This is a genomic window from Lentilactobacillus sp. Marseille-Q4993, assembly GCF_951230165.1.
Taxonomy (GTDB): domain Bacteria; phylum Bacillota; class Bacilli; order Lactobacillales; family Lactobacillaceae; genus Lentilactobacillus.
In genome coordinates this window covers 1-57671 of record NZ_CATNVB010000003.1, presented here as the reverse complement: position 1 = coordinate 57671, position 57671 = coordinate 1, and the positions used below count along the sequence as shown (strand labels likewise).

Annotated in this window: 56 protein-coding genes and 1 pseudogene (1 of these 57 running past the window's edge); 44 read left to right on the top strand and 13 right to left on the bottom strand. The window is 38.8% G+C overall.

Annotated features, from left to right (window positions below):
- From QOW94_RS01925 to QOW94_RS01870, 12 genes are all read left to right on the top strand, one after another.
- Window positions 1-628, top strand: the 3' portion of a protein-coding gene (locus tag QOW94_RS01925; RefSeq protein ID WP_283678400.1) for a metal-dependent hydrolase family protein. Its footprint begins 560 nt before the window's first position; 628 of the gene's 1188 nt are visible here — the last part of the coding sequence; its start codon lies beyond the left edge, outside the window; it ends in the stop codon at window positions 626-628.
- 273 nt (window positions 629-901) lie between these two features.
- Entirely contained in the window at window positions 902-1936 is a 1035-nt protein-coding gene (ptcA, locus tag QOW94_RS01920; RefSeq protein WP_283678399.1) for a putrescine carbamoyltransferase, read from the top strand.
- Window positions 1937-1971: 35 nt separating this feature from the next.
- Window positions 1972-3387 (top strand): APC family permease, encoded by a 1416-nt coding sequence (locus QOW94_RS01915; protein ID WP_283678548.1) that lies wholly within the window; start codon window positions 1972-1974, stop codon window positions 3385-3387.
- Between the two features lie 2 nt (window positions 3388-3389).
- On the top strand, window positions 3390-4487 hold the full coding sequence (aguA, locus tag QOW94_RS01910) for an agmatine deiminase (RefSeq protein ID WP_283678397.1): 1098 nt from the start codon (window positions 3390-3392) through the stop codon (window positions 4485-4487).
- Between the two features lie 13 nt (window positions 4488-4500).
- Window positions 4501-5457, top strand: a complete 957-nt coding sequence (gene arcC, locus QOW94_RS01905) for a carbamate kinase (RefSeq protein WP_283678394.1) — start codon at window positions 4501-4503, stop codon at window positions 5455-5457.
- 114 nt (window positions 5458-5571) lie between these two features.
- A complete protein-coding gene (gene aguA / locus QOW94_RS01900) occupies window positions 5572-6660 on the top strand; it encodes an agmatine deiminase (protein ID WP_283678393.1) in 1089 nt (362 codons plus the stop codon).
- Window positions 6661-6670: 10 nt separating this feature from the next.
- Window positions 6671-7456 (top strand): MurR/RpiR family transcriptional regulator, encoded by a 786-nt coding sequence (locus tag QOW94_RS01895; protein ID WP_283678392.1) that lies wholly within the window; start codon window positions 6671-6673, stop codon window positions 7454-7456.
- 171 nt (window positions 7457-7627) lie between these two features.
- Complete coding sequence (pnuC, locus tag QOW94_RS01890; RefSeq protein WP_283678391.1) at window positions 7628-8350, top strand: nicotinamide riboside transporter PnuC; 723 nt, start codon at window positions 7628-7630, stop codon at window positions 8348-8350.
- Window positions 8351-8903: 553 nt separating this feature from the next.
- Entirely contained in the window at window positions 8904-10550 is a 1647-nt protein-coding gene (locus QOW94_RS01885) for a peptide ABC transporter substrate-binding protein (protein WP_283678389.1), read from the top strand.
- A 13-nt stretch (window positions 10551-10563) separates the two neighbouring features.
- Window positions 10564-11082, top strand: a complete 519-nt coding sequence (locus QOW94_RS01880; RefSeq protein WP_283678387.1) for a hypothetical protein — start codon at window positions 10564-10566, stop codon at window positions 11080-11082.
- A gap of 17 nt (window positions 11083-11099) precedes the next feature.
- Window positions 11100-11639 (top strand): M20/M25/M40 family metallo-hydrolase, encoded by a 540-nt coding sequence (locus QOW94_RS01875; RefSeq protein WP_283678386.1) that lies wholly within the window; start codon window positions 11100-11102, stop codon window positions 11637-11639.
- Between the two features lie 5 nt (window positions 11640-11644).
- Window positions 11645-12379, top strand: a complete 735-nt coding sequence (locus tag QOW94_RS01870; RefSeq protein WP_283678385.1) for a gamma-glutamyl-gamma-aminobutyrate hydrolase family protein — start codon at window positions 11645-11647, stop codon at window positions 12377-12379.
- Between the two features lie 54 nt (window positions 12380-12433).
- On the opposite strand, the gene QOW94_RS01865 is transcribed toward QOW94_RS01870, so the two are convergent.
- The 3 genes from QOW94_RS01865 to QOW94_RS01855 form a co-directional block, all read right to left on the bottom strand.
- On the bottom strand, window positions 12434-12823 hold the full coding sequence (locus QOW94_RS01865) for a hypothetical protein (protein ID WP_283678383.1): 390 nt from the start codon (window positions 12821-12823) through the stop codon (window positions 12434-12436).
- A 150-nt stretch (window positions 12824-12973) separates the two neighbouring features.
- Entirely contained in the window at window positions 12974-13357 is a 384-nt protein-coding gene (locus QOW94_RS01860) for a hypothetical protein (RefSeq protein ID WP_283678380.1), read from the bottom strand.
- 74 nt (window positions 13358-13431) lie between these two features.
- Complete coding sequence (locus tag QOW94_RS01855; protein ID WP_283678378.1) at window positions 13432-13815, bottom strand: hypothetical protein; 384 nt, start codon at window positions 13813-13815, stop codon at window positions 13432-13434.
- Between the two features lie 505 nt (window positions 13816-14320).
- On the opposite strand from QOW94_RS01855, the gene QOW94_RS01850 reads away from it, so the two are divergent.
- The 5 genes from QOW94_RS01850 to QOW94_RS01830 all read left to right on the top strand — a co-directional run bounded on the left by QOW94_RS01850 (window position 14321) and on the right by QOW94_RS01830 (window position 17881).
- Window positions 14321-14746, top strand: coding sequence for a hypothetical protein (locus tag QOW94_RS01850; protein WP_283678376.1), 426 nt, complete (start codon window positions 14321-14323; stop codon window positions 14744-14746).
- A gap of 19 nt (window positions 14747-14765) precedes the next feature.
- Complete coding sequence (locus QOW94_RS01845; RefSeq protein ID WP_283678375.1) at window positions 14766-15176, top strand: hypothetical protein; 411 nt, start codon at window positions 14766-14768, stop codon at window positions 15174-15176.
- Window positions 15177-15283: 107 nt separating this feature from the next.
- Complete coding sequence (locus tag QOW94_RS01840; protein WP_283678373.1) at window positions 15284-16294, top strand: Dam family site-specific DNA-(adenine-N6)-methyltransferase; 1011 nt, start codon at window positions 15284-15286, stop codon at window positions 16292-16294.
- A gap of 101 nt (window positions 16295-16395) precedes the next feature.
- Complete coding sequence (locus QOW94_RS01835; RefSeq protein WP_283678371.1) at window positions 16396-16872, top strand: type II restriction enzyme; 477 nt, start codon at window positions 16396-16398, stop codon at window positions 16870-16872.
- A 4-nt stretch (window positions 16873-16876) separates the two neighbouring features.
- Window positions 16877-17881, top strand: a complete 1005-nt coding sequence (locus tag QOW94_RS01830) for a DUF6997 domain-containing protein (RefSeq protein WP_283678370.1) — start codon at window positions 16877-16879, stop codon at window positions 17879-17881.
- Window positions 17882-17921: 40 nt separating this feature from the next.
- Here the strand turns inward: QOW94_RS01830 and dcm are convergent, their stop codons facing one another.
- Window positions 17922-19187 (bottom strand): DNA (cytosine-5-)-methyltransferase, encoded by a 1266-nt coding sequence (dcm, locus tag QOW94_RS01825; protein WP_283678369.1) that lies wholly within the window; start codon window positions 19185-19187, stop codon window positions 17922-17924.
- A 111-nt stretch (window positions 19188-19298) separates the two neighbouring features.
- Between dcm and QOW94_RS01820 the strand changes: the two genes are divergently transcribed.
- The 6 genes from QOW94_RS01820 to QOW94_RS01795 all read left to right on the top strand — a co-directional run bounded on the left by QOW94_RS01820 (window position 19299) and on the right by QOW94_RS01795 (window position 26658).
- Window positions 19299-19736, top strand: coding sequence for a very short patch repair endonuclease (locus tag QOW94_RS01820; RefSeq protein WP_283678368.1), 438 nt, complete (start codon window positions 19299-19301; stop codon window positions 19734-19736).
- Window positions 19737-19891: 155 nt separating this feature from the next.
- On the top strand, window positions 19892-20461 hold the full coding sequence (locus QOW94_RS01815; protein ID WP_283678367.1) for a hypothetical protein: 570 nt from the start codon (window positions 19892-19894) through the stop codon (window positions 20459-20461).
- Between the two features lie 138 nt (window positions 20462-20599).
- The gene (locus QOW94_RS01810; RefSeq protein ID WP_283678366.1) at window positions 20600-22084 is read left to right on the top strand and encodes a hypothetical protein; all 1485 of its coding nucleotides are present in this window, start codon (window positions 20600-20602) and stop codon (window positions 22082-22084) included.
- 18 nt (window positions 22085-22102) lie between these two features.
- Window positions 22103-23317: a ParB/RepB/Spo0J family partition protein gene (locus QOW94_RS01805; protein WP_283678365.1), complete on the top strand. Its 1215-nt coding sequence runs from the start codon at window positions 22103-22105 to the stop codon at window positions 23315-23317.
- A 1-nt stretch (window position 23318) separates the two neighbouring features.
- Window positions 23319-25904, top strand: coding sequence for an SNF2-related protein (locus tag QOW94_RS01800; RefSeq protein ID WP_283678364.1), 2586 nt, complete (start codon window positions 23319-23321; stop codon window positions 25902-25904).
- 4 nt (window positions 25905-25908) lie between these two features.
- Window positions 25909-26658 (top strand): PDDEXK family nuclease, encoded by a 750-nt coding sequence (locus tag QOW94_RS01795; protein ID WP_283678363.1) that lies wholly within the window; start codon window positions 25909-25911, stop codon window positions 26656-26658.
- A 15-nt stretch (window positions 26659-26673) separates the two neighbouring features.
- On the opposite strand, the gene QOW94_RS01790 is transcribed toward QOW94_RS01795, so the two are convergent.
- On the bottom strand, window positions 26674-27681 hold the full coding sequence (locus QOW94_RS01790; RefSeq protein ID WP_283678361.1) for a LacI family DNA-binding transcriptional regulator: 1008 nt from the start codon (window positions 27679-27681) through the stop codon (window positions 26674-26676).
- A 167-nt stretch (window positions 27682-27848) separates the two neighbouring features.
- Between QOW94_RS01790 and QOW94_RS01785 the strand changes: the two genes are divergently transcribed.
- The 3 genes from QOW94_RS01785 to QOW94_RS01775 all read left to right on the top strand — a co-directional run bounded on the left by QOW94_RS01785 (window position 27849) and on the right by QOW94_RS01775 (window position 31918).
- The gene (locus QOW94_RS01785) at window positions 27849-29234 is read left to right on the top strand and encodes an SLC45 family MFS transporter (protein ID WP_283678547.1); all 1386 of its coding nucleotides are present in this window, start codon (window positions 27849-27851) and stop codon (window positions 29232-29234) included.
- A 15-nt stretch (window positions 29235-29249) separates the two neighbouring features.
- Window positions 29250-30926, top strand: coding sequence for a glycoside hydrolase family 13 protein (locus QOW94_RS01780; protein WP_283678360.1), 1677 nt, complete (start codon window positions 29250-29252; stop codon window positions 30924-30926).
- A 218-nt stretch (window positions 30927-31144) separates the two neighbouring features.
- Window positions 31145-31918 carry an acetoin reductase gene (locus QOW94_RS01775; protein ID WP_283678359.1) on the top strand — a complete coding sequence of 258 codons (774 nt, stop codon included), beginning with the start codon at window positions 31145-31147 and terminating at the stop codon, window positions 31916-31918.
- 46 nt (window positions 31919-31964) lie between these two features.
- Here QOW94_RS01775 and QOW94_RS01770 read toward each other — a convergent pair whose 3' ends face one another.
- On the bottom strand, window positions 31965-32345 hold the full coding sequence (locus QOW94_RS01770; protein ID WP_283678358.1) for a hypothetical protein: 381 nt from the start codon (window positions 32343-32345) through the stop codon (window positions 31965-31967).
- A 159-nt stretch (window positions 32346-32504) separates the two neighbouring features.
- Here QOW94_RS01770 and QOW94_RS01765 point away from each other — a divergent pair, with 159 nt between their 5' ends.
- The 5 genes from QOW94_RS01765 (at window position 32505) to QOW94_RS01745 (ending at window position 35690) form a co-directional block, all read left to right on the top strand.
- Complete coding sequence (locus QOW94_RS01765) at window positions 32505-33377, top strand: DNA/RNA non-specific endonuclease (RefSeq protein ID WP_502867224.1); 873 nt, start codon at window positions 32505-32507, stop codon at window positions 33375-33377.
- A 68-nt stretch (window positions 33378-33445) separates the two neighbouring features.
- A complete protein-coding gene (locus QOW94_RS01760) occupies window positions 33446-33568 on the top strand; it encodes a hypothetical protein (RefSeq protein WP_283678356.1) in 123 nt (40 codons plus the stop codon).
- A 169-nt stretch (window positions 33569-33737) separates the two neighbouring features.
- Window positions 33738-34292, top strand: a complete 555-nt coding sequence (locus QOW94_RS01755; protein ID WP_283678355.1) for a lysophospholipid acyltransferase family protein — start codon at window positions 33738-33740, stop codon at window positions 34290-34292.
- A gap of 8 nt (window positions 34293-34300) precedes the next feature.
- Window positions 34301-35062: an SDR family oxidoreductase gene (locus tag QOW94_RS01750; protein WP_283678353.1), complete on the top strand. Its 762-nt coding sequence runs from the start codon at window positions 34301-34303 to the stop codon at window positions 35060-35062.
- Window positions 35063-35108: 46 nt separating this feature from the next.
- Window positions 35109-35690, top strand: a complete 582-nt coding sequence (locus QOW94_RS01745) for a TetR/AcrR family transcriptional regulator (protein WP_283678352.1) — start codon at window positions 35109-35111, stop codon at window positions 35688-35690.
- On the opposite strand, the gene QOW94_RS01740 is transcribed toward QOW94_RS01745, so the two are convergent.
- On the bottom strand, window positions 35687-36313 hold the full coding sequence (locus QOW94_RS01740) for a TetR/AcrR family transcriptional regulator (protein WP_283678351.1): 627 nt from the start codon (window positions 36311-36313) through the stop codon (window positions 35687-35689). The two genes, QOW94_RS01745 and QOW94_RS01740, sit on opposite strands and share 4 nt — an antisense overlap.
- 121 nt (window positions 36314-36434) lie before the next feature.
- On the opposite strand from QOW94_RS01740, the gene QOW94_RS01735 reads away from it, so the two are divergent.
- The gene (locus QOW94_RS01735; RefSeq protein WP_283678350.1) at window positions 36435-37505 is read left to right on the top strand and encodes an Mbeg1-like protein; all 1071 of its coding nucleotides are present in this window, start codon (window positions 36435-36437) and stop codon (window positions 37503-37505) included.
- A gap of 101 nt (window positions 37506-37606) precedes the next feature.
- Here the strand turns inward: QOW94_RS01735 and QOW94_RS01730 are convergent, their stop codons facing one another.
- Together QOW94_RS01730 and QOW94_RS01725 are read right to left on the bottom strand one after the other, a co-directional pair.
- The gene (locus QOW94_RS01730) at window positions 37607-37810 is read right to left on the bottom strand and encodes a hypothetical protein (RefSeq protein WP_283678348.1); all 204 of its coding nucleotides are present in this window, start codon (window positions 37808-37810) and stop codon (window positions 37607-37609) included.
- Window positions 37811-37844: 34 nt separating this feature from the next.
- A complete protein-coding gene (locus tag QOW94_RS01725; protein WP_283678347.1) occupies window positions 37845-38795 on the bottom strand; it encodes an AraC family transcriptional regulator in 951 nt (316 codons plus the stop codon).
- Between the two features lie 379 nt (window positions 38796-39174).
- Here QOW94_RS01725 and QOW94_RS01720 point away from each other — a divergent pair, with 379 nt between their 5' ends.
- Window positions 39175-40602, top strand: coding sequence for a glycoside-pentoside-hexuronide (GPH):cation symporter (locus QOW94_RS01720; protein WP_283678346.1), 1428 nt, complete (start codon window positions 39175-39177; stop codon window positions 40600-40602).
- A 41-nt stretch (window positions 40603-40643) separates the two neighbouring features.
- Window positions 40644-42611, top strand: coding sequence for a glycoside hydrolase family 127 protein (locus tag QOW94_RS01715; RefSeq protein WP_283678345.1), 1968 nt, complete (start codon window positions 40644-40646; stop codon window positions 42609-42611).
- A 515-nt stretch (window positions 42612-43126) separates the two neighbouring features.
- Here QOW94_RS01715 and QOW94_RS01710 read toward each other — a convergent pair.
- Window positions 43127-43681 (bottom strand): TetR/AcrR family transcriptional regulator, encoded by a 555-nt coding sequence (locus QOW94_RS01710; RefSeq protein WP_283678343.1) that lies wholly within the window; start codon window positions 43679-43681, stop codon window positions 43127-43129.
- Window positions 43682-43828: 147 nt separating this feature from the next.
- On the opposite strand from QOW94_RS01710, the gene QOW94_RS01705 reads away from it, so the two are divergent.
- The 5 genes and pseudogenes from QOW94_RS01705 to QOW94_RS11065 all read left to right on the top strand — a co-directional run bounded on the left by QOW94_RS01705 (window position 43829) and on the right by QOW94_RS11065 (window position 50864).
- Window positions 43829-44530, top strand: coding sequence for an ABC transporter ATP-binding protein (locus QOW94_RS01705; protein WP_283678342.1), 702 nt, complete (start codon window positions 43829-43831; stop codon window positions 44528-44530).
- 10 nt (window positions 44531-44540) lie between these two features.
- Window positions 44541-47153, top strand: coding sequence for an ABC transporter permease (locus QOW94_RS01700; RefSeq protein ID WP_283678340.1), 2613 nt, complete (start codon window positions 44541-44543; stop codon window positions 47151-47153).
- A 521-nt stretch (window positions 47154-47674) separates the two neighbouring features.
- On the top strand, window positions 47675-48574 hold the full coding sequence (locus QOW94_RS01695; protein ID WP_283678339.1) for a proline iminopeptidase-family hydrolase: 900 nt from the start codon (window positions 47675-47677) through the stop codon (window positions 48572-48574).
- A 13-nt stretch (window positions 48575-48587) separates the two neighbouring features.
- On the top strand, window positions 48588-50204 hold the full coding sequence (locus QOW94_RS01690) for a peptide ABC transporter substrate-binding protein (RefSeq protein ID WP_283678338.1): 1617 nt from the start codon (window positions 48588-48590) through the stop codon (window positions 50202-50204).
- A gap of 63 nt (window positions 50205-50267) precedes the next feature.
- A pseudogene (locus QOW94_RS11065) lies at window positions 50268-50864 on the top strand (TMEM175 family protein).
- Window positions 50865-50939: 75 nt separating this feature from the next.
- Here the strand turns inward: QOW94_RS11065 and budA are convergent.
- Together budA and alsS are read right to left on the bottom strand one after the other, a co-directional pair.
- Window positions 50940-51656 (bottom strand): acetolactate decarboxylase, encoded by a 717-nt coding sequence (budA, locus tag QOW94_RS01675; protein WP_283678335.1) that lies wholly within the window; start codon window positions 51654-51656, stop codon window positions 50940-50942.
- An 18-nt stretch (window positions 51657-51674) separates the two neighbouring features.
- Window positions 51675-53348: an acetolactate synthase AlsS gene (gene alsS / locus QOW94_RS01670; RefSeq protein ID WP_283678333.1), complete on the bottom strand. Its 1674-nt coding sequence runs from the start codon at window positions 53346-53348 to the stop codon at window positions 51675-51677.
- A 96-nt stretch (window positions 53349-53444) separates the two neighbouring features.
- Between alsS and QOW94_RS01665 the strand changes: the two genes are divergently transcribed.
- The 5 genes from QOW94_RS01665 to QOW94_RS01645 all read left to right on the top strand — a co-directional run bounded on the left by QOW94_RS01665 (window position 53445) and on the right by QOW94_RS01645 (window position 56556).
- A complete protein-coding gene (locus tag QOW94_RS01665; RefSeq protein ID WP_283678332.1) occupies window positions 53445-53867 on the top strand; it encodes a MarR family winged helix-turn-helix transcriptional regulator in 423 nt (140 codons plus the stop codon).
- A 9-nt stretch (window positions 53868-53876) separates the two neighbouring features.
- Window positions 53877-54365: a GNAT family N-acetyltransferase gene (locus QOW94_RS01660; RefSeq protein WP_283678331.1), complete on the top strand. Its 489-nt coding sequence runs from the start codon at window positions 53877-53879 to the stop codon at window positions 54363-54365.
- 438 nt (window positions 54366-54803) lie between these two features.
- Window positions 54804-55439, top strand: coding sequence for a uracil-DNA glycosylase (locus QOW94_RS01655; protein ID WP_283678330.1), 636 nt, complete (start codon window positions 54804-54806; stop codon window positions 55437-55439).
- A gap of 355 nt (window positions 55440-55794) precedes the next feature.
- Window positions 55795-56220, top strand: a complete 426-nt coding sequence (locus tag QOW94_RS01650; RefSeq protein ID WP_283678329.1) for a MarR family winged helix-turn-helix transcriptional regulator — start codon at window positions 55795-55797, stop codon at window positions 56218-56220.
- On the top strand, window positions 56221-56556 hold the full coding sequence (locus QOW94_RS01645) for a DUF2316 family protein (RefSeq protein ID WP_283678327.1): 336 nt from the start codon (window positions 56221-56223) through the stop codon (window positions 56554-56556). It abuts the gene before it with no gap.
- 57 nt (window positions 56557-56613) lie between these two features.
- Here QOW94_RS01645 and QOW94_RS01640 read toward each other — a convergent pair whose 3' ends face one another.
- Window positions 56614-57090, bottom strand: a complete 477-nt coding sequence (locus QOW94_RS01640) for a hypothetical protein (RefSeq protein WP_283678326.1) — start codon at window positions 57088-57090, stop codon at window positions 56614-56616.
- Between the last annotated feature and the right edge of the window lie 581 nt (window positions 57091-57671).

Here is a 57671-nt window from a genome sequence, read left to right as displayed (position 1 = left end):
CAATGATTATATGGAAGATCCACAACTATCTGTTGAAGAGATGAGAGCTGGAATTTTAGAGGCACATCATAAAGGACTTAAAGTTGCCGCACATGCTGAAGGAAATCCAGGCATTCAAAATGCTATTGATGCAGGAGTTGACTCAATCGAACACGGCTTTTATGTAACTGAAGATGAAGCACAGCAAATGATTGATAAAGGGATTTTTTTGACTCCAACGCTTAATGCAGAGTTAGCAATCCCAGAGGAAGGAACAGGAATCCTCCCAGATTGGGAAGTTGCTAAAGCACAAAATGCTATTGATGATACTTACAACAACTTGAAAAAAGCATTCAAAATGGGAGTTAAGTTTACTTGTGGAACCGATGCAGGTACTCCATTTAATGGATTTGATAAAACACCACGTGAGTGTGAACTACTGACTAGAGTTGGAATGTCGCCTGCTGAGGCTTACCGATGCTCATCAATTAATTCTGCAACCCTTTGTGGGATTCAAGAGGAGCGGGGGACTTTAGAGATTGGCAAATTTGCTGATTTCCAAGTGCTGCGTGAAGATCCACTTGCAGATGTTAAGGCAGTTCAGCAAGAAGATAAGGCAGTTTATCTAAATGGGAAACGGGAATTTTAGTATTTCTTCTTAAGTAACAAATCAAATAATTGGTTAAAATCACTGCTAGTAAATAGCGGTGGTTTTTTTGTCTCAATGTAGTTAAACGCTCAACCTAATAGGCAGGTGGAACATGTTCCGCGTTTTGGAACAAAATCCAAGAAACCTCAAAAAGCGTCAAAACCGTTGATATCACTAGATTTTAGCGCTTACATAATTTATATTTAAGCCATAAAGAAATACTCGAGAATTTCTGAAATACAAAAAACTATTAAATTCTAGGAGATGCTAATTATGAAACGCGACTTTATCGATACTAACGAATACACAAAAGAAGAAATCCAATACATGATCAAATTAGGTATCCAAATCAAAAAGGATATCAAAGATGGCAACTATCCAGATTTACTTTCCCACAAAACATTAGGAATGATTTTTGAAGAATCTTCAACCAGAACTAGAGTTTCGTTTGAAACTGCAATGACTCAATTAGGTGGTCATGCTCAGTACTTGGCCCCAGGTCAAATTCATTTGGGAAGTTCAGAAAGTGAATCACTTGGTGATACTGCAATCGTTCTTTCAAGATTAGTTGATATCTTGATGGCTCGGGTTGCTAAACATGAAACCGTTGAAAAGTTAGCCCAAAGTGCCACCGTTCCGGTTCTTAATGGGATGAGTGATTACAACCACCCAACTCAAGAAATGGGTGACATCATCACAATGGCCGAACACCTTCCTTCAGGCAAACGGCTTAGCGATTGTAAAGTGGTCTTTGTTGGGGATGCAACTCAAGTTTGTGTTTCAATGATGTTCATGGCTACTAAGATGGGAATGGACTTTACTCAATTTGGGCCTGAAGGTTTCCAAATCCCTGAAAAGCAACTTGAAATTGCTAAGAAAAATGCTGAAAAATCAGGATCTAAAATCACAATTACGGAAGATGCTGATGAAGCAATGAAGGATGCTGACTTTGTCTACACAGACGTTTGGTATGGATTATACGAAGCCCCACTTTCATACGATGAAAGAATGAAGATTTTCTTCCCTAAGTATCAAGTTAATGATGAATTAATGGCTAAAGCTGCTCCACACGCAATGTTTATGCACTGCTTGCCTGCAAACCGTGGTGAAGAAGTTACTGATAGCGTTATTGATTCACCCGCATCAATTGCTTGGGATGAAGCTGAAAATCGTTTGACTGCAATGAGAGCACTGTTGGTTTACTTGATGACACCAACAATGGGATACACTGAAGCTCAACTCGATGGTTTAAATGATCCAACATTGAAACAAATGCTATTAGAAAGAGTTGATAACTCCACATTCTAATGTGAGGCGACGATTCTTCAACTAGGGGTGAATGAATAATGGAAAAGAAAAAATTTAGACTGTTTGATGCAGTGTTAATGGCTGTCGTAGTCGTGCTGGTTGTTGAATCGGTCGCCCCTGCAGCAGCAATTGGACCATCGCAGTTCTTCTGGTGGGCTGCCTTACTGATTCTCTTCTTCCTACCTTATGGACTTATCTCGGCGGAGCTTGGAACCACCTATGACGATGATGGGGGAATTTACGACTGGGTCCGCAAAGCGTTTGGTAAAAGGTGGGGCGGTCGGGCTGCCTGGCTCTACTGGATCAACTTTCCAATTTGGATGGCAAGTTTGGCGGTACTGTTCACAGGAGTGATTGAGCAGACGCTTCAAATTAAGATGGGGACCTGGACTAATGTTTTAGTACAGCTAGTGTTCATTGGAGTTATCACTTTAATTTGTTGTTATCCGATTGCGGATAGTAAATGGATCTTGAACTTAGCGGCGATTGCCAAAATCGTTATCATTTTAAGTTTAGGAATCCTAGGAATCTATGTAGCTGTCACTAAGGGAGTTGCAAGCAAGTTTACGGTTGAGACAATGTTGCCGAAGTTTGACCTTAAGAGCTTAAGTTACATCTCAGTAATTCTGTTTAACTTCCTTGGCTTCGAGGTTGTTACGACAATGGCAAGCGACATGCAGAATCCAAAGAAACAAATTCCTCAAGCCATCGTCTTCGGTGGAATCCTAATTGCCTTCTTCTATGTATTTGCAGCATTTGGGATGGGAGTTGCCATTCCAGCAAGTAAGTTGTCAGCTTCTGGCGGCTTGATGGATTCAATGCTTCTCTTGGTTGGTCACCATAATTGGTTTATTTTCTTGATTGCCATTTTGTTCATGTATACTTTGGCTGCTAACCTAATTTCTTGGTCAGCTGGGGTTAACTACGTGGCATCATACGCAGCTAAGAACAATGATTTACCAGCTATTTTTGGCAAACTAAGTCAAAAGAACGATATGCCAGTAGGTGCGACCGTGTTAAACGGAGTTATCGCAGCAGTTCTCGTTGTTGCTGCTCCCCTAATCCCTAATCCAGATTTATTCTGGGCATTCTTCTCGCTGAATGTTGTGGCGCTGTTAGGCTCGTATATCCTAATGTTCCCAGCCTTTTGGAAATTACGAAAAGATGATCCAAATACAGAACGGCCATTCAAAGTTCCAGGCAATAAGCTTATGATTAACTTAATGACGTGGATTCCAGTAACGTTATTGATAATTACGCTTATTTTCACAGCGATTCCGTTAAACGGTTCTGCTTCTGAAATCAACGGCAAGGGGCCAATCCTGATTGGCTCAATAATAACTGTGATTGTCGGTGAGATTTGCATTGCTCACGCGGAGAAAAAGGATAAAAAAAGTGACCCAAAACCAAAAATTAAATCAAATATTGTAGAAAGTAAAGGAGTGAATTAATAATGAAGACGTTACAATTATCTCCAAAAAAAGATGGCTTTAGAATGCCAGGCGAATTTGAGCCTCACAGAGGGGTATATATCTTGTGGCCAGAACGGCCGGATAACTGGCGGAATGGTGGTAAACCAGCTCAGCACACATTTGTAAACGTTGCGGAAGCAATCTCCAAATACGAGCACGTTACAGTCGGAGTATCCGATGAGCAGTATGAAAACGCTCGTCACATGCTACCTGATCAAGTTGAAGTGGTTGAAATTTCAAACGATGATTCATGGGTTAGAGACTGCGGTCCATCGTTTGTAACCAATGACGATGGCACCATCCGAGGCGTTGATTGGACTTTTAACGCATGGGGTGGCCTAGTTGATGGCCTGTACTTCCCATGGGATAAGGATGATCGGGTAGCTCAAAAAATTAGTGAGCTCGAAGGCGCTGATAGATATCGCTTAGACGATTTTATCCTTGAAGGTGGCTCGATTCACGTTGATGGTGAGGGAACCCTAATTACCACTGAAGAGTGTTTACTATCTGATGGTCGGAATTCCCAGCTGTCAAAAGATCAAATTGAAAGTATTCTGAAGGAATACTTGAATCTAGATAAGGTAATTTGGCTTAAAAATGGTATCTATAACGATGAGACCAATGGCCACGTTGATAACATTGCTAACTTTGTCCGTCCAGGGGTAGTTGCTCTTGCTTGGACTGATGATGAAAATGATCCACAATACGCAATTTCAAAGGAAAATTATGACATTTTGACAAACGCAACTGATGCCAAGGGTCGTAAGATTCAAGTTGAAAAAATTTATCTACCAAAACCAGTTACGATCACCAAGGAGGAAAGTGAAGGGGTTGATGCCGTTGATGGCACCCTACCACGCCAAGAAGGAGACCGGCTAGCTGCGAGTTATGTAAACTACTATACGGCAAATGGGGCGATTATCTTCCCAATGTTTGATGACCCAATGGATCAAAAAGCAAAGGAGACTTTGCAAAGATTATATCCAGACCGTGAAATTGTTGGTGTATATGCCCGAGAAATTCTTCTCGGTGGTGGTAACATTCACTGCATTACGCAACAAGTTCCGCTTGGACGATAAGAGGTGAACTGAGATGGCAAAAATTGTTGTTGCACTTGGTGGAAACGCCATTTTATCAAAGGATGCATCCGCTGCTGCTCAACGTAAGGCAGTTGGTGAAACGGTTGCTCAATTAGTTCACTTCGTTGAAAACGGGGATCAATTGATTATTACTCATGGTAATGGTCCCCAAGTTGGTAATTTGCTGTTACAGCAGATGACTGCTGATAGTGAGGATAACCCAGCAATGCCACTTGATACCTGTGGGGCGATGACCCAGGGAAGCATTGGCTACTGGTTCCAGAATGCGATGAAGGAAGAATTAGCAAAACGTGGGATTGAAAAAGACGTTATGGCGATTGTCACCCAAACGGTTGTTAAGGAAGATGATCCTGCGTTTGAAAATCCAACTAAACCAATCGGTCCGTTCTATCCTGAAAGCAAGATTCGTGATATCAAGGCCACCCACCCCGATTGGGAAATGATGGAGGATGCTGGCCGTGGATATCGACGGGTAGTCCCTTCACCAAAACCGGTGGAAATAAATGAATATAACGCAATCAAAACGATTGTGGATGCGGGCATTATTCCAATTGTCTCAGGTGGTGGTGGCATTCCAGTTGTTCGTAGAAATGGTAAATTGATTGGAAAAGAAGCCGTTATTGATAAGGACTTCAGTGCTTCAAAGATTGCCCAATTGATTGATGCTGATAAACTGATAATCCTAACATCGGTTGGTGGAGTTTTCTATAACTTTGGTAAACCAGATCAAGTTGAACTGCATGATGTTGGCGTTTCTGAAATTGAGCAGCACATTGCTAACGACGAGTTTGCAAAGGGTAGCATGCTGCCAAAAGTTCAAGCAGCCGTAGATTTTGTTAACGCTACTGGAAACCAAGCTGTTATTGGTGATTTGGAAGATGTTGAACAGATTATCAAGGGAACTGAAGGAACCATAATTCACTCAGTAAGTGATGCAGTTAGAAATTAGGTTGATGTTGCTTCGTGGAAGCAGTTGACCTTACGTTTATGAGAGCCGAGACTTATTTACTCGGTTCTTTTTTAATAGAAAATGTTATTATTTATGTAACAACGGGGTGAAAAAATGGAGATAACGGAAATGACACCACGACAAGATAATTACCAGCTAGTTGCGGAGTGGCAACAACACAGAGAATCTTACATGCTGTGGCCGATGAGACCGGATAACTGGCGTGAAGGTGGCAAACCAGCTCAACGAGTTTTTGCAGAGATTGCAAAGCAAATTAGTCAGTTCGAAGATATTACGGTCTTTGCTAATAAAGCTCAGTATCTAAATGCTTTGAGCAGTTTTAAAGGTAGTCGGGTTAGAGTAATGGAACTGAGTTACAACGATGCATTCTTTAGGGATGTTGGACCAGCTTTTTTGAAGAACGGCGATAGTATCAGGGCTATCGACTGGGAATTCAATGCTTGGGGTGGCCTGTTTGACGGTTTGTATTTTCCTTGGGACCAGGATAACTTAGTGGCCAGAAAAGTGTGTGATTTAAACAGAATAGATTACTATCACAATGACTTTGTCCTTGAGGGATGTGGCTATGTAACCGATGGGCAGGGAACTTTAATTCTGACTGAAGAATCGATTTTATCTGAAGGAAGAAACGGAATCGTTGATCGAGATGATGTGGACGACATTTTGAAAAACTACCTCAACGTCAAGAAAATAATTTGGCTTGAGCGTGGGTATTACATGGATGAAACTAACGGTGACATTGATAACATGGTGCGGTTTGTTAAACCCGGTGAGGTAGTCTTAACTTGGACGGATGATAAGAATGATCCGCAATACGAGATCTCTCATGAAGCCTTTGAAACCCTAACCAAGGCAACGGATGCCAACGGAAATCAGCTTAAAATTCACAAAATTCAAATTCCATCACCAATGTACGCAAGTGAAGATGAAAGTGAGGGGGTTGATCCCATCAATGGCCTGTTGCCAAGATACCCTGGTGATCGATTAGTAGCGTCATATGTCAATTTTTACTTGCTGAATGGGGCGGTAATTGTGCCAACATTCAACGATGAGCAGGACGAAGTTGCAATAAACAAGTTCCAAGAATTGTTTCCAGAGAGAACAATTGTGCCAATTTACTGTCGGGAACTGTTGCTTGGTGGGGGAAACATTCATTCCATTGTTGCAAGCATTCCGAAATAAGGGGATTTAAATGAACTTTTTCGAGATAATCAATCCGAATATTGAAAAACTAACAAAAAACGAATATGAAATTCTGGATTACGTGATCAAGCACATGAACGAAATCCATAATCAAAACATTCGAGAAGTCGCAGCGGCGTGCTTTGTTTCTACAACCACCTTTTTGCGGTTTGTCAGGAAAATTGGCTTTTCCGGTTATAGTGAGTTCACGACCGTTATCAAGTATACAGTTCTGAACAATCAGGATAAGCCAAAGGAAAAAGCAACCTTTGACATGAAGCAGACTGATTACCGGGAAGAGTACCTTAAGAACATTGAGGAAACCGTGAGGGTGCTTGATGATAATAAGTTGAATTCGCTGTGTGAAATGATGATAAAAAAGCCGAAAATTTTTATCTTTGCAAAGGGATTCAGCAAATACTCGGCAGAGTATATTGAATATTTGTATACTTTGGAAGGATTCCTAGTGGTGTTTCCCAAGAATTTTGAACAACGAAAACTGGCGTATAGAAACATTGGTAAGGATGACTTGATTTTTGTGATGAGTTATAACGGGGATGACCAAGAACTGATCCATATTATTCAAGTAATAAAAAATCAATGTCAATATGCCTCGTTGGTGTCAGTTACGGGAGCTAATAACAATAGTATTCAGAATTTGAGTGATTATAACCTTTACATGTTTTCTGATGAAATTCATGACCATACTATTGAAATAACCTCGCATGTGTCGATGATAGTGATAATGGAACTATTGTTGTATCAATTTAGAGAGTATCAAAAAAGCGCTAAGTAATTATATATATCATAGAGCATCTCGAATATATCACATGAACACGTCAAGAACCGCTTCACACCGGTCCTCGGCGTTTTTTATTTTCTGCCATTTTCTTATAGTCAACGCCCTTCATTTGTTCTATACTTTAACCACAGTTTTGAAAAATCAATGAAAGTGGGAGATTCATTTATGGAAACTGCACATCATAATTGGTGGTACAACCAACTTTTTACCAATTGGAAAAAGTTCGAGGTTATTTACGTTACAGCTCTTATTCTGCTTCAAATCGTTGTTTATGCACTAGCTCCAGATACGTTTATCGGGATGATTTCTGGGGTCACCGGGGTCCTATGTTTAATATACGGAATGAAAGGACGCAAAATTTCTTTCATTTTCGGATTTGTTCAATGTGTTGCGATGACTTACATAGCGTGGATCAGTCATGCATACGGATCATTTGCGATGGACATTGTCTACGTAATTTCTCAGCCAATCGGCTGGTTCATGTGGGGAAAGGACGAAGCAGTTCATTCTTTCCAACCAAAGACGAAGCGGTGGTTGTTTCTCGGTGCCTTTGTTGCGTGGGGCATCGGCTGGTACGTTCTTTCGATGCTAAACGGTCAATTACCATACTTTGATTCAATCAATTTTGTGGTTAGTTTTATCGCTCAAGTGCTTTATGTGCTGAAGTATCAGGAAAACTGGCCACTGTGGATTGTTGTCAACATTGCCAATGTTATTTATTGGGGAACGTTGGCCGTTCAGACGCTGACTGGTGCAACCGACATTGGTTCGCTTGGTGCAAACTTATCGCAAGTTGCTCTCCAAGCTGCTTTGTTATTCAACTCAATCTACGCTACCAAGGTGTGGAGTAGTGGTGAGGCGGATAATGAAGGGGGAGCGGGAAAATAAATTTTTGATTTTCCAAATGCCTTTGTGTGGCTATTTATCATTGAATTGTAAGAAACGGAAACTGGAGTGAGGTTTCCGTTTTTTTGTTTTCTAAATACCGTAGCAAATTGATATTAGGGCATATAGGTGACATCGAAATGTAACCATTATTAATTTTTTTAAGATGCATTGACTTTTTGTTTTTATTATATTAAGATTCTTTCCAATCAATAATTCATTTAAATTTAATGTGCATTGAAGGGAAGAGTATTCTTACAAGTAGATCTGCAGAAAGCCTTGCTACTGAGATAAGGTGGTCGAAAGTTTGATGAAGATGAGCCCAGAGCAGACGAGATGGTCAAGTTGGCTGTCGAGTCGTTTGGATACGTTAATGTCCACTGCTTGAACACGAGCTGTTGAGGTCTAGTTGTAGGTGTGAGTTTTATTTCTAGACGAATATAAGGTGGTAACACGATAAGTCGTCCTTTTATTAGCATGGAATCTGTGCTAATGAAGGGGCATTTTTTATTTATATGAATTGTTGATAAAAGATAAATGGAAAAGAGGAGATTGTATGTTAAAGAAGTCAATAAAGAGGACTACTGGATTTGTTTCGATAGTAGCATTGGGATTGGTGATAGCGGCGTGTGGTAGTAAAAAGGCAGATTCAAATGGTTTAGCAAGTAATCAGACCATTAACTTGGCGGTTTCAAGTGAACCAACGACCTTAGATATTGCTAAAATAACGGATTCGGTTTCATTTCAGCAAGTTGATCAAACTACCGATGGCTTGTATAAGTACGATTCAAAGGGAAAAGTAGTTCCTGCTTTGGCAACTAAACTTGCAGTTTCCAAAGATGGTAAGACATATACGATTGATATTAGGCATGATAGCAAGTGGAGCAACGGGGATAAAGTTACTGCGGAGGATTTTGTTTATTCCTGGCAACGGGCAGTTACCCCTAAGACCGCGAGCCAATACACATACTTATTTAGCCCCATTAAAAATGCTGATGAGATTGCAAGTGGAAAATTAGCACCTTCAAAGCTAGGGGTTAAAGCGAGTGGAAAATATCAACTGAAAGTTACTTTAAATAAACCAACTACGTACTTCAAATTGGTGTTGGCAAGGGAAACGTTGTATCCACTGGACAAAAAAGCTGTTGATAAGTTTGGTAGCAAGTATGGAACTCAATCAAAATATACTGTGTACAATGGGGCCTTTATTAGCAAAGGCTGGACTGGTAGTAACGATAGTTGGACATTAGTTAAAAATAAAAATTATTGGAATTCAAAAGCAGTTAAAGCAGATAAGCTCAGCTTTAAGGTTGCTAAATCACCAAGCACTTCATATAGTTTGTATCAAGCAAAGAAATTGGACATTGTCAGTTTAACTGGTGAACAGGCGGCACAATTAAAGAACAATAAGGATGCAGTAGAAAGAAAGCTAGCTGCTACTAAGTACTTACTGTATAACCAACGTAAGTCAATCCTTAAGAATAAGAATATCCGCTTAGCATTCTCGTTATCCATCAATCGCAAGCAATTGACAAATAAGGTCCTTCAGAATGGTTCAACGCCATCAAAAACGTATGTACCTGAAGGGTTTGCTAAGAATCCGACAACTAAAGAGGATTTCGCAAAAGAGCCATACGTTAAGAATACAACTGATTACAATCCAAGTTTAGCGAAGAAGTACTATGAAAAAGGACTTAAAGAGTTGGGCAAGACTAGTCTTAACCTAAATCTAATGAGTTCTGATGATGATCAAACTAAGAGTATTGTTGAGTTTATTCAAAGCAACCTTCAGCAAAATCTCCCAGGATTGAAAATCAATCTGCAATCAGTTCCGCTTCCAACTCTTATTGCTAGAGATAACGAAGGTAACTTTGATATCACATATATTGGATGGTCAGCTGATTTTGCTGATCCAATCTCATTCTTATCAAATCTAACCTCAAAAAGTCCTGAGAATTCCGGCAAATGGGCAAACTCTGATTTTGATAAGGCAATTGAAAATTCAAACAATCGTGATGCCAATAATGCGGAAAAGCGATGGGAAGATTTAGTAGCCGCCGAAAAAGCATTGTCAGAGGATCAAGGCTTGACACCTTTGTTTAAGCCAAATTCTGTCGACTTAGTTAACCCTAAGCTCAAAGGGGTTGTATATGATGAGATTAATGGTCATTATGATTACACCAAAGCATATTTAGTAAAATAAGGAGATAATATAATTGAATAAGCAAGCAAGTTTAAAATTGATTGAATCACTTTCAAATGCTAATGGCCCAAGTGGATTTGAGGATGAGGTCTGTAGTCTCATAGAGAAAGTGGCGTCACCATTTAGTTCTGGTTTTAAAGCAGATCCGATGCATAACTGCTATATTCCAAACAATCAAAATAATATTTCTAAAGAAAAGACGATTATGATTGATTCTCATTTGGATGCAGTGGGCTTAATTGTCCAGGCCGTCAAGCCGAATGGAACTATCAAATTTGTACCTCTTGGTGGTTGGGTTCCAGCAAACTTGACCGCAGAAAAGATGAGAATTAGGAATAAGGATGGAAAATGGGTTCATGGTTTAGTTGCCACAAAGCCCCCTCATTTTATGACTGACGCTGAAAAGAAAGAACCGGTAAAGATTGAAAATTTGGTGATCGATGTTGGGACGACTTCTGCGGAAGAAACCAGAGAGTTGCTTAAAATTGATACAGGTGTCCCATTGTCCCAGATACGGAATGGGAATATTTAGAAGCTCAGGACGTAATGATGGGGAAGGCCTTTGACAATCGAATTGGAACAGCTGCTTTACTAACGGCACTAGAGGATTTGAAGGATGAAAACCTAGAAACTAATGTTATCGGGGCCATTGCGGCACAAGAAGAAGTTGGCTGCCGTGGGGCAAAGGTAACAGTCCGGAAAGTAAATCCGGATGTTGCAATTTGTTTGGAAGGCTGTCCAGCTGACGATACTTTTACTCCTGAGTGGTTGATTCAAACGGGGATGCATCGGGGGCCAATGCTCCGTGATATGGATACATCATTTATTGCGACACCCAAACTTCAGAAATTGGTTGTTGAAGAAGCAGAGAAAAATAATATTCCATATACCAGAGCGGTCAGAACTGGTGGTGGAATTGATGGCTCAGAGTTTGTTAACTATGGGGTCCCAACGATTTGTATAGGAATTCCTGTAAGATATGAACATACCAACTATGGTATGGTGGCGTATGATGACTTTCAAAATACAGTTGAACTACTAAAGTTAGTAATTAAAGCTCTTGATAATAAAATGATAGAACGGTTGTGATTTGAATGACAAAAAGGGAACCGATTATTGGAATCCCAGCAGAAATTAGAACATTTAATGGGTCACTTAGAAACAACGTTAATGAGGGTGAAGTCAAAGCGATTCTAAAACACGGTGGGTTACCTCTATTAATTCCAACCAGGAATCCTAAAATTATGGATAAATACATTGACTTGATTGACGGGCTGCTTTTACCTGGGGGAGCGGATGTTGCTCCAAGATTTTATGGTGAGGAGCCAATCCCAGAAAATGGTGGGGTGGATCCACTGTTAGATGAAAGTGAAATTAATCTGATTCATTCTGCGTTTGAAAAGCATATTCCAATATTTGCAATTTGCCGAGGAATCCAAATTTTAAATGTTGCATTGGGTGGTAGTTTGTATCAAGATTTAGCAGCTCAGTATCCAGGGAAAACTTTTCAACATACGCAAAAAAATAACATTTCGGAAACTGCACACTTTGTTTTAGTTGAGGAGGGGTCTGAAGTAGTTAAGTCCTTTGTGGATAACAAAGTGTTGGTTAATAGCCACCACCAAGCAATTAAAGATATTGCTCCGGGACTTGTAGTTACAGCAACCGCCGGTGATGGTGTGATTGAAGCAGTGGAATCCACAGATGGGTTAGCCATAGGAGTACAATGGCATCCAGAGTTGATGTTTGAACAAGATGAAGCTGAAGATAACCTTTTTGAGAGGTATATTGAAAAAGTTAAGGCTAACAATAGCTTAAGAGTGGATTGAGAAAAGGTTCGAATCGTAGTCGATTCGAACCTTTTTTGGTGGATATAAGTCAATCTATTTGCTAACTCTTTGCATCTTGATCCAATCATTAGCTTTTGAAAAGCCCAGATAATAAATATGACGATTGGCATATTTGATTTCTGTTGAATCAGAAAATTCCGAATATAGAGTATATCTGAATTTTTTTTGATTGGTTTTCATAACTTTAGTTTGAAAAGTGTGGCCCCCGCTTTGCTTAATATAAGCGTATTTACCCGCAGTGAGTTTAATTTTGAAGTATCCGCCCTTGAATTTTTGAATCCAGGTGCCACGAGCAGCCTTCGTAACTTTAGTGGCTTTCCAGCCCTTGGGTGTGTAGCTGGCTTTTGCTGAAGCGGTTACGGCGGGTAGCAAACTTAGTGCGGTGATGCAGACGGTTACGAGTTTGATAATTTTTTTGATCATGGTTGATCCCCCCCGATAGTTTGGTTTTGGATAAATGAATCAGTAGATACATGCTAATAATAGCATTTTTATTGTGTGGGTAAAGTTAGACACTGTTTTAAATATAGGAATAAAACAAAAAATTCAAATCATTATGATTTGAATTATTTATTATTTATATTTTGCCATCATAAAAGACTGAATAGGATCTGAGACTTCAATTTTCGATCCGTGTTTTATAACTTTTATTGAGCCACTTCTACCCAGCGTTTTTCCTTTAACTACATATTTTTTACCATTCTTTTTCCAACTTACGTTTGTAATGGGATTAGAATTTTTGTCCAAAATACAGTAGACGTTTTTCTTTGTGACCTTTAATCGATAGACACCCTTTTGGTGAATACTAGGCATTTTTTTATAAAATTCAGCCCAAATTCCTCTCAAAAACTTTGGAGTGCCTTTGTGCCATGTAGCAGCATTTGCTGTAGTCGCAGATATTCCACCAAAAACTAAAGTTGTTGCCATTGTTGATACAGTTAAAATCTTTTTATTCACAATAAATTCCCCGCTTGATTAATAGTTTTGAAATTTTGTTCATTTTTAACAATGAACCTAATGAATCCCTATTCCTATTTCAATTTAGCTAGCATCATTGTTTGAGCTGAATCTTTGTATTGAAGCTTTGAGCCATGTTTTTTGATTTGAAACTTAACCGTTCTACCCGATGATTTACCAGTTATGTTGTAATGATTACCAGCTTTCCGCCACTTGATGTGTGACAAAGGCCAACTATTGCTATTTAAGGAACAACTCATTTTATATTTGGTAGATTTGAATCTATATACATCTCTTTGGTTTGATTTAGGCATTTTTTCATTGAACTGTACCCAATTTCCCCGGAAAAACTTTGGCGTTCCTTTGTGCCATGTAGCAGCATTTACTGTAGTTGCAGATACTCCACCAAAAGTTAAAGTTGCTGCCATTGCTGATATAGTTAAAATCTTTTTATTCATAATGTGTTCCCCCGTTTGATAAGTTATTTTGAAATTCTAGTCATTTTTCCCCATGATCTATTAAGCATGTACAAGCTGTGATGTGACCACTTTACGACGGTTGGATCTGCTTGTGGACTATATAAATAAAACTGATTCTTCTTATGATTAAATTTAGAAACGGCAAGTTGGAATTTTGCGGTGTTGTTATCTTTTCTGTAAGCAAACTTGTACTTAGTTATGTAAATCTTGGTGTAAACGTGTTTGTTATAATGATAGATTCAAGTTCCTCTACTGGATTTTGGCATCCTTGTTAGTTTAAAACTTGAAGTGGATTTGACTGATTTTTGACTTGCAAACGAAGTCTGGCTTGTGGAAACACCCATAAACCCTATAGCCATAGTTGTTAATATGGCTGATTTAATTAATTTCATATTTTAATCTCCCCCCAAAAATAGTTTGTCTTATATTGACAGGTGTATTATAAGTATATTATCAATATAGAATAATAAATGGGGGAATACAAATGAAATTATCGAAGATGGGATTATCAGTTGTTACTGGAATTTTGATGCTTTCTGGAACTGGTGTTTCTGCGTCAGCGATGACCACTCCAAAATCACTGAGAGGTCATTGGTATTTTAAAGCAGGCGATAACATGAATAGCTATAAGGTAACCAAGCACGGAATTTATGAAAAGGAAAACCAAAGCAAGACGTTTTACATGCCTTTAAAATATAAAGGAAAAGCTAAGATGAAGATTGGTAATCATCATTGGAAAAAATACCCATGGTACAAATTTGATTATGATTTCTCATACGCACCTTATAAAATGAAAATTGCAGGTAAGTATCAAAGAGTGATGCTTTCAACAAGAGAACAAGGTAAAGGAATGGCGGTTTATACTAGCTTTGTGCCGGCTTTTATGTATACGGTTCCGGCTAAATTTTAACTTGGAGGATCTATTTGAAATGAAAAAGATATCATTGATACTACTAGCAGGGGCAATACTTACTACTGGTGTTGCGACAGAAACAAATGCCCACGCAGCTAAATGGCACTCTGGAATGCCAAGTGCGCTAAAGGGTAAGTGGAAAACAAGAACGATAAAACGAACAATTGGTAGTGATACTAACCGTCTGTTGGTAACAAACAAGAAAATGGAGTTTGCCACGATGATGGGGATGCCTGACCAATTTGAAAACTTAAAGTGGAGCAAAAATGGTAAAGCAACGTATACGGTAAAGGCCCGTAGATTTATTGATGGGTTTAAAAGGCATCACACCATGAAGATCAAAAAGATCAGTAAAAACAGGATGTATGTGGTGTTGGATGGGAAAAAGTTTTTGTCATCGAGAAGTAATTTGTTTGCAAGAATTTAAAAGAATGAATGATTATCTTTCGTATTTTATATTTAGTCAAAAATAAATTGTCATTAGCTGTATTTATGGATATAATATAGTCAACGAATACGAAAGACGAGATGCCTATGCAAATCCAAGAAATTTCCAAAGAATATAATTTAACGTTAAAGAGCCTTGCCAATAGGGCTGGAATAACCTACACAACTCTTGCTTCAATGAAGAACAAACCCCTAACTGAGTGGAAGCCAGAGTATCTTAATTCAGTTTCTGAGGTGCTTGGAACCAATGTTATTGATCTTGCTAAAAAAGATAGCCTAGCTCCGTTTATTAAATGGGTTGGTGGTAAACGTCAACTTCTTCATGAGTTGAAAAAGTACGTTCCAGAAGATTTTGATACATATTATGAACCATTTATTGGTGGTGGGGCATTGTTGTTATCTATTCAGCCTCATCATGCTGTCATTAATGACTGGAACTTTGAGCTTACTAACACTTGGAATGCTGTTAAAAACAATCCAACTGAGTTAATTGAAGATTTGAAAGAGCACAAGCAGAACAATACGAAGGATTATTACCTTGATTTAAGGGCTGCCGATCGTGATGGTCGGATCGTTAAAATGACTTCTACTGAAAGAGCAGCCAGATTTATTTACATGAATAAGACTGGATACAACGGCCTCTGGCGGGTTAATTCGAAAGGGCAGAACAATGTTCCCTATGGCACATACGCAAATCCAACAATCGTTTCACCGACTATCATTCCTGTAAGTAATTATCTTCAAAAAAATGATATTACAATTTTGAACGGCGATTATCGGGTTGCTGTAAATGATGCAAAGACGAATGATTTTGTCTATTTCGATCCGCCGTATGTTCCTGTTAGCCCAACAGCTGCATTTACAAGTTATACTTCTGATGGCTTTGGCCTTCTACAGCAAGAGCAATTACGCGATACGGCTTTGAACTTGGCAGGCAGGGGTGCAAAGGTTATGCTTTCCAATGCAGATGTACCGCTAGTTCATGAACTGTATAGTGATAATGCTTTTCATATTCATGAGGTTCAGGCTTCAAGATCGATTAACTCTAATGGTAAAAAACGTGGCAAGGTTGGCGAAGTTATTATTACAACTTACTGATTATTAATGACGGAATTCTAAGAATTTCGTCATTTTTATATACAGTCATTTAATGACTTGTTATGCTAAAAAATGAATATATGAAATTAAAGGGGATTTATATGAAGTTAGTACATAAAGATTTAAAGCCAAATGAAAAACGAGATAATAATCCGAGTAGAGCTTGGAGCGTTCTGTTTGAAGTATATGGAATTACGCAAAAGATTGAGGATCATGGTTACTTTGACATTAATACAAATCAGATGATGCGAAATGAAACTGTTAGAAGGGCATATCGTGAAAGATATCCTGAACATTCAAACAATATTCCGGATAATCGAAATATTTTAAAATTTGATTTTTCGTCTGACTTACCAAATATCTTTAAAGAATATGGACTAGAAATTTTACCTGTCGGGAAAAACAATTATCGAATTGCTACTTTTGATATGTATCATAAGATTGAAAATAAGGCTGTTCCTATTAGTAAGGTTAATAGTTCAATTGAAATTGCAAGTCTGGACTTTAATAACATTACGACAGAGCCAGCCGCACAAGCTGTTGCCGAAATAACTGGGATGTTAAAAGCGATTTTTTAGAGACTTGGATTCAAGAAATGAAAATGTTGTTAGTACTTTGAGTGGTAAGAATAACGTTGATGGTGCCGAGTTTGTTTTAAATACAAAGCAAAATGAAACTACTGTTAAAAAAATGCCAATTACTTTAAAAACGTGGCAATCGGAGATCGACGGAGTTTATGAATCTGAAGGTTCTGTTATGGTGATTGAATCAAAAATGAAGCTACCAGAGGATTTCAATATTCGTCAGTTATTTATTCCGAATATGTTAGTTCATAAAATAATGGATAACACAGGTATCTATAAAGATATTTATACCTGTTATTTTGTAAAAACTGCTGATGATTATCAGTTTAACGTCTATCAATTTACTGATCAGGGAGATTTGAATTCATTGCAATTTATAAAAGAATATCGGTTTACAGTTGGAGATAATACCAGTGAAACTTTGACTAGGGATGAGATGATTTCAATGATTGAATCAGTCCCTGTAAAGCCTTATCCAAAGTATTCTGATGGAAATTTTGTTTCATATCCTCAAGCAAATAATGTTCAAATGGTAGTTGATTATCTTGTTATGTTGTCTACTGGTGAAACCTATAAAACTGATAGTGATGAGAAGGTCAATGTGGGTAGTAAAGAGGCCTTTATGGACGCATTTAAGTATGATGCCCGCCAATTTGGTTACTATTCAGATATGCTTGGGTATCTTGGGCTTGCAGACAGGAAAAAGCATAATTATGTGTTAGAAACGGTGCTGACTGAAACTGGCAAAAAAATTGCGGTAGCTAATAAAGATAATAGATATAAGCTATTAATTGAGCAGCTAGCGGGTCATGAATCATTTAGGTATGTTTTGCTTAAGTTATTAAAGCGATTAGATGTTTCAAAATCGGAATTAGCAGCTGAAATTTTAAAGGAAACTGCTGATTTGCCTGAGACTAGAAAGATAGGGGTAACAACAGTTAACCGTCGTCAATCAGGAGTTAAATCATTTGTTAAGCAAGTGCTGGAAAGTGCGGGATATTGATAAAAAAACTAGCTACAGAAAGCAGCTAGTTGATGGTATATTAATGATAGATGGGTGCAGTTTTTACAGTATCTTTGGTTATTTCTTTTGGTTCCATACTGATGATTTTATCTATGCCCTTACCGATTTTAGTTACTAGTCCACAAACTAAAGCATTACCCATCGTGAAGTATCGAGCACTTTTTGGCATACCTTCAGTCCAGTTGTCGGGGAATGTTTGCATTCTTTCGCATTCTAATGGTGTTAATAACCTTAACTTACCAGATGTTTTATCTCGGATAACATGTGTGCTTCGGTTTATAGAATGTTCAGAGGTGAGGATTGTTCGTCCGGGCCTATCTAGTAAATCGGGAAATGACATTCCACCTTCACTATAGTTGTAACTATAACCGGCTGGTGTTGTGCGAATCTCTTTTTTCGATCCCTTTAAATACTTAAATTTCTCTAATTTTTCTGGTTTATCCTCAACAATTAGAGTTTCATCGTTGACTTCATCTAAAACAATATCGTTTAAAACAGTAAAAGGCCCAGAGTAGTTAGCCTCATATTTAGCTGTAAACACATCGGTTCCATGCATAATACCAGTGTTTTCAAAATGAAAGGAGAATGTATCAGAAAAATCTACAATATCTAAATAATTGTCAAGAGAGGTTTCCTTTTCCATAGTTAAGGATTGCTTTATTGGTAATGCTTCGTTATATACGCTGTAATTAATCAGCGCCAACTTGAGGTTTGAAGCTTCGCTTAAACTTTTAAAGTAGTTGGTGCTTTTTCTATATGCAAATATAAAAACTCGACGCCTTTTTTGTGGGAAGCCATAGTCTGCAGCATTTATAACACGCCATTGTGCTCCGTACCCTAACTGGTTAAGAGTATAAAGAATCATTCCAAAATCCCTTCCACGCTGCTTTTTCCCAGGAGAAGATAGAAGGCGATCAACATTCTCTAACAAAACAAAAGGTGGTAATTTTTCTTGAATGGTGTCTCTGATATCCCACCATAATACCCCCTTTTTTCCCTCAATACCTTTAGCTCCGGAATGTGCAACAGAGTAGTCTTGACAAGGGAATCCCCCGACAAGCAAATCAAAATCAGGAATTTGTGTCTTGTCAACAGTGTTAATATCCTCGTTTGAGAGTATTTCTGTACCACTAAAGTGTTTGGCATAACAGTCGAATGCATACTGATTCTTTTTCCCTGGTTCCCACTGGTTAGCGTACACGAAAGACCATCCCGTATTTAAAGCGTCTAGTCCAACGTGAAATCCGCCAACGCCTGCGAATAGCTCGGCTACCCTTTTTTTCATATTTATTAATACGCCCTTTCGTTATTGGTTCAGTACTGCCATTATACATGTTAGAAGCTTTAGTGATCAAATGTTTTTTGTTTTGGTTTTTTGCTAGGAGGTGCTTTGAAGTTGAGATTTCCAAAAAATTATAAAACTACTACTGAAACGTCAAAAAGAATGAGCCACATTCATCTCAAAGAAAGTAAGGCTGAAACTCTTCTTGCTAGGTCACTTTGGCATGAGGGAATCAGGTATCGAAAAAATTACAAAGAGATCCCCGGATCACCTGATATTGCAATCACTAGATATAAAATTGCGGTTTTTGTGGATGGTGAGTTTTGGCATGGAAAGAATTGGAATGATAGAAAAGAAAAGCTAAAGCGAAACAGAGATTATTGGATCAAGAAAATTGAAGAGAACATCAATCGTGATAAAAGAGTTGATGTTACCCTTGCTAAAATGGGATGGATTCCAGTACATTTTTGGGAAGAGGATGTATTAAAGCATACTGACTATTGTGTTCAATTGGTTTTGTATTTTATTCGTGATCGAATGGATAAAATATAAATCGGTATTATACGGACTATATTAAGTGAAAAAATTATAAATGTTTGTTTTATTATTGTCATAGATCATATTAACTGTTACATAGGCTATAAATCATAGACTATGATGACATTATGGGGTGTTTCTACCTTTTTCACAATAGAGGGGGAAGTAAAATGGGACAAAGTGATTCTAAGGCTTTGAATTTATTTGAAATATCTTTTTTTCCAAGAAAATTATCAGATTTTTTAAAAATAGAATTTAGATATAAAAAGTTGGTGTTGGAGTTCTTAGATGGCAATTCATCTGAGACAGTTGCTATTAATCTTAGCATTCCAGTTGAAGTTGCAAAAAAGTTTAAGAATGTATTATTCGAAATGCTACCAGACTTTGATGATGTAAGAAAATATGTAAGTTTTATCGAGATGTATGACATAACTTTAGAAAATTTTTTATGGCTTACTAATAGTTCCAAATACGTATACTATTTTATTTTATTGAAGCATGGTAAGGGTGAGGCACCGTTCATTGATTTAGTTAAGAATACTCCATTTATAAATGAAGTTAAGCGTCAAGAGTATTTACGGTTACATAATAGCAACGAAACAAATGAAATAAACGAATCGAACGATGAGCAGCCCAAAGAAATTGAAACAAAGGATAACCAACCCAAAAGAGTATTAAGACAAACTATTCCGCAAATTGAAAATAAATCTAAGCCGTATTCGACAACAATGCCTGAGTAAAAAAACATTGTCGTTAACGGGAATGCACCCTGGACGTTATCAAAAGAACAAGTTAGAGAGATAAGACAGTCACGTATCATTGTAAAAATTAAGCAAGTTAATGACATTCATTCAGGTGCTACAAAAAAGCTAATGAGTATGTTTAAACGTTATGTGTTTAATAATAGGCTTCCTGGGAATATGATGATTTATGATGAGTATACGTTTCAAAAGTTGGTATTTTCACTACCTTTGATTAAGCCTAAAGGTAAAGGAATTTTAGAGCTTAATGAGGTGAGTGTCGAAAATTATTATCAGATAATTAAAGGCTTATTAGACGTAGAACCTGGTTTTTACGGGGTGGCCTATTTTTACGAAAATAACATTTCACTTATGGATGAGCTTGGTATAACCTATTGGCGTGAATTAGAGAAAATAATCCAAATAATTGGATATTCTAAATTTAAATCAGTGGATGGCGGAAATGGAGTTTTAATAATTGGTGGGATATCTGCACGTGAGTTTATTGACAAGGAATCTAAACTATTAAAAAACAGGTTAGATATGTACCTCAATTACAGATTTAAACTTCCTGAAGATACAATAGAATATTTGATGGAGTCTTTTTATGAGAAATCGAATGTAGATGAAGAGAGCATAGATAAAGTTGAGAGGCCAGATATGCCTATATCTACTACAGTAAGTGATAGTTTTAATAAGGTTGAAAATAGTAATTCGATAAGAATGACCGTAAAAACTAATTATGAACAACCGCAAGCTAGTGATAAACATCATAAGAATAAAGATACTGGTCCAGTAGAGATTCTTCCTAAGCATATTAAAAAAATCGGAACGTTTGATGAGCTCAAAGAAAAACTTAGCAAGCCAATTTATACCATGGCTGAATTTAAACGTATGCTTTCATCGTCTTATCCTCAAATGAAGATAACAAGTTATATGCTTAATGAAATAGGGTATTCGTGTACAAATAATTTGTTGTTTGATTCTAATAAGTATCGAAATTTATCAGACGCCATAGATTCTTTTTTACTTAATCGAAACATATTGAATGTTAGTGATTTTAAAGTAATGGGTAATTCACGGGTAGATGCAAGAGTCAAGGCATTGGAATCTTCATATAGATTGTTGTATCTGAATGATAAAAAAATGATAACTGAGAGAAAGCTTCTAGATGGTGGAATAACACCAATGATGTTTAGGGAGTTTCTGCGTAAGGTAAAAGAAATGGTAGAGGTAGATGAGTATTTTACCTTGCCACAATTGATCAAGGTTGGACTTGAGGATGAATTACTAGAATCTGGGTTTGATTTATTCTTTTATAATCGAATTATCCAAAATGACGATGATTTTTATTCGTTAGTTATTGATGATCAGATGATTTTTTTAATGCACGGAAGGAGAATTTCTAAGCGTCCCTCGGTAGCTGGTTTTATAAAAAGCGTTATGAGCTTTAAAAAAGTAACTTTGAGTGAAATGCATCGTATTTTGGAAGAAAGATACGGTTTAGAATTAGATACGGATAAACTTGATAAAAAACTTCAAAATAGTGAATTGAGCTATTCTCCTATACTACAAACTATCTACGAAGATAGAAAAACAATGTTAGATGATATTTATTCTTAAAAAAGTGAGGGAACTAAAATGGATGATGAAAATGTGAATTTACAAGAGGATGAATTTGAACCAACTAAGGAAACAAAAGCATTGATGTTAAAGGGAGAGTCTAAGCTTTTCAATGTTGTCAGAATTCCTCTTGAATTATTAAAATATAATGAATTGAACGGAAGAATTTCAACATGGATTTCTGAATATGAAAGCCAGGAAGATTCATTGCCTCAAGATAGAGAAAATTACAATAAAATTATTGAAGGCTTTATTAAAGATTCTGATCCGGAAGCGTTTAAGAAAACAAAAAATAACATCAAAAAGTTTGGCCAAATGGAAGCGGCCGTTGTACTTAACGATGGCACGTTAGTAGATGGTAATCGGAGATTTACGGTATTAAGAGAACTTTCTAGAGAAGGAAATGGGCAACAGTTCAACTTCATAAAAGCTGTGATTCTTCATGATTCTGATTACAGTACAAAAGAAATAAAATCACTAGAATTAAATTTGCAGCATGCAAAAGAAGAGCGGGTTGATTACAATCCTATTGATAGGTTAGTTGATATTTACAGGGATTTGATTGCCCCTGGACATCCTTTCACACCATTAGAGTATTCTTACGAAGTTGATGAAAAAGAAAACAAAGTAAAACAAGAGATGCAGGTTGCTCAATTAATGGTGGATTATCTTGATTACATTGGCAAGCCTAAGATGTTCTTTATAGCTAGACAACAAAAATTAGATGGACCACTTCGGGAAATTCATCGAATACTGAAAAGTAGAAAAATTGCTGAGGAAGACTATGATGACGCTAAGGATTTGCTTTTCACTACGATGGTTTCGTTAAAGGGTGACGTAACTAGAAAAATACGTGATATGAAAAAAGTTGTGGAAGACAAGGCAACATTCGATAAAGTTATGGATAATCTTGATGATGATTTGGACGTGATTGAGGATCATTTTAAAAATGAAGATAAACCTGCTAATGAAGCCGAAAAAAGTCCACAGGCTTTAAATATTCCTCGAGAGAACAGAGAGCACATCGTCGATGTCTTGGAAACGGGAATTGATAAGCTAAATATGCGAGAGGCACAAAAACAGCCGGTTTCTTATTTAAATAAGGCATTGAATTACTTGGACGGGGTTTCCCTAGATGCATTGGAACGTATGAATGCTGGAGATCAACGAGAAGCTAGAAGACTACTAGAAGAGATTACCGACAAGGCAAACAGGGTTAAGGAAGTGCTTTAATTTGCTAAATGATTTACAAATAAAGCAAGGTTATGAAACTCCACCAGATGATGTAAGCAAAGATTTTTATAACCCGATTTTGCAACAATCAGTATCCTACGACAGGATTGCTGGATACTTTTCGTCGAAGTCATTAGCGTACTTTTCTAAAGGGATTGAAGGACTGATAAACAATGGTGGTAAGTACAGACTGATTATTTCCAACGAAATTTCTGAAGAAGACTACAACTTAATTAGAAATGGGTATGCCAATAGAAAACTAAAAGAAAATTGTGAGTCAATTTTATCAAATCAAGTCGACACTATTCACGATAAAAAAGAGTTAGCAAATCTTGCTTACCTAATTGAAATTGGATTAGTCGATATTAAAATTGGCTTTATAACCGATGGCCTATTCCATGCAAAAGTGGGTATATTTACGGATGAACAATCTAATTCGATATTATTTAGTGGGTCATTAAACGAGACAGAAAATGCAATAAAGCATAACTTTGAAGCCATTGATGTAAAGAAAAGTTGGACGGATTCGGAAACAGCGGAATACATTAATCAACAAAAACAAAAGTTTAATGACTTGTGGAGTGGTAAAAATAAAGATGGCATGCTTTTTGTTAAAAGCATTAATGATATCGTAAAAAATAAGTTAGCACACTATAATAGGGGAAAGTTAATCATGGAAGATCAACTATTAACGCCTAATAGTCTAGTTCTATATATGAAGGGCAATGAACTGGCTATTCAAGATAATCTAAGCAATCCTTTAAGGGAATCTAGAAAGCTTCGAAGAATTAAGTCTGATTTCTTAATTAATGATAGATTGTGGAATTTTAAGCCTAATATTGGTTATAAAACGATTGAGGATAGATTGATACCTGATTTTACTAAGCTTTCACAGCAACAAGGATTTGAATTTATCGCTGCTGACTCAGTATGGTCTTATATTGAATCATCAAGGTTTGAGATTGATAAAATTTCAAAGCAAGGTGTAGCTTTGAAGTCTGAATCGGATATTTTTAACGATGAGTTAGGTAAATTTAAAGAAATATTGAATACTCAAATTGTTAGAGAGTTAAGGCCAGCACAATTATGGGTTAGCTTTTATATGACCTTGATGCAAAGAGTTGGAAATTTTTCTGTTCCGGGAGCTGGTAAAACTGCTATGGTTTACGGAACATATGCATACCTATCTGCACCTCAGATAAACAAGGTAGATAAGTTACTAGTGATTGGTCCAAAAAGTTCTTTTCTTGCATGGAAGACGGAGTTTAAAGCAGTGTTTGGAGATAAGAGGCAACTACATGTTTTGGATGTTCAGGATCCGAAATTTGATAGTAGAGATTTATATAAAAATACCGATGATTATAACCTTATTTTGGTTAACTATGAATCTTTGCCAAAATATTCAGCAGCGTTGGAAAATATTATTAATAAAAAAACAATGCTTATTTTCGATGAGGTCCACAAAATTAAAGGTATAAAAGCGGAACGTCCAAAATATGCAATGCCCCTTGCGAATGTGGCAAACTACAAATTTGCTCTTTCGGGAACACCTATCCCTAACGGATATATAGATATATATAATTTGCTTCACTTGCTATACAACGATGAATATAGAGATTATTTTGGCTTTACTCCAAACGAACTCGATAATGCTGATGAATCCACAGCTGACGAAATTAATGAAAAGCTATTTCCTTTTTTCTGGAGAGTTACAAAGAAAGATTTAAATGTTCCAAAAGCAAATAAAGATACAATGATTAAGCTTAGGGCAACTGATAAAGAGCAGAAAGTCATTGATATTTTATGGAAGAAATACAGGAGCCAGCCATTTAAACTTTACATACGTCTGATTCAAATGGCATCAAATCCAGATTTATTACAGAAGGCAATCAACAAGTCGCTTTTTATGGACACTGACCTGGATGATTCTAGTGATGGTTCAAATCTTGATTTTGAGTTTAGTGATGAGATGGAAGATGAACCAGATTATACAGAAGAGGAATTAAAGACTTTGGATGAGCTTCACACGTCGTCTAAATTTGAATCAGCTGTTCAAAAGGCTATTGAATTGATTGAGGATGATCACGTTCCAGTAGTTTGGGCAATTTTTGTCGATACCATCGATAAGTTTGCCAAGCGAATTGAAGCAAGAGGGTACAGGGTTGCTAAAGTATATGGAGCAGTACCTGCCGCCGAAAGGGAAAAAATTATAACCGATTTTCAAAAAGGTAAATATGATTTGTTGATTTCAAATCCACATACGTTGGCGGAATCCGTTTCTCTTCATAGAGTTAGTCATGACGCACTTTATTTGGAATATTCTTTCAATTTGACCCATATGCTTCAATCGAGAGATAGAATTCACCGGCTTGGGCTACCTGATGGGATTGAAACAAATTATTATTATTTTCAATTACTAGGACAAGTCAATCAACGTCAGCCGATTGATGAACATATTTATGATAGGCTAGCACAAAAGAGGGATTTAATGATTCAAGCCATAGAAGGTAAGACATTACAACCAGAAAACCTTGAATCTAATAAAGCTGAAATTGAGGCGATGATGCAGAAATTTATGGGAGTGTAGCCCTATGTACAGCACAGATGAGAGTGATGATTTAAAAAGAAAATTAATTGAAGAGGTAAATAATTATGTAGGTCAAACGGAAAGTTCACTTGTTGAATATTTTGGTATTAGACCTAATTATTTAGGACAATATCCCAAGAATATAAAAAGAATGCTTGTGGATCGAATGCTTAATTTGGATTTAGATAAAAATATAAGAAAAAAGATAAAAGCATTAGGTTTAAAAATTAGGACAATTAGAGTTAACAAGAATACAGGCATTAAAGAAAGTGTTTCTTTTCCAGCTTTTTCCTTCACGGAATTGGTAACAGAAGAGTGGAGTGAATGTAAGCTCCGAGAAGAACTGGAAAATTTATCTTTACTATTTATTGTGTATAGGGAGACGGTTAATGGTGATTATCTTTTATGTGGTGCGAAGTATTGGGAGATGCCGGCTGCTGATTTAGAAGGGCCAGTTAGAGCAGTATGGGAGCAGACCAAAGGTGCACTCCTTTCGGGAATCAATTTAGAATATGATGATGTTAGGAATAGAGTTTCCAATAACTTCGTGAAAGCATCAGAAAAAAGAGTAGTTCACATTAGGCCACATGCATCTAAAAGTAGTTATATGGCATATAATCCATATGCGGATAAATTACCAGTTCCAGCAAAGTGGGTTAATAAGCCAATGAATTTTTCTGATCAGTGGATGACAAAGCAAAGTTTCTGGCTGAACAAATCTTATATTTTTCAACAAATTGAAAGTTTGCTGTGACAAAAAAGAATCGGATCACTCCGATTCTTTTTCATTTACTGCCACACTCTCCCCCTCCACAATCTCAAACCCCAACTGCAACGACTCCACCTGCTTGCCGTCTGCCTTTTCCAGCAACTGCTCCACGCCCTTTTCACCAATCGTTTCAAAGGGTTGGGCTGCCGCTGTAATCCGGGGACGAACAAATCTAGTGAGTTCGGTACCGTCAATGCTCATGATTGAGAGGTCGGCAGGAACATTGATTCCGTTATCTTTTGCCTGATTGAGGGCACCAACCGCGACCATATCGCTACTACCAAGGATTGCAGTTACTTTGCTGCGAAGCTTAGTAACGGCTTTAGCTCCATCGGTGTAAGTGTAGTGGCCGTACTGAATCCAGTCGTCATCTGGAATGAATCCGTTCTCGACCATCGCCTGTTCGTAGCCGCCAATTCGTAATCTCCCAGTGTCACTATGATCTGAGCCAACGATAGCAATCCGCTTGTGGCCATGATCAATTAAATAATTTGTGGCATCGTAGCCCATCTTAAAGTTATCGGTGGTAATAAACTGGGTGTCGGCATCATCTGTATGTGAGGTTGAAAGTAGTAGGTAAGGGATACCTGAGCGTTTTAGAACACCAAGATTGCCAGATTCTAACTCAATTGCAATAACTAAAATCCCCATTACGGAGCGTTCGATAACTGTATCGAGCGCTTTTTTCTGTAGCTCGGGATCATCTTCACCGGCATACAAAATAATGACGTTAAGCCCTTTGGCTAGGGCAACCTTTTGAATTCCTTCAATGATGTGGTTGGCGAAGTTAGTCTGGGTAGATGAGATCATGACGGCAATGACCTGACTCTTTTTGGTCACTAGCTCAACTGCAGCTGAGTTTTTTTGATAGCCGAGTTCTTTCGCGACTTGGAGAACCTTTTTAGCAGATTTTTCCGAAAAGTATCCAGTTTTGTTGTTTAAAATCCGGGAAACCGTCGCAACTGACAAGTTAGTCTCCCGAGCAATATCCTTAATAGTAGCTTTCATATGCTTTGTCCTCTTTTTGTTATTACCTATATTTTACCACACAATTGGTCAGTATAACTTTTGTAAACGTTTGTGTTGTTGGTATAAAACTATTGTAAACGTTTACAAGTTGTGGTAATTTATACATGAACCATCAGATACCAATATTTTAGGAGGGGACTATTATGATGGATAATAGTGTTGCCGGTCACACGGCGGAAGATAAGCAGGAAGTCGCTTCGGGAACGACTAACGGGTTACCAACGTTGAAATTATCAACGATATTTGCGTTAACCTTCGGATTCTTTGGCGTTAACATGGCGTTTTCGCTACAATCATCACAAATGGGAAGAATTTTTCAAACGTTGGGAGCTAATCCCAACAATCTTGGGTGGTTTTTCATTCTGCCACCACTTGCGGGGATGGTTATTCAACCATTGATTGGAAAGTATTCGGATAAGACGTGGACCAAGTTTGGCCGGAGAATGCCATACTTATTGATTGCTGGCCCAATTGGCGCAATCGTTCTGATTTTATTACCAAACGCTGGTTCATTCGGATTCGGGTATGGATCGCTAGCTGCACTGCTATTTGGTGCAATCGCAACGTTATTTATGGATTTAACTTCAAACGCGTGCATGCAACCATACAAGATGATCATCGGGGATATGGTCAACGAGGACCAAAAGGATATGGCATGGTCGTGGCAACAGTCGTTTTCAAACTTGGGCGGAGTGATTGCTACGATTGCCCCATTTGCACTAACGATGTTTGGGGTTGCTAACACTGCTCCAAAGGGTGAAGTACCACTAACGGTTAAGATTTCGTACTACGCCGCAGCTGCAATTTTGCTCTTATCATCTCTGTACACAGTTTTCTCTGTTCATGAATATGATCCTAAAACATACTCTGATTATCACGGTATTTCACTTGAGGAAGAGCAAAAGAAATCACCTAGTTTTATGGAATTATTGAGAACCGCGCCCAAACAATTCTGGGAAATCTCAGTCGTTCAGTTCTTTGAATGGTTTGCGGTAATGTACCTCTGGACATATTCAACGGGGGCAATTGCTAAAAACGTTTGGAACACGACCGACGCTTCATCAGCGGGTTATCAGGCAGCTGGAAATTGGTACGGAGTGCTTTTCTGCATTCAATCAGTCGCTTCAGTTGTGTTTGGCATTTTCTTAGCAAAGTCAAAACCAAGTCAAAGAAAGCTCTGGTACCGAGTAGGGGCATTGGTTGGGGCCGTTGGTTTCATGTCAATTTACTTTATTCATGATCAATGGCTTTTAATCCTTTCATTCTTGTTGATTGGGGTTAATAATTTAACTATGAACACCCAGCCATTCTCATTGTTAACTGAATCATTAAATGGTAAAAACGAAGGTGCTTACCTTGGGTTGTTCAACTGCAGTATTTGTTTGCCACAAATTGTTGCCTCAATCGCCAGTTTTGCAATCTTTCCACTAGTTGGTCATTCAATGCCAACGATGTTATTCGTAGCGGGAATCTCACTGGTTCTAGCATCATTATCAGTTAGTCTAATTCATTCATCATTCGATAAAAAATAACGGGAGGAATTACGTATGTCATCCACATGGTTTAAAGATTCAGTCATTTATCAAATTTACCCAATGAGTTTTCAGGACAGCAATCATGACGGGATTGGTGATCTAAACGGAATTCGCCAACGACTACCTTATTTGAAGGACTTGGGAGTTGATGTTCTCTGGTTAAACCCAATCTATAAGTCACCAAACGTTGATAATGGTTACGATATTGCGGACTATGAGAGTATCAACCCAGACTACGGAACGATGGCAGATTTTGATGCCTTGCTTCGCGATATGCACGAAGGCGGTATGAAACTATTGATGGATTTGGTGGTCAATCACACATCAGATCAACACAAATGGTTCCAGGAAAGCAAGAAGTCCAAGGATAATCCGTACTCTGATTTTTATGTTTGGCGTGATCCGGTCGATGGGCATGAACCTAACAATTGGGGTTCCTACTTCAGTGGCCCAGCGTGGACGTACGTTCCGGAACGTGGCCAGTACTACCTTCATCTGTTTGCCAAGGAGCAGCCGGATTTGAACTGGGAAAATCCTGAGGTTAGAAAGCACGTATACGATTTAATGAAGTTCTGGTTGGATAAGGGAGTTGATGGGTTCCGAATGGACGTTATCAATCTGATTTCCAAACCAGCTGGCCTCCCAGATGCCCCTCAACCTGATGGGGCGGAGTATGGTAATGTTGAGCCGTTGGTCGCTGACGGTCCTCGGTTGAATGAATTCCTTCGGGAGATGAACCGAGAAGTGCTTTCGAAATACGACGTGATGACGGTGGGTGAGATGCCAGGCTCGACACCAGAAGACGCGATTCAGTACACCAATTTGGATGGTACCGAGTTGAACATGGTCTTCCAATTTCAGCATGTTAATTTAGGTTCGAATGATGATAAACGCCTGGGTAAGTTTAGTGACAAGCGAATCCAGCTACCCGAGCTTAAGGAAGCTTTGTCGAGATGGCAAGTCAAACTCGATGGTAAGGGTTGGAACAGTTTGTACTGGAACAACCACGATCAACCACGAGCTGTCTCACGGTTTGCTACGGACGATCCCGAATACCGAGTTAGAGCCGCTAAGATGCTAGGAACGACCTTGCACATGATGCAGGGGACTCCGTTTATTTATGAGGGCGAAGAAATTGGGATGACCAACGCTCATCTGACTAAACTCGATGAGTACGAGGACCTTGAAGTCCACAATCTGTACAAGCAGGCAGTAGAGGACGAAAAAATCATCGATAGTGAAACGCTGATGAAGTATTTTGCTGCTCGTTCGCGGGATAATGCCAGAACGCCAATGCAGTGGAACGATACCGTTTATGCTGGGTTCTCAGATGTCAAACCATGGTATCGGTTAAACGCCAACTACCCGGACATCAACGTTGAAAATGCGTTGGCGGACAAGAATTCGGTTTATTATTACTACCGAGAATTAATTAAGCTCCGGCATGAAAACGAAGTTATTCGTTACGGCGACTATAAGTTGCTTGATGCAGAAGACGCTGAGGTGTTTGCATATGAGCGAAATTACAAGGGCCAGAAGTTACTGGTAATTAGCAACTTTACGGCAAAAGACGTGGTTAGAGATTATGGGCAAACTGATGACGCCAAGATGCTGATTAACAATTACCAAGACAAGAACTCAGTTTTGGAGTTCAGACCGTATGAAACGAAAGTGTTTTTAATTAAATAGTCTAAAAAGGACGGGAGACCCGTTCTTTTTTATCTATACTTAACAAATAATTCACAATCAGTTATCAAAATTAAAATGTTTTTCAAAATATAGTCATATTAAATTAAACGTAGCCCAATAATCGAAAATAATTTTCAAATTGTGTTGATTTTCCCGATTTCAAAGAATATACTATTGGTATTGAATGTTAAATAAATCACAAAGTAGAGGAAAAACACATGACTAAAAAAGTTGCTTTGATTACAGGTGCCGGTCAAGGAATTGGTGAAGGAATTGCCCGTCAACTCGCTGATGATGGCTTCGCAGTTGCATTATCTGGTCGTCATTTAGATAAGGTTCAAAAAGTTGCTGATGACATCAACGCTGAGGGTGGCGAAGCAATTGCATTGAAGACCGATGTTTCTGTTCGTGATGAAGTATTCGCTGGAGTTGAAGAAGTTGCTAACAAACTTGGCCAACTTGACGTGTACGTTAATAATGCCGGAATCGCTCATGTCGCTCAACTGTGCAACACTGATCAAGAGCATATCGATTCATTGTTGGACATCAACGTGAAGGGTACTGTTTACGGAATCCAAGCAGCTGCAAAGCAATTCAAGAAGCAAGGTACTCCAGGTAAGATTATTAACGCTTCTTCAATCGCTGGTCATGAAGGTTTCGAATTGTTGGGTATGTACTCAGCTACCAAGTTTGCAATCCGTGGATTAACTCAAGCAGCTGCTAAGGAACTTGCAGCTGATAAGATTACAGTTAATGCTTATTGCCCAGGTATCGTGCTCACTCCAATGTGGGATCAAATTGACGAAGAAATGGGTCAAATTCACAACGTACCAAAGGGTGAATCATTGAAGCAATACCTTGCAGGAATTGCATTGGGTCGTGGTGAAGAACCAGCTGACGTTGCTAATTTAGTTTCATTCCTTGCAAGTAACAAAGCTGACTACATTACTGGTCAAGCTATCATGGTCGATGGTGGAATTAAGTACGTTTAAAAAGCTAAAATAAAAATCTCGAGGAGAAATCCTCGGGATTTTTTTGTTATCTATAGAATACTGAATACTTGCTATGGACAGAGTACTTCAATCCAACTTTATGTTTAGAGTACCAGTGAAAATAAAGGTGCTTATGCTGTTGGGTCAGCATTTCTGTGTAGTAGACCTTGTAGGTGTGTTTGCCCAAGTATTTGTGAGACCGAACTTTACCACCGTAGGCACTTGCTTGAAACGGTTGAACCCAGTAGTCATACTTTGAACCATGGTAGCGAGAAGAGTTTTGGCCAGTTCCACGTTTCCAAGTCCCAATCAACGCCTTGGGCATACCTTTTTTCAATTTAGCCGCGTCAACGTTAGGTTGACCAACTGCTAGAACGCCATTTAATGTCATTACAGCAGTGATTCCTGCAAACAATTGTTTTTTCATAGAGATAATCCCTCCCATCGAATAATTATAAACTAAATCAAGACTATCCGTATTTTTTACGCGGTATATTCAAACAATCTAAACTTCTGTATAATTAATAAGTTCACAAATTTAATGTGATCAATAATTTAATAGTAGGGAGAGATTATTTTGGGAAAACTGCGTAAGTTTTTTCTAACTTTGATTTTGGTTGTGGGATTGGTTGGTGGTTCAGCTGCGATAATTGAGCCAACGACAACTAGTGCCGCGACCGCTGTGTACATAACTAGGACTGGTAAACACTATTTTTATCACCGTCATAACCGGGGCCTAAATCGGGCTAAGAAAGTGTTTAGAGTTTCGTTAGCTATTGCGAGAAGAAGGGGGCTAACTCTTGCCAAGACGGACTACCGTACCGCGAGAAAGGTGGTTCGGCGGGTCAAGCGGAGCACGGTTCATAAAGCTCAGGCTAGTCACCCAACTGTTTCCAAATCGAAATATCATGGCAAGTTAATTACGTTGGTAAATGGTAACCGCCCAACGTTTACCAGTAGCGACTTATCAACTGCTAACGGGCCATGGCAGTATTATGGCAACCTAGATGGCTATAATCGACCAACTTTAGCAAAGGCATTACTTAATGAGCGACTTATGCCAAGTGCGACCAGAGAAGCACTCTACGTTAACCCAACAGGCTGGCATAACAAACGGACTAGTAGCGGTTGGCTCTACAATCGTTGCCATCTAATTGGGTACCAACTGACTGGTCAGAACAACAATCCCAAGAACCTGATTACTGGAACCCGTGAGCTAAATGATCCGGGAATGTTGAAGTACGAGAATGAAATTGCAAGTTACTTGCGGTCAAACTCGCACCACTACGTGAGGTATTCGGTTGCCCCAGACTTTAAGGGTGGTAATCTATTAGCTTCTGGAGTCCATATGCAGGCTAAATCAGTTGGTAGTAATAGTGTTAGTTTTAATGTTTACGTCCACAATATTGAACCAGGGTACAGTCTAAATTATGCGACTGGAACTAGCGTTAAAAAATAGTGAAATTGACGTTCTTAAATTGTAATCTTGATGTATGATTAAGTTATCAAAATCATGGGGGATTCCAATTGGACAACAAAGATGACAACCACAGTACCTTTTGGAAGTGGTTTATTATTATCGGCTGGATCAGCGTTATTCTTCACTTGCTAAAGTTTATAATTCCACAGATTTTGTGGTGGATGGTGTAAAAGAGGCTCGAGAAATCGGGCTTTTTTTGTACTCATTTTGGGCTAAGACTAAATTAACGATTAAGGCTTATTAAAATCCATTGACCAACTATACTAGTACAGTTTATGCTAGTATAGTTCGAAGTAAGGATAAGTGTTTTTCCCATTAAATGGGAAACGGGAGGCAGCTATGTTTTTTTATAAAGTTTCAAGAATTGCAGTGAAAATGTGGTTATTAGCTTATCTCGGCCCAACAAGAGTAACTGGTAAGCAAAATTTACCATTAGGACCATTTGTGCTCGTTGCTAATCACAGATATTTGTGGGATGCACCTTTATTGGCTGTAAGTGTTTCGAACGTATTCTTCTTTATGGCGAAGAAAGAACTATTTAATATTCCAGGGCTTAATGTTCTTTTGGGCCACTTAAATGCTTTTCCGGTGGATAGAAAAGCAGCTGCTTTTAAAAGTATTAAACAGCCAATCGAAAGATTAAAGACTAAACCTTACCCATTGATTATTTTTCCAACTGGATCACGTTTTTCGAATGAATTTAAACCAGGGTACCTATTAATTGCCCAGAAAAGTTCAGTGCCAGTTGTTCCGGCCTATATTTCCCATAAGGGTTGGGGCCGAACCGAAATCAGCTTTGGTGAGCCATATTATATTAACGAAACTGTTACGCATAAAACTGAGCCTGAACTGAATCAAGTGTTGAGACAGGAAATGGCAAAACTTAGAGCTTAGGAGAAGAAATGGCAGGATTATTACTAGAAAATAAACGGATTGTCATCATGGGGATTACCAATCAGTCAAGTTTGGCATGGGGAATAGCACAAGTTGCTTTTAAGCAAGGGGCTGAGGTGATTTTAACTTATCAGAATGAACGGATAAAAAAGCAGTTACTTAAGTTTATTCCTGAAGAGGTAAGTTTATACCAATGTGATGTTAGTAAAGCTGAGAATGTCAGGGATACTTTTGCGACTATTATGCACGATGGTGGTCGGGTTCAGGGAATTGTTCACGCTATTGCATATGCAAATCCAAGTTCACTTCAGGGTGAGGTAATGGATATTAACGCTGATGATTTCATGAATAGTGAACTGATCAGTAGTTACTCATTAATTTCAGTTGCTAAGTATGGGAAAGAACTGTTGGAGCTAGGTGGAAGTATCGTGACTTTGACCTATATTGGAGCTCATCGAGCAGTTCCTAATTACAATTTAATGGGAATTGCCAAGGCAAGCTTGGAATCAATAGTTGTTTATCTAGCAAGAGATTTAGGCAAGCATAGTATCCGAATTAATGCTGTGTCCGCCGGACCGGTTAAAACCCTCTCGCTAACCGGAATCAAAAATTATCAAAGTCTACTTCATAACTATAATGAGCGAACGATTGACGGAAAACCGATAAAGGCCTCTCAAATTGGCAATGTTGTTTTATTCTTACTTAGTACTCTTTCTTCAGGGATGACGGGGGACGTTATGTACGTTGATTGGGGAATTCATTTGCAATAAAAAAGCCGTCGATGGTCGACGGGAAAGGAGATATTTGGTTTTAAAAATGGTAGACCAACGGGAATTTAATTCAAAGCAAGCAATTCAGACCGCCTTCTGGGTAGTGTTAGCTAACAAAGGGTTTAAGGCAATGAAAGTAGCGGACATAATCAAAAAAGCTAGTATCAATAGGAGTACTTTCTATGCTCACTATCATGATAAGAATGAGTTGCTAAAGGAGAAGCAAGATACTCTTATTAATACAATGGTCAATGAAGCTCTAAAAGTAGATGTGTCAAAGTATACAGGTAGGGAAAATCAACTTGAGTCGATAATTTATTCCTTCTGTATCTGCACAATGAAATACGTTCGTGAGAACGGTTGTAAAATTAAATCACTATATAAAAATAGAAGTGACACATTGTTTGAAGAAAAGTTAAAAAAAAGCTTGTATAAATTATATCCAGAATGGAAATCAGAATTAGCTCGCCATAACAGGGTGCAACCTAAGTATGTTTATCAAGGGATGGTTGGTATGACTTTCAAAGTTATGATTTTCTGGATCAATAACCAGTATGATGTTGAACCAGAACAAATTTCTCGAATGATAACAGGGATAGTGATTAGCCTTATAAGTGAATCGGATTAATCGCTAATGGTAACTAATTGCCACCCCTTATTCTTCAGTTGGTTATAGTACTCATCAGCTGATTCCAAAGTATCATCAATAAACTGCTGAGACTTATGGAGTAGGTTTAATAAAGTTTGGATGATAGTTTTCACAATTTGATTAATTTGAAGTTGATAATTTTTTCTAAACCGATAAAGTTGCAGCCCACCACTGGTTGCAAATAAAAATGAAGCTTTTATCTGCTTGGCTTCTTCCTTGACTAACTCTTTTTCAGTTAACCACTTGTCAAAGAAACCCATGAAGACGTTAAATAACTCGTTATTGTCGATAATTTCGTTCATAAACTCATGGATTTTATCGTCGCGAGAGATAAAATCAAAGAACAGCATCATAAAAGTTGTTAGTTTTGTGTATGAATCCTTGATTGGAATGGATTTCAGCCAGTGGTCAAAGTTAATTATCATTAGTTGTTCAAGAATCTCTGCTTTCTTTGGAAAATAATATTGGAGCAGGGACTTACTAATTCCAACTTCATTGGCAATTTCTTTATAGGTAACTTTTTTATATCCATTTTCGATAAATAGTGGTTGAGCGGATTGTAAAATTTTTGTCTTTAATTTTTCTGGGTTACTTTCGCTCATTGAGATTCCTCGTTTCGTTATAAATCATTAACTTGATTTGTTATTTAAACTATACTAGTATAGCATTCATAATGCAACTCATTAATACATCTGAACATGGTTAGATTGGGAGTGAAACGTGTTGAAAACGATAATTAATTACATAGAAGAAATGGGGCACGATTCATTTGATAAACGTCCATTAAATGAGTTGGATAGTGCAGTATTTTCTCAGCTTGCTTATCTAAAATTCAATCAACTACCAGCAGACTATTGTCATAGGCTTGGAAGTTTAGCCAGCGACGCTAGGATTCTGGATAAAATCACGGAATTCACTTGGAATCAAGCGATGAATAAAGAGCTAGTGGTTGCTTTATCAAACAGTACGCGGTATAGAGATATTATTTGGGACGATTTTATCCAGGAATTTGATCCTGAAAGGGAGCAACAATTTACCGCGGTTACCTTCACATTGAATAATACCACTCGATACATTGCGTTTCGAGGAACGGAGGCAACTTTAGTTGGTTGGAAGGAAGATTTTAACATGCTGTTTTTACCTTCAATTCCTTCTCAGCAGGCGGCAGTTAATTACGTGACTCGGGTAATTAAAAATACTAATACCAAGTATTACTTAGGTGGTCATTCGAAAGGTGGTAATTTGGCAACCTTCGTGGCAAACAATATTGATGATTCAATTGCAGATCACGTTATTGCGAGTTTTAATCATGATGGGCCAAGTGATTTAACCAAAGCGAAAAATGGTGCTAACATTCCGGTCTTTAAGACCATTCCAAATAATTCGCTTATTGGAGTAACCATGGAAACAAGTAATAATTATACAGTGGTTAAAAGTAATGCGACTGGTTATAATCAGCATGACTTATTTACTTGGCAAGTTAAAGGAAACCGGTTTGAACGGGTAGCATCCACCACTCCCTTTTCTAAAAAAATTCAGGCCACAACGGTAACGATGGCTAATGCGCTTGATGAACAGGCTAAGCGAGAGTATGTAAATGCGTTATATTCAACCGTGAAAATTGATAATGTAGTTAATTTTCGGGATATGCGGATGGCTAAATTAGCCCTTGCCAAGCACTTTATCGTTACTGTTTATAATATGGATAGTCTTAAACGCAAACGGTGTGTGGATATCAGTAGAAAATTACTATTATCGTTGGCAGGAGGAAACAGTAAGAAAAGCGCCAGCTAAACCCCATAATGCATGGATAAAGGCAAAACCGCACCGGTAATTTCAAGAAAATGAAATTGTCGGCGCGGTTTTATGTTTTGGTTAATCTTTTTATCTTATCCCTAACTTTGTTTTGATCCATCAAACTTCCTTGCAATCGCAAAACTAACAAAGATGGCAAGAACTAGAAATCCAGCGATTAAAATTGTTGTTCCGTTATTTGCCATTTGATGGTCAGCAACCTTCCACGCTACCATGATTAGGGCTAACTGGAATACCCATGCTAAAATTGGTTGACCTGCGAGTTTAAAAGTAAAAAATTTCATTATTGATTATCTCCTTAAAATTTGAATGTTGGAATTATTCTGGGATATCCCCGTTTTCGGGAATATAGTCGATGGAATCCGCAATTCGTTTTGGAATTGGAATTTGGGGATCGACGTGGGGGTTGTTCAAGTGAATCCGGTTATAAGAGTTACGGTACTCAGATGGAGTCAAGCCAGTTTCGTGTTTAAAACGGCGCATAAACGTCTTGTCATCACTGAAGTAGGCGTAATCCGCAATCTGCTTAATTGGGAGTTCAGTTCTAACTAGTAGTAGGGATGCGACCTCAATCTTCAGATGATTGATGTATTGGAGGGTGGTCATTCCCGTGTACTTCTTGAACAATCTTGTTAAGTAATCTGGATTGAGATGGACCCTGTCGGCGATTTGTTGGACGGTTAATTGGCAAGAAATGTTGGCCCGAATCCATTCTTTAAGGTAATTGATTTTTGTTTGTTCTTCGTTTGGTTCGTAAGCGTTTAGAAATAGTTTGAAAATTCGAACCATCATTGCTGAACAGAGAAAGTCGCGCTCCTCAATATAGGAAATTTCATCTCTTGTCGACAAAATTTGATGAATCAAAACCATCACTTGCCGGTCATCGTTTAGCTTGAAATGAATTGGCAGTGATATTTGGTGGTGGGTCGATTTTTTGTTTCTCAGTTCACTTGCTAGTTCTTCAACGTTGGCAGTAAAACTCCGTTCCTTAAACTGGGAGAAAAAGTGAACCCAGTAAAAGTCAGCCCCCTCGGGCGAGTCTTTGTAGCCGAAAAATTCTGAAAATGGCGGAACGATAAATGCTTCGCCCTTCTCAATAGTGAACTGTTGCCCCTCAACTTCAATGTAGATAGGTCCCCTAATACATACAATTAATTCATAATCTCCTTTATGCCGCATGCTACGATGATGCCATGCAGAATCGGTGATGAATTCGCCACCTTTATAAAACAGTAATGTTTTTTCAAGGGTGAAAGTAAAAAATTGCATCATAAAGCCTCCAAAATCTATAAAGTCGGAAATGGACACCAAGTGTCATAATAATTAAACATTGTGAAATGTCGGATGTTGACACCAAAGATGAGGTAACCGCTACCAGAAGTCTAATCAACGCCATCTCAAACCGCAAACTAGTCGGATTTGATTACCATATTTCGTATTATAGACCTTTTTATCTAATTTGGAAACGCTTACTATGTACCTGTAAACAAAAAGAAGGAGGCGATAAAAAGTATCGCTGATCTAAGGGCGCATGCCTGGCGAGTATTCCCCTAACCGCATATAAGAAATAGCAATTTATTTTTTAGGAATTCTATGTAAGCGGTTAACTCGTTGTTGTAGGACAAAAAATTTTTTGGAGGCTTTAATTATGAGTGCAAATAATCCAGGTGCACAACACATTGATTCAAATGTTGCTTCAGCTCAAGCATTGCTTGCTGACGACAAATTACCATTACACCGTAAAATAACTTACGGATTTACTGATATGTCTGGTAACTTGCTGTACTGTATTATCAGTTCATATATGCTTTACTTCTTTACTAACGTCTTTGGACTTTCAGTAGGGATGGCCGGAACTTTACTTTTGATTGGTCGTTTCTTCGATGCTATCGGTGCTCCTGTCATGGGTATCTTAGTTGATCATACTAAGAGTAAATATGGTAAGAGTCGTCCTTGGTTCCTCTGGATGTCATTACCATTTGCCGTATTCGTTTGGTTGTTATTCACTACTCCAGCTCTTTCTGGAACAGCCAAGATCGTTTACGCCGGTGTAATGTACATCTTAGCCGACTTATCATATACAGCTATGTCAACTCCTATCACATCTGTATTGCCTAACTTGACTTCAGATACTGATGGTCGGATGCAAGCCAACTCAATTCGTTTAGTTCTTGGTAACGTTGGTAACTTCTTCGCCGTTACATTCATCATCCCATTTGCTACTTACTTGGGTCATGGTAACGACCAAAGAGGTTGGTCACTTGCCGTTGGTGTTTACTCAATCGTTGCATTTATCCTTTTGATTGTTGCTTTCTTGGATATGCGTGAAAAGAACATCGAATCAGAAGAAGTAATCACGATTCGTCAAAGTTTGAAAGCTACAAAGCACAACTGGCCATGGATGATCATTGTTGCAGCCAACTTGCTTTACTGGACTGCATTCATCGTTCGTAACTCAGCATTACCATACTACTTCCAATACAATTTGAGTGATAAGAACTTAATCTCATTCTTCAACGGTTTCTCAATCATCCAGGTTCTTGGAATGGCTTCAGTTCCATTGTTTGTTAAGATTTTCCACAAGTGGGGAACTACAGTATTCTTCCTTGCATTGACTATGATTGGTCAAGTTGGTATTGGTCTTGCAGGTAGTAACGTCACCGTTGCCTTAGTATTCTGGTGTATTGCATGTATCGGTTCAGGTTCAGCATGTACCATGTTCTTCGGTATGGTTGGTGACACCGTTGACTTTGGTGAATGGAAGAACGGTATCCGTGCTAACGGATTCTTGACTGCCATTGGTGCTTCATTCTGTATCCAAATGGGTTCAGGATTTGGTTCGTTCATCGCTGCTAAGATTATGGCCGGATTCGGTTTCTCAGCTGCATTGAAGACTCAATCAGCTGCCAGCCTTGGCGGTATCAGCTTCACCTTCGTATGGGTTCCAGTAATCATTTACGCAATCAGCTTGATTCTCATGATCATGTACCGTAAGTGGGAAAACCATGAAAAGGTTGTTACATCTGACCTGGCAAAGCGTCACGCAGAAGAAGCTGCAAAAGCAGCCCAAGCTTAATTTGAAATTTGTTCACTAAGAAATGAAAGGAAGAAGTCAGAATGAAAGTACTTACTTCACCCAAATTAAATAAAGTTGAGGTTACCTCAGACTTTTGGAAGAGATATCGTGAGTTAGTTGTTAAAGAAGTGCTCCCTTACCAATGGGCAGTTATGAACGACGAAGCAGATATCAGCATTGCAGAAGATCCTCAAAATAACGGTCAAGACAAAAATAGTCATGCCGTTGCCAACTTGAAGATTGCTGCGGGCAAGATGGAAGGTCATCATTATGGCTTCCCATTCCAAGATACCGATGTTTACAAGTGGTTGGAAGCTGCAGCATACTCATTCACTTATCATCCAAATGAGGATCTCAAGAAAATCACCGATGAATTAATTGATTTGATTGCTGATGCTCAAGATGATGATGGTTACCTATCAACTTACTTCCAAATTGATGCCCCTGAAAGAAAGTTCAAACGTCTTCAACAATCACACGAACTTTACACTATGGGTCACTACATTGAAGCTGGAGTTGCATACTTCCAAACTACTGGTAACCAAAAGGCTTTGGACATCGCAACTAGAATGGCAGATTGCATCGATGATAACTTCGGTCTTGAAGATGGCAAAATCGCAGGAATTGATGGTCACCCAGAGATAGAATTAGCCTTAGCTCGTTTGTATGAAGTTACAGACGAACAACGTTACCTCGATTTGGCTCATTACTTCTTGAACCAACGTGGTCAAGATCCAGATTTCTTTGACAGACAAATCGAAAAAGATGGCGTTGACCGTGATTTGATTGCCAATATGCAAGACTTCCCAAAGAGTTACTACCAAAATGACAAGCCAATCAAAGACCAAGAGGCATTGACTGGTCACGCAGTTCGGGTTGTTTACCTTTGTACCGGTATCGCTCACGTAGCTCGTTTGACAGGTGATCAAGACTTGTTAGCTGCATGCAAACGTTTCTGGAACGACATCGTAAAACGCAGAATGTACGTAACTGGAAACATCGGCTCAACCACTACTGGTGAATCATTCACTTATGATTACGATTTACCTAACGATACGATGTACGGTGAAACTTGTGCTTCAGTTGGTATGTCATTCTTCGCTAAGCAAATGCTTGGGGTTGAAGCAAAGGGTGAATATGGCGATGTCCTTGAAAAGGAACTGTTTAACGGTACTCTTTCAGGAATGTCACTTGACGGTAAGCACTTCTACTACGTTAACCCACTTGAAGCTGATCCAGTTGCTTCAAAGGGTAACCCTGGCAAGTCACACGTATTGACTCACCGGGCTGACTGGTTTGGTTGCGCATGTTGTCCAGCAAACTTGGCTCGTTTGATCACATCAGTTGATCGTTACATTTACACAGTCAAGGGTGACACTGTATTAAGCCACCAATTCATTTCTAACAACGCTAGTTTCGAAAATGGTGTATCTGTTGAACAAACTAACAACTTCCCATGGGCCGGCGATATTCACTACACCATCTCAAACCCAGAGGGAGCAGAATTCAGCTTTGGTATCAGAATTCCAGGTTGGTCAAAGAGCACCGATATCAAGGTTAACGGTCAAGCTGCTGACTTAGCAAATGACAACGGATTTGTATACGTTCAAGTTGCTGAAGGCACTACTACTACTATCGACCTTGACCTCGATATGAGCACTAAGTTCATGCGTTCAAACAACCGCAACGAAGAAGACTACGGTCAAGTTGCAGTTCAACGTGGACCAATCGTTTACGCTGCTGAACAAGAAGATAACGAAATTCCATTGTGGTTGTACAAGGTTAACACCAAAGAACAGCCAGAATATCACTTTGACGAACAACTCCTTGATGGGGTAGGGGTTGTGAGTGTTGTCGCTGAGAAACCAGTTCTTGATGACGAGAATGATGATCTCTACGTTGAAGATAAAGAAGAGAAGTTAATTCCAAGTAAACTCACTTTGATTCCTTACTATTCATGGGCAAACAGAAGTGATGGCCAAATGAGAGTTTGGTTGAATAAGCAATAATGTTCAAATAGAAAACGGGGGAAACGGAAATGGACCCCGTTTTTTATTTGGAATAAATACACTTCAAGATTTGAATTAACGAATGGTAACTTTGTGACTGGAAACTCTCAATTAGTTTCGACTAAAAAGTAAATAAAAAGAGGTATGGAGTGATTCCAATTCCATACCTCTTTTGTAATTAAAGTGAGATATTTTAAATTAAGTGTTGCTTTTTATAAACCGTTATCATCGTTGTAGTAACCAGAATTCATTAGGCTTTTACATTTAAAATGAAAAAGTCGGAAAAATATACCATATATAACTTTTAGGGTATTTATATTTCGGTAGAAACCGCTTACAATGAATTATAGACAGTCGTTATTAAATATGATTTGTCGACCAGGGGTGTAGGTAAGGCCGTACTTGCATTCTTCGGAATTAGGCGTTTTGCACAGTGTTGGTAACTTTGCATTTTGCTCCTAAACTAATCAACTTAATCTAAGGAACACAGAAGCCATCTCCAGCTTCTGTGTTTTTTATTTTGGTGCGTATGGCACACTCTTGTAAATCACCTCAGCAACCTGAGCAGCGGTTAGTTGACTGTCAGTCGCAAGCCATTTCAGAATTATGTTAACTGAACCAGCCATGCAAAAGTCGAAATACATATCGTTTACTTCGGGGTCTGCTTCGTGGAAGTGAGCTTCAATCCGTTGTTTGGTTTGAGAACGGAGTGGTTGAATCAGTTTGTTAAGCAACCGGTTACTCTCAATATCCTGCAAGATAACAGTGGTTGCCGGACTATTTTCTTTGATGGTTGTCAGAAGGTTAGCAAGAAAATCGCTGGAATTTTTAATTAGGAATTCATCGATCATTGGTTTGATTTCTGAAATCAAATCGTCTTCAATCGCATTAAATAATTCTTGAGGGGTATTATAGTGTAGATAAAACGTACCTCGGTTAACATCTGCACGATTGGTAATTTCAGTGATGGTAACTTTGTCGAGAGGTTTAGTTTGTAAAATGGATAGTAATGCATCTTTAAGTAGCCGTTTGGTAATTTGAGTTCTGCGGTTATCCTTAGTTCCAACCATAGCTTGTATCCCCTTTAACTGAACAAATAATTAATAAATGTTGATTAGATAACACGTGGTTAAATATTGGTTATTGATATCTTGTTTTTAAGATAGCATACTGTCATTAAAAGAACAATGTGTTCATTTAAAAGTGGAGGAATTTTGATGGCTTATATTGAAGTCAAAAACGAGTTTAAAAAGTACCAAATGGGTGACACGGAAATTGTTGCCAATAATGATATCAGCTTTGAAGTTGAAAAGGGTAAACTGACTGTGATTCTGGGGCCAAGTGGTGCTGGTAAATCAACGGTGTTGAACATGCTAGGTGGTATGGATAGCCCAACCAGTGGTCAAATCATTGTCGACGGGGCGAATGTTGCTGAGTACAATGACAAGCAATTGACTCAATACCGGCGCAATGACGTTGGCTTTATTTTTCAGTTTTACAACTTGATCCCGAATCTCTCAACGTTAGAAAACGTCGAGTTAGCCACCTCTCTGGTTGATGATGGGCAGGATGCCGGTGAAGTTCTCAAAGAAGTCGGCCTTGAAAAGCGATTGAATAACTTTCCTTCTCAACTATCTGGTGGGGAGCAACAACGGGTGGCAATCGCTCGAGCATTGGCTAAAAACCCTAAGTTGTTACTGTGCGATGAACCTACTGAGGCTCTAGATTACAAGACCGGAAAACAGGTTTTGCAGTTGTTGAACGATGCAAGTCGCAAGTTTGGGAGAACGGTAATTATCATCACGCATAACTCTGAAATTGCCAAGATGGCGGATCGGGTCATTCATATCAACGATGCCCAAGTTAGAGACGTTGAAAACCACGAGAATCCAGTTCCCGTCGAAGACATCGTTTGGTAGGTGAGTAGAGATGAATAAATTACTATTCAGAAATATCAAGGGATCGCTTGGTCGATTCTTCGCGATTGCTCTAATCATCATGCTTGGGGTGCTGATTTTCGTTGGGGTCAAGGCAACAGGCCCCGCGCTAAATGACTCTCTTCAGTCAGAAGTTAAAACGCAGCGATTGAGTGATGTACAAGTTATATCTGATAAGGGATTCACGGACAAGGATGTCAAGGCAGCTGAAAAGGTCAGTGGTGCCAAAGCTGAAGCGGTTAAGTACAAGACTGCAATCGGTGGTAAGAACCGTGATGCGGTTGCGGTCTATGGATACAAGAAGAATGCCAAACAGAATAAGCTGATTATAAGAAGTGGCCATTTACCAAAAAAGGCGAATGAAATTGTCCTTGATAGTAAGGCCAAAAAAGATGAAGGTTATAAATTAGGAGATTCGTTCAAGTTTGCTAAGTCAGCCAAACTAAAGCAACGAACTTACAAGGTGGTTGGTTTTGCCGATTCGGTTCAGTACATTGATAATTCAACGCGGGGCGCCGCTAATATTGGGAATGGGCAGGTTCAATTTTTTGCCTACGTTACCGATAAAGCGATGAATATGCCCGTTAACACCGCAATTAATGTTCGATTCAATAGTTTGGATAAGTACGCTACGTTCTCTAAGAAATATAAGAATGCAGTCGATGATAAAGTATCTGATTTAAAACGAGAGTTGAACGATCGTAAAGCCGATCGGGCTAACGAACTAGCTGGGCCTGCGCTTAAGAAGCTTGATGCTGCTCAAACTAAACTCGATGATTCTCAAAAGCAACTTGATAAGTCCAAGGCTGCTCTCAAAAAGGCGTCAAATGGTCAAATGACTGCTAATAGTCAATTAACGAGTGCTCAAAAACGGATCGATGCTAGTAAGAAAAAATTAGTTTCTCAAAGGGCAAAGGTAGAAAAAGCTACGAAACCAACGTATTTATGGTCAACCAGAGAAGATTTTCCAGGCTTCAGTGGGTACGGTGATAGTTCTGACCGAATTGCGGCGATCGCCAATGTCTTTCCACTTTTCTTCTTCCTTTTAGCAGCTTTAATTACCTTTACAACGGTTACTAGAATGGTTGAGGAATCCCGAGGCCAGATTGGAACGCTGAAGGCCCTTGGGTTTTCAAAGGGATCGATTGCCTATCAGTACGTAATGTATGCATTTTATGCTGCGTTACTTGGAATTGTTGGCGGTTCGTTGATTGGAAATCTGACGTTACCGAGATTTGTGTTATCGATGTACAAAACTTACGTGCTTAAAGATTCAGTCGTTAACTTTGACTGGGTTTCAATTGGCTTGGCAGTGATTCTGGCACTTATTTCAACCGTTGGAGCTGCTTTCATTGTTATTTCCAAAGAAGTACGCGTTGTGCCATCAGAATTAATGCGACCAAAAGCTCCCAAGTCGGCAAAAAAGATTCTATTAGAACGGATTACATTTATTTGGTCTAGGTTAAAATTCAACCAAAAAATCAGTTATCGAAATCTGTTCAGATTTAAGTCACGTGGATTTATGACGATTTTAGGGATTGCCGGTGGAACGGCGCTGATTCTGACTGGATTTGGCTTGGATAACTCGATCTCGGGCTCTGGAAAACTTCAGTATGGCAATATTATCCATTATGATGCGGTTGTTCAGTCAAAGACTCCTGCTAAACTGGCGAGTGTTCAAAGAACAGTCAAAAAAGGTGGCGACTATCGTGATAGTGCTAGGGTTGCCACCGGAACTGTTAAGGCTTCTAATGGAAACGGTAATGTGGCTGACATCACCGTTTATGCTCCTGAGAATAAAGGCGACTTCAAGAAATTTATCAATGTTCGGGATGATAAGACTAAGAAGCCATTAAAGATAAGTGACGATGGCGTTATCATCACCGAGAAGATGGCCAAGAAATTAAAGGTCAAAAAGGGCGACACAATTTCGTTAGCTAGATCAGGTCAATCGAAAACTAAGGCGAAGGTTATTGGTATAGCTGAAAACTACGTAAGTAATTTTATTTATACAACTAAGAATCGTTATCAGAAATTCATGCATGAAAAGCCAGAAGTGAAAACATTATTGGTTAAGTTACACAACACTGATAAGAGTAAGGAAACCAAGCTGGGTAAGAAGTGGATAACCGATAACAGTGATATTCTTGGGATTAGTTTTACTCGGGATCAACAGAAAACCCTGTCTAATATGGCCAGTCAGATGGGACCAGTTGTCTGGATTTTCATTCTACTTTCAGGGTTATTGTCGTTTATTGTGCTTTACAATCTGAATAATATCAATGTTTCGGAGCGATTGCGGGAACTTTCGACAATTAAAGTATTGGGATTTTTCGATCCTGAGGTAACGATGTATGTTGCCCGTGAAAGCATCATTCTGGCCATTGTTGGAATTGTTGCTGGCTACGGATTGGGGACCCTGCTTACGGTCTATGTTCTTCATCAAGCAGCGACAACGGCAGTGATTTTCCCATTGATTATCAAACCGCTTGGTTACGTTGTGGCAACGATTTTGATGATTATGTTCAATCTAATTGTGATTATGCTGACCCATAGACGGCTTAAGCGAGTGGATATGGTCGAGGCATTGAAATCAAATGAGTAATAGTTAATTTAATTAAGTTCAAATTGCTGTCGGCAATTTGAACTTTTTTTATTTGCTATAATTTTTGACAGTTAATGTAGGAATCCTCAACGATTTATCCATCATATAGCGATAAATGAACTTTTTTCTAAAATACGGTTGACTTTGGTGAAGGGTAACTGGTAAAGTACAAGACATTAATAAATGATTAGAAAATTAAAAAACGCAACAATGAGGAACTGATCATTATAATTTTTTTCAGAGAGCTCTTGGCTGGTGAAAAAGGGTAAAATTTGTAAAGATTATATCCCCTCTAGTGGCAAGGATGAACTTAGTAATCCTTGATGGTATCCAACCGTTATTTTGGACACGTATCGCAATCCTGCCGGCGGATTGCCGTGCGTGAAGGCATGGCTTTATTTTGCTAGTAAAGCTATTGCGTCGATAGGTGGTACCGCGGAAACGCCCTATGTAGAAATACATAGGGCGTTTTTTATTTTCTATTCAAATCTAAATATAAAAATAAAATGAGGTGTGTATAAATGTTTGAAGGAAGTAAAGTATTAACTTTGAAAAATGGATTTCATTTATTTTCAAGAACGGTGGGAACTGGTAAAGTAAATCTTCTTTGTCTACACGGTGGACCAGGTGGTACTCATGAAGAGTTTGAAAATTTTGCTGAAATGCTTGGCCCAGACAAAGTTAGAGTTTCTATGTATGACCAGCTAGGTTCGTTTTTTTCTGATCAGCCAGATTATAATAATCCAGAAAATAAGAAGTACTTAACATTAGATTATTATTTGTCGGAGTTAGAAGAAGTTAGACAACAGTTGGGACTAGATGATTTTTATTTGTTAGGTCATTCATGGGGAGGATTGCTTGCTCAAGAATACGCACTGAAGTACGGGAATCATTTAAAAGGACTAATTGTTATGAGCATGATTGACAGTATTGAGGAATATACACCAAATGTTAATCGGCTACGTGATGAAACATTATCGGCATTTGATGTCGAGTATATGAGAAATGTTGAAGAGCAAGAAAGATTTGATGATCCAAAGTACCAACAGTTAGTGAATGTATTAAACGGAAATTTTGTTATGCGTCATCCAGAAAATGGTGCAAAACATTTGGTAAGCCATAATGCATCTCCTGTGTATAACTACTTTCAAGGCAATAATGAGTTTGTGATGGTTGGAAAACTGAATGGATGGGATCGTAGAAATGATGTTCAAAATCTAAAAATGCCAACTCTTTTAACATTTGGTGATCACGATACTATGCCTCTTGACGCTGCAAAGAGAATGGAGAAAAAAATTCCAAACTCAAGATTAGTTTTGACTCCAGATGGTGGTCACTGTCATAGTGTTGATAATCCTAGTGCATTTTTTAAAACTTTGGGTGAGTTTTTGAAGGATGTTGAGAATAATGATTTTAAATAGGGAGTGAATTGTGATGAGGAAAAAATATTTAACTGGTAGTTTATTATTAGTGTTAGGAGTTATGCTGGCTGGTTGTGGGGCATCAGGAGCAAAAAAGGACAAAAAAACAATTTCCTTAATGCAGGATACTGACTTAATGTCGTTGGATACTTCAAATCATGCAGACTTGACTCAATGGAATGTTTTGGAACAAAGCATGGAAGGATTATATCGTTCAGACCAAAATAATAAACCTTCCGCGGGAATTGCGGAAAAAGTTGTAAAACCTACTAATAATGGATTAACGTACACTTTTAAATTAAGAAAGAGTGCAAAATGGAGCGATGGAAAAGCAGTGACTGCTCAAGACTTTGAGAATGCATGGAAACGTTCTGCAGCACCAACTGCGAAGTCTGGATATAATTACATATTCTCTGGTATTAAGAATGCTGACGCCGTTTCAGCTGGAAAGAAGCCTGCGTCATCGTTGGGAGTCAAAGCGCTGGATCAACATACTTTGCAGGTAGAGTTGGATCATCCTATGCCATATTTTACAAAGATGATGGTATTGCCGGCATTTTTCCCACAAGAAACAAGTGCAGTGAAGAAGTATGGCAGTAAGTATGGAACAAGTTCGGATAAAATGACATATGATGGACCATTTAAGGTTAATGGATGGAATGGGTCGAATGATAGTTGGACTCTTACAAAAAATCACTATTATTACGACTTGAAAGATATTAAATTAGACCAAATTAATATGAAAGTTGTGAAAGATGCTAATACAGCACATAATTTATTTGAGCAAAAGAAGCTTGATGATGCAACGATTACTGGAACCACAGCTCAAGGATTACAAAATGACAAGAGCCTGATTCATGTTGAAAAAGCCGGTACTTATTATGCACGTCTTAATGTGGCAAACGGGAAGGCGTTAAATAATGTTAAGATGCGTCAAGCTGTCAATTTGGCAGTTGATAGAGAAAAACTTACTAACAAGGTGTTAGCTGACGGATCAACACCCGCGTACACATATGTTGCGAATAAATTAACAACGGATCCAACAACTGGAAAAGATTTTGGGAAAGAGATGGAACCTACCGATAAGTATGATGTTTCAAAAGCCAAAGAGTTATGGAAACAAGGAATGAAAGAGTCTGGTAAGAAGGATGTTACTTTAACTGTTTATGGTAATGATGATGGGATTTCCAAAGAGGTGGCAGAATTCCTACAATCAACCTTGCAACAAAGTCTACCAAATTTGAAAGTTGAAGCTCGCAATCTACCTGATAAGGCAGTTCAAAGTGCCACGGATGAAGGTAAATTTGATTTATCACAAACTCTTTGGCTGGCTGATTTTGCGGATCCAATTGGTTTTATGACAATTCTTCAAACTGGAAATCCTCAAAACCATGGAAAGTTTAGCGACAAAGCTTATGATAAGTATGTCGATAACGCAGAGAGCTCAGCAGCAAATAATGAAAAAGAATATTGGTCAAATTTACGGAATGCTGAAAAGGTCTTAAATGAAAAGGCACCGGTTGTGCCACTGTACCACATGGTTCAAAGTCATTTGGTTAATTCTAAGCTTAAGGGTGTTATGTATCATCCAGTCGGTGAGGATGATTACACAAGGGCTTACTTAAAGTAAAATAAATCGTTATTCATCCCAACATGTTATCCTAAAGGTATCATTAACGCGTGGGGGGATTACATGGATAAAGGAAGAGTTGCCGCTTTTACTGATGCCGTTGTGGCAATCATAATGACGATTATGGTTTTGGAATTCAAGACTCCCGAAAGTTTTAAATGGGAAGGAATCTTTGAGCAGCTTCCGTATCTGGTAGCATACGCCGTTAGTTTCTTATATATCGGGGTTGCTTAGTACAATCATCATTACATGTTTGCGATAGCCCACCGAATCACTAAGAAGGTGTATTGGTATAACAACTTTTGGTTGTTCGCAATGTCACTGATCCCAGTTTCGACGGCTTGGGCTGGTAAATTTATTGATAAACGAGCTCCGGAGTACTTCTATATTTTTATCTTTATTTTGTGGAGTATTATGTATCTGCTGTTAACGCGGGAGATTATTAATGAGCTTGAGCAGAATGGTCAAGGTGCCGATGCAAAAAGAATTAGGGCAATGACGATCTATCGCTTTTTGATAAGTTGGAAGGCGATCCCGATTCATCTGTTTATGCTGGTGGCCATTTACTTTTTCCCACCATCTGGATTAATAATCACATTTATTGAATTGGTCTACATGGCTCTGCACACTACTTCAGACAGCGATAAAATTTTTGAATAAAAAACAGGATCCGTTCCCCTCACGCCAATAAGGGGTCGAATCCTGTTTTCTTGTTTTTCACTTAATCCAATTGACTTATTTTTCTGATTTTTCAATACTGCCAGCAATATCGTCAGTCGAAAAATCGTGGTTTCGATAATCTTGATCCGCAACCGGTAAATGTTGCTCAAGGGTATCGAACACCTGGGCTGTAATGTCAGCTTTATCGACTGTGAAGCCGAGAACATGACCACCAAAGTCTTTCTCCTTAGACAAAAAGTGGTAATGAAAACCGCCGACGGCAGCCCCGTTAAATAGTTCTGGGGAGTAGTATCCAAGAAGGGTTCCAGATACCTTGTCCCGTTTAAAAATACTTTGCTGCTCAGCAGTTTCTGCCAGTGTCTTGTATGGGGTGTTTGACTTGGCAACGGCCCGGGTGGTTACGTTAGAAAATTCACCCGTGGCAACTACTGAGAAGAAAGTGTTGTTGTTATTCATTAGTTCCAAAATCTGCTCACTGAATGGACCTTGAGCGACGTTTTCTGCTTCAAATAGCGGTTTGTAGTTCGCCCAATTAGTGTTAGCAAACGGCATCGTAAAGTCAGCCGAGACAACGTTGACTTCCCCACTGGCCGAAACCTGATATGGAGTGCCGTCCAGAATAATCAACTCGCCATCTAAACCCTCACCGGTACCGATACCGGTGTCTCCGTGGTTTAGAAATTCACCCATTGTGATTGTTCCCTTTAGTAGACCAGGGACAAGCAAAGCAAGGGTGCCATGTTGATATAAAACGTTTGGATTATGTTGCATACTTGTCATCTCTTTACTTTAATTTAAAATATCATCGAGCAACGCCGACTTTAGTTTAATATTATCACTATAATCGACCGGAATGTCGATAACCGATGGACCGTCTTCCGTGAGTGCTTGTTGCATCGCCTCCTTAATCTCGGCTTTGGTGGTTGCGGTGTGGCCGTGGGCACCAAAACTCTTGGCATAAGCTGCAAAGTCTACTGGTCCAAGGGTAACGCCAGCATCCTTGCCGTACTTAGCAACTTCTTGAAATTTTACCATATCGTAGTAACCGTCGTTGAAAATTACTTGAACGATATTCAGGTTAAGTCGAACTGCGGTTTCAAGCTCAGCACCCGAAAATAGGAAGCCACCGTCACCCGATACAGAAACAACTGGTTTGCTTGAATCTTCTAGCGCTGCGACGATTGCCCAGGGGAGTGATACCCCAAGCGTCTGCATTCCATTACTGAAAAGAAGGTGCCGTGGTTGATAACTCCTAAAGTAGCGAGCCATCCATATGTAAAAGCTTCCTACGTCAACAGTAACGGTGGTGTCGCTAGCAATCTCTTCCTGCAAGGCATCGACAACGTCGAGGGGATGAACCAGGCTTTCCCTTGCGGGGGTGGTTTCAATTGTCCGCTCGTTTAGCTTTTGTCTGAGATTATCTAAGTCCTTGATGAAGTCAAACTGAAGCTGGGTGGCTTTAATCGTATCAGCTAGCTTAGTAATCGTCTTCGCAATATCAACAACTGCGGTTACGTCAGGTTGGTAGTCAGCACTGATTTCTGGGGCAACCTCGTCAATACTAATAACTTCAGAGGTGTGTTCAGCGTTCCAAATCCGACCTTCGTACTCAACTGGATCGTAACCAATGGTAATCACAAGGTCACTGTCCCTTAATAGATTATCACCAATTTGATTTCTAAATAACCCAACCCGACCAAAATAGTGACTTTCTAGTTCTTTTGAGATGATTCCAGCTCCCTGGAAAGTCTCAACAACCGGAATTGAAGCCACTTTAAGAAGTGCTTGGATTGCGGCGGCATTGGCGGGGGTTGATGCTCTCATTCCGGCAAGGATAACGGGATGGGATGCTGATTTTAGTTTATTGATAACTTTATTGATGGTCTCGTCGTCTGCAGCACTCTGCTTAGCTGGTTTAACAGTCCCGATGACATCACGGTCAGTTTCTCCGGCTAAAACATCACCTGGAACTGACACAAACGTAGCCCCTGCTTTGGGAGCCACTGAAGTCTGATACGCATTAGTAAAGGCCTCTGATAAGTTGTTTGAGTCCTGAACTTCCACGCTGCTCTTGGTTACATTTGCCATGATAGCTTGGCTGGGAATGCTTTGATGAGTTAATCTTGCCACGTCATCGCGGGGAACCTGACCACCGATTGCGATAACCGGATCAGCCTCGGATGTTGCTGTTAATAGGCCAGTAATTAAGTTTGAAACCCCAGGACCAGATGTTGTGGCGGCCACCCCTGGTTTACCTGTCAAACGACCAACTCCTGCCGCCATGAAGGCTGCGTCTTGTTCGTGACGTGTTATTATTAGTTTTGGAGCTTTGGGGTCGGTGCTGTATTTCAAGTCTTCAAATAGTTGGTCGACTTTGGCACCGGGTACTCCGAAAACGTACTTGATACCTTGGTTGATCATGCTTTGAATCAATGCTTGGGAACCAGTTAATTTTTTAGTCATAATCAATACCTCGTTTTTTATGTGTTGAATTGTCAACATATAAAAGATATTCTATTAGTGTTGAATTGTCAACATACTTGAAAGGACTTTTTGCAAATGAAAGACTTAGGCTATTTAGCACAGGATATTTCTATCTTGCACCGTCAGTACTATAAGGACACCGGTGCGTTGTTCAGTGAATACGATTTAAATCCAACCGCGGTGTGTGTGTTACTGACGGTTCATGATAAACAAGGAATCAATCAAAACCAAGTTGCGCGAGAACTCGTAATTGATAAGGGGTTAGCAACTAGGGAAGTTAAAAAAATGGTTGAGTTAGACTTGTTATCAAAAACAGCTGGCCGGGGCCATCAAGTGTTATTGAATACAACAGTGAGCGGTGACCGCTTAATTCCAACCGTTCAAAAAATCAGAAGTGATTGGTGGAAAGAACGGCTGGGCGAGTCCGGAATCACCGTTGACAGTCCACTGTTTGAAGCCATTGATAAGGTTGTTTCAACCATTGTTGAACCAGATTAGGAGGCCCATATGACAACTATTCGACCAATAACAAGTAATGATGATGTCAAGATGGCTGAAATCATTCGGACATTATTAAAGTCTTTCAACCTTGATAAACCAGGAACGGCTTATTTTGATCCTGAGCTTGATCATTTGAGTGAGTTTTACGGCCAAACGCAAAAACGGCAATACTTTGTGGCTGTTAATGATGATAATGAAGTGGTTGGGGGAGCAGGAGCCGCTGAGTATGATGCTGAAAATGGGGTGGCGGAACTCCAAAAACTTTATGTATCAGCGTCAGCTCAGGGTGATCATCTAAGTACCAAGCTGATTGATCGGGTGGTTGAGTTTGCCCGGCAGGCTGGCTATGAAAAATTATACTTAGAGACCCACCATGATTTGAGTGCCGCTGTTCATGTGTACGATAAGTATGGGTTTACACTCCTTGATGGCCCTATTGGCGGTGGTGAACACCAAGCGATGGATATATTCTATGAATTAAAGCTAAAAAAATAGCCTCATCTTCAACTTATCGTTGAAAACGAAGCAGATTTGGAAACCATTTTCCATCTGGTTTCCGCCCCAAGCTACCTAAGAACAGGTAGCTAATACCACGACATGTATTATTGGGTTTGTTCAGGGACAACCCCTGAATCCACCTTTAGATTATGTTATTTACGGTTAGATAGCAAGTAATATAGCTCAAAAAAACAGTGGTCTGACAAGTATAATTAACTACTTATCAGACCGCTGCTATGTAACAAAACAACGAACAATATATGCAACCCTTGTTTTTCCAGACAATAGTTGCTGGGGCTCACATTTCCGGGAGTGAGCCCCCTGTACCACGACACCCTTAGTGTATGCCATTAAATATTATTATGCAACCGCTTATAGATACATTGACAACAATTTTTGGTAATATTTTCTTAGATGGAAAGGTGGGTAACTGAAATGGTAATTCAAACTGTATTGACTCCCGAGTGGATCGAGTGGGGAAAACAGCGCTCCAATGAATTTGAATTTTTGGAAGGCTTTGTTGCGGGGGAAGGTGGCGTTGATCCGAAGATCTTGCTACTTGGAGAAGCCCCTGGCGCTAAGGAGATTGAACTTGGTCATCCATTTCAAGGACCTTCAGGAAAAGAATTAGATCGCTGGTTGGCTTCGCTCAACTTGACTCGTGAAGATGTGTATATTTTTGGGGTGGTTAGCGCTAGGCCGTTCCGAGTAGGAAAGTCTGGATTGAAAAGTGATCGCCGCCCCAATAATAAGGAAGTTAAGGCGTTTGCCCCGATGTTTGATTATGAGCTGGCCAAGTTTCCTAATCGCTTACTGGTTACGATGGGCAATGCAAGCTTACAGCGCCTGTTGGGTAAAGATGCCAAGATTGGTGAGTTGCACGGTAAGTTTATCCATCAACAGGTTCAAGTGTTCAACCAAGAATCCGGCAAATTCGAAATGAGCGACAAAGAGTATGATATTTTTCCGTTGTATCACCCTTCGTACTCCAAACGGTTCAAGAGTATGCAACCGGTGGTGGATGCTGATTCAGCTAAACTGAAAGAATTATTGGCGAATAGGATGGTTTGACCCAATATTTTTTCAAACTTAAATCACTTTAAGCTTAGTTTAAGGTAGCGGGGTTATTCTAAACACAATTAAAAGACGAGGCATAGCGATAGGGTCGCAGCTATCGCGGTGGTTGATCAATAACCCTTAAATGTTTCAAAATAAATAATCTCCCCCCAATGTATTTTATTTATTGACACTGAGTAAGTCGCAAGCTTGATGTGTCAACCACCACCTCACAATCTTTTAATACCCCGAAGAATATGAATATACTAAAGAACGATCTCTCTCACCGTGAGGTCGTTTTTTTCTGTCAAAAAATGGTTGCAATTGCAACTATTAGTAGTAAACTACTAATAAATATGAGGTGAAATCAATGGACAGCTCTCAAACGGCAACGATGATTTACCAAATCTACAAGCTAGGCACTGGATTGTTGGCCAAACGGTTACGCAAACATAAACTTAACGTTGACCAGGCAGTTTCAGTTCTTTTGATTGCCAAATATAATAAAATCAATCAACAAGAAATTGGGACGAAGATAGGTCGAAGTGCGGCTAGTATGTCGAATTTAATGAAGTCGTTAGAAACTAGAGGCTTTATTTTTCGGATTCCCGACAGCCGGGACGACCGGGAGAAAAATTTAAAACTCACGGCAGTAGGAACGAAGATAGCTATTGAAATCAAGAAGGAATTTGATAGTATTTCAGACTTGATTGAGGATATTCTTGAAGATAGAGAAAGTTTAGTTTCAGAATTAGAAAATATTAGAAATCAATTTAGGCAGATGGAGGACCTTTAAATGACGTTAACCCCAGAGGAGCAAAGCAACACCAGAATTGAGCTTCAACGTAATTTCGATTTGGCAGATATTACCTTGGCGGATGCCGCTCGTGATTTGAATACTACCCCGGAGCACGTGGATGACGTCTTGAAGCTCCATTCGCGAAGAATAGAAGAACCCTGGGTTTTAAAGAATTACCTTAATCGAATTATTAAGGACAATGGGGACACGCCCTATCCTTATTCCAAGTTAGCAGGGAGCCCAATGCTACATATGTTTTTAGATCAGAAATATATTCGACGGGGCAAATTAGATGAAGAACCTGATTTGTCGAGTGACAATTTTAACTATTAAGAAAATAAAACCTCCACAGTGATTTATGAGTTGATATCACTATGGAAGTTTTTTGGATTAATTTTTATTTTGATACATAACTTTATGCATGTAATGGCCGAAATCAAAGTTGACTCCGCGGTAATAGGCGAGCGCTTTTTTAGAGTTTGGAAGGCGAACTCCTAGGACATATGCAGGCTTACTGAAAGCTTTCTTTGGTAACCGACTTGGTTTTCCAAAACTATACGTTGTGGTTTTATTACTGAAAGCAAAGTAGAAGTTGCTTTTGTTCTTTAAAATAATAACTGGTTTCTGCTTGTCCCATTTGTACTTATTTGTCTTTAAATTAAATTTGCCCGTTCTAACCGTCTTTTTTTCGATTTGCAGAGCGTAGTTATAAGATTTACTGTTAGGAATCCTAACTCCTAGGTACCGCCCTCGGTATGTAGTTGGAAACGACGTTGGTTTGATGGTACTGGCGGTTGCTGAATAACTGCCTAATAAACCAGTGGTTAGCGCTGTGGTTGCAAAAATGATTCCAGTTATTGCTTTCATTGATTGATCCCACTTTCCTCAAGTATTTATTCCCTCTAATTGCTATTCTAGCAGTGGGAGTAGGGATTAACTACCTTTGATCAGTACTTTTTTCAAAAAGATTTTGGTTTTAAAGTTGGTTTAAGGTTAGTTCGATAATATATAGACAATCAATAAGGAAAGGAAGCGAACGATTCCCCCTCGATCAAACAACTTAGCATGAAAACTAAAACTAGAATAAATAACTATTCCATCTTTTAGGAGGCGATGCGGATAATCATAAGTCTTTCCACCTAGAGTATTAAGTGAAAACGAACAACCCAAAAACCCAATTAAACAAACGAATAATTAGAGCATAAAAATTTTTCCTCAAATTGCGGGATCTCACCCCTAATTGCTATCTAGACTCCCCCAATAAAACTCTAGATTAGCTTAGATCCCGTCCAAAACTCCAAATAGAATAAATTGTAAACAAGAGGCTGGGACAAAAGTCCTAGTTAAAGCAAAAAAGCTTCGGAAATAAAAATTTCCGAGGCTTTTTTGCATTTTACGTAGCACAGAGAATTCAACTCTGCTATTCTTAAATCGACTAAAACCCAAGG

What these genes read in the sequence shown, in the direction of transcription:
- ptcA (WP_283678399.1), top strand. Translation starts at nt 902, where the DNA reads ATGAAACGCGACTTTATCGATACTAACGAATACACAAAAGAAGAAATC.
- aguA (WP_283678397.1), top strand. Translation starts at nt 3,390, where the DNA reads ATGAAGACGTTACAATTATCTCCAAAAAAAGATGGCTTTAGAATGCCA.
- arcC (WP_283678394.1), top strand. Translation starts at nt 4,501, where the DNA reads ATGGCAAAAATTGTTGTTGCACTTGGTGGAAACGCCATTTTATCAAAG.
- aguA (WP_283678393.1), top strand. Translation starts at nt 5,572, where the DNA reads ATGGAGATAACGGAAATGACACCACGACAAGATAATTACCAGCTAGTT.
- QOW94_RS01895 (WP_283678392.1), top strand. Translation starts at nt 6,671, where the DNA reads ATGAACTTTTTCGAGATAATCAATCCGAATATTGAAAAACTAACAAAA.
- pnuC (WP_283678391.1), top strand. Translation starts at nt 7,628, where the DNA reads ATGGAAACTGCACATCATAATTGGTGGTACAACCAACTTTTTACCAAT.
- QOW94_RS01885 (WP_283678389.1), top strand. Translation starts at nt 8,904, where the DNA reads ATGTTAAAGAAGTCAATAAAGAGGACTACTGGATTTGTTTCGATAGTA.
- QOW94_RS01875 (WP_283678386.1), top strand. Translation starts at nt 11,100, where the DNA reads ATGGGGAAGGCCTTTGACAATCGAATTGGAACAGCTGCTTTACTAACG.
- QOW94_RS01870 (WP_283678385.1), top strand. Translation starts at nt 11,645, where the DNA reads ATGACAAAAAGGGAACCGATTATTGGAATCCCAGCAGAAATTAGAACA.
- QOW94_RS01865 (WP_283678383.1), bottom strand. Translation starts at nt 12,823, where the DNA reads ATGATCAAAAAAATTATCAAACTCGTAACCGTCTGCATCACCGCACTA.
- QOW94_RS01855 (WP_283678378.1), bottom strand. Translation starts at nt 13,815, where the DNA reads ATGAATAAAAAGATTTTAACTATATCAGCAATGGCAGCAACTTTAACT.
- QOW94_RS01850 (WP_283678376.1), top strand. Translation starts at nt 14,321, where the DNA reads ATGAAATTATCGAAGATGGGATTATCAGTTGTTACTGGAATTTTGATG.
- QOW94_RS01845 (WP_283678375.1), top strand. Translation starts at nt 14,766, where the DNA reads ATGAAAAAGATATCATTGATACTACTAGCAGGGGCAATACTTACTACT.
- QOW94_RS01840 (WP_283678373.1), top strand. Translation starts at nt 15,284, where the DNA reads ATGCAAATCCAAGAAATTTCCAAAGAATATAATTTAACGTTAAAGAGC.
- QOW94_RS01835 (WP_283678371.1), top strand. Translation starts at nt 16,396, where the DNA reads ATGAAGTTAGTACATAAAGATTTAAAGCCAAATGAAAAACGAGATAAT.
- dcm (WP_283678369.1), bottom strand. Translation starts at nt 19,187, where the DNA reads ATGAAAAAAAGGGTAGCCGAGCTATTCGCAGGCGTTGGCGGATTTCAC.
- QOW94_RS01815 (WP_283678367.1), top strand. Translation starts at nt 19,892, where the DNA reads ATGGGACAAAGTGATTCTAAGGCTTTGAATTTATTTGAAATATCTTTT.
- QOW94_RS01810 (WP_283678366.1), top strand. Translation starts at nt 20,600, where the DNA reads ATGTTTAAACGTTATGTGTTTAATAATAGGCTTCCTGGGAATATGATG.
- QOW94_RS01805 (WP_283678365.1), top strand. Translation starts at nt 22,103, where the DNA reads ATGGATGATGAAAATGTGAATTTACAAGAGGATGAATTTGAACCAACT.
- QOW94_RS01795 (WP_283678363.1), top strand. Translation starts at nt 25,909, where the DNA reads ATGTACAGCACAGATGAGAGTGATGATTTAAAAAGAAAATTAATTGAA.
- QOW94_RS01790 (WP_283678361.1), bottom strand. Translation starts at nt 27,681, where the DNA reads ATGAAAGCTACTATTAAGGATATTGCTCGGGAGACTAACTTGTCAGTT.
- QOW94_RS01785 (WP_283678547.1), top strand. Translation starts at nt 27,849, where the DNA reads ATGGATAATAGTGTTGCCGGTCACACGGCGGAAGATAAGCAGGAAGTC.
- QOW94_RS01780 (WP_283678360.1), top strand. Translation starts at nt 29,250, where the DNA reads ATGTCATCCACATGGTTTAAAGATTCAGTCATTTATCAAATTTACCCA.
- QOW94_RS01775 (WP_283678359.1), top strand. Translation starts at nt 31,145, where the DNA reads ATGACTAAAAAAGTTGCTTTGATTACAGGTGCCGGTCAAGGAATTGGT.
- QOW94_RS01770 (WP_283678358.1), bottom strand. Translation starts at nt 32,345, where the DNA reads ATGAAAAAACAATTGTTTGCAGGAATCACTGCTGTAATGACATTAAAT.
- QOW94_RS01755 (WP_283678355.1), top strand. Translation starts at nt 33,738, where the DNA reads ATGTTTTTTTATAAAGTTTCAAGAATTGCAGTGAAAATGTGGTTATTA.
- QOW94_RS01750 (WP_283678353.1), top strand. Translation starts at nt 34,301, where the DNA reads ATGGCAGGATTATTACTAGAAAATAAACGGATTGTCATCATGGGGATT.
- QOW94_RS01745 (WP_283678352.1), top strand. Translation starts at nt 35,109, where the DNA reads ATGGTAGACCAACGGGAATTTAATTCAAAGCAAGCAATTCAGACCGCC.
- QOW94_RS01740 (WP_283678351.1), bottom strand. Translation starts at nt 36,313, where the DNA reads ATGAGCGAAAGTAACCCAGAAAAATTAAAGACAAAAATTTTACAATCC.
- QOW94_RS01730 (WP_283678348.1), bottom strand. Translation starts at nt 37,810, where the DNA reads ATGAAATTTTTTACTTTTAAACTCGCAGGTCAACCAATTTTAGCATGG.
- QOW94_RS01725 (WP_283678347.1), bottom strand. Translation starts at nt 38,795, where the DNA reads ATGCAATTTTTTACTTTCACCCTTGAAAAAACATTACTGTTTTATAAA.
- QOW94_RS01720 (WP_283678346.1), top strand. Translation starts at nt 39,175, where the DNA reads ATGAGTGCAAATAATCCAGGTGCACAACACATTGATTCAAATGTTGCT.
- QOW94_RS01715 (WP_283678345.1), top strand. Translation starts at nt 40,644, where the DNA reads ATGAAAGTACTTACTTCACCCAAATTAAATAAAGTTGAGGTTACCTCA.
- QOW94_RS01710 (WP_283678343.1), bottom strand. Translation starts at nt 43,681, where the DNA reads ATGGTTGGAACTAAGGATAACCGCAGAACTCAAATTACCAAACGGCTA.
- QOW94_RS01705 (WP_283678342.1), top strand. Translation starts at nt 43,829, where the DNA reads ATGGCTTATATTGAAGTCAAAAACGAGTTTAAAAAGTACCAAATGGGT.
- QOW94_RS01700 (WP_283678340.1), top strand. Translation starts at nt 44,541, where the DNA reads ATGAATAAATTACTATTCAGAAATATCAAGGGATCGCTTGGTCGATTC.
- QOW94_RS01695 (WP_283678339.1), top strand. Translation starts at nt 47,675, where the DNA reads ATGTTTGAAGGAAGTAAAGTATTAACTTTGAAAAATGGATTTCATTTA.
- QOW94_RS01690 (WP_283678338.1), top strand. Translation starts at nt 48,588, where the DNA reads ATGAGGAAAAAATATTTAACTGGTAGTTTATTATTAGTGTTAGGAGTT.
- budA (WP_283678335.1), bottom strand. Translation starts at nt 51,656, where the DNA reads ATGCAACATAATCCAAACGTTTTATATCAACATGGCACCCTTGCTTTG.
- alsS (WP_283678333.1), bottom strand. Translation starts at nt 53,348, where the DNA reads ATGACTAAAAAATTAACTGGTTCCCAAGCATTGATTCAAAGCATGATC.
- QOW94_RS01665 (WP_283678332.1), top strand. Translation starts at nt 53,445, where the DNA reads ATGAAAGACTTAGGCTATTTAGCACAGGATATTTCTATCTTGCACCGT.
- QOW94_RS01660 (WP_283678331.1), top strand. Translation starts at nt 53,877, where the DNA reads ATGACAACTATTCGACCAATAACAAGTAATGATGATGTCAAGATGGCT.
- QOW94_RS01655 (WP_283678330.1), top strand. Translation starts at nt 54,804, where the DNA reads ATGGTAATTCAAACTGTATTGACTCCCGAGTGGATCGAGTGGGGAAAA.
- QOW94_RS01650 (WP_283678329.1), top strand. Translation starts at nt 55,795, where the DNA reads ATGGACAGCTCTCAAACGGCAACGATGATTTACCAAATCTACAAGCTA.
- QOW94_RS01645 (WP_283678327.1), top strand. Translation starts at nt 56,221, where the DNA reads ATGACGTTAACCCCAGAGGAGCAAAGCAACACCAGAATTGAGCTTCAA.
- QOW94_RS01640 (WP_283678326.1), bottom strand. Translation starts at nt 57,090, where the DNA reads ATGAAAGCAATAACTGGAATCATTTTTGCAACCACAGCGCTAACCACT.